This is a genomic window from Vibrio sp. 2CM40D (assembly GCF_023161825.1).
In the GTDB taxonomy this organism is placed as follows: domain Bacteria; phylum Pseudomonadota; class Gammaproteobacteria; order Enterobacterales; family Vibrionaceae; genus Vibrio; species Vibrio alginolyticus.
In genome coordinates, this window is the sequence record NZ_JALNTL010000003.1 from 461,374 (window position 1) to 519,044 (window position 57,671).

50 protein-coding genes (1 of these 50 running past the window's edge) are annotated in these 57,671 nt (G+C 43.7%); 41 read left to right on the forward strand and 9 right to left on the reverse strand.

Going from position 1 to position 57,671, the window contains the following annotated elements; all coding sequences use genetic code 11:
• From MTF70_RS08585 to tssG, 11 genes are all read left to right on the forward strand, one after another.
• Window positions 1-192 carry the final stretch of a hypothetical protein gene (locus MTF70_RS08585; RefSeq protein ID WP_025767908.1) on the forward strand. Its footprint begins 291 nt before the window's first position, so only the last 192 of its 483 coding nucleotides appear in the window; its start codon lies beyond the left edge, outside the window; it ends in the stop codon at window positions 190-192.
• Window positions 193-286: 94 nt separating this feature from the next.
• Window positions 287-1,612, forward strand: a complete 1,326-nt coding sequence (locus tag MTF70_RS08590; RefSeq protein WP_205461068.1) for a hypothetical protein — start codon at window positions 287-289, stop codon at window positions 1,610-1,612.
• Window positions 1,593-2,585 carry a DUF2169 domain-containing protein gene (locus tag MTF70_RS08595; RefSeq protein WP_042523528.1) on the forward strand — a complete coding sequence of 331 codons (993 nt, stop codon included), beginning with the start codon at window positions 1,593-1,595 and terminating at the stop codon, window positions 2,583-2,585. The genes MTF70_RS08590 and MTF70_RS08595 overlap by 20 nt, the downstream gene beginning before the upstream one ends.
• A complete protein-coding gene (locus tag MTF70_RS08600; RefSeq protein WP_005386097.1) occupies window positions 2,578-3,522 on the forward strand; it encodes a hypothetical protein in 945 nt (314 codons plus the stop codon). The genes MTF70_RS08595 and MTF70_RS08600 overlap by 8 nt, the downstream gene beginning before the upstream one ends.
• Window positions 3,523-3,759: 237 nt before the next feature.
• Entirely contained in the window at window positions 3,760-5,760 is a 2,001-nt protein-coding gene (locus MTF70_RS08605) for a protein kinase (protein ID WP_042523531.1), read from the forward strand.
• Window positions 5,747-7,321, forward strand: a complete 1,575-nt coding sequence (tssA, locus tag MTF70_RS08610) for a type VI secretion system protein TssA (RefSeq protein WP_064369335.1) — start codon at window positions 5,747-5,749, stop codon at window positions 7,319-7,321. Before MTF70_RS08605 ends, tssA begins: the two co-directional genes overlap by 14 nt.
• Window positions 7,322-7,347: 26 nt before the next feature.
• On the forward strand, window positions 7,348-7,854 hold the full coding sequence (gene tssB / locus MTF70_RS08615; RefSeq protein WP_005373381.1) for a type VI secretion system contractile sheath small subunit: 507 nt from the start codon (window positions 7,348-7,350) through the stop codon (window positions 7,852-7,854).
• Window positions 7,855-7,862: 8 nt separating this feature from the next.
• Window positions 7,863-9,338: a type VI secretion system contractile sheath large subunit gene (gene tssC, locus MTF70_RS08620; RefSeq protein WP_005373378.1), complete on the forward strand. Its 1,476-nt coding sequence runs from the start codon at window positions 7,863-7,865 to the stop codon at window positions 9,336-9,338.
• A 61-nt stretch (window positions 9,339-9,399) separates the two neighbouring features.
• Window positions 9,400-9,810, forward strand: a complete 411-nt coding sequence (gene tssE / locus MTF70_RS08625; RefSeq protein ID WP_005373376.1) for a type VI secretion system baseplate subunit TssE — start codon at window positions 9,400-9,402, stop codon at window positions 9,808-9,810.
• Between the two features lie 10 nt (window positions 9,811-9,820).
• On the forward strand, window positions 9,821-11,569 hold the full coding sequence (gene tssF, locus MTF70_RS08630; protein ID WP_054865526.1) for a type VI secretion system baseplate subunit TssF: 1,749 nt from the start codon (window positions 9,821-9,823) through the stop codon (window positions 11,567-11,569).
• Complete coding sequence (gene tssG / locus MTF70_RS08635; protein ID WP_005373373.1) at window positions 11,566-12,564, forward strand: type VI secretion system baseplate subunit TssG; 999 nt, start codon at window positions 11,566-11,568, stop codon at window positions 12,562-12,564. The genes tssF and tssG overlap by 4 nt, the downstream gene beginning before the upstream one ends.
• 54 nt (window positions 12,565-12,618) lie before the next feature.
• Here tssG and MTF70_RS08640 read toward each other — a convergent pair whose 3' ends face one another.
• Genes MTF70_RS08640 through MTF70_RS08650 form a run of 3 tightly spaced genes read right to left on the reverse strand, consistent with a single transcriptional unit; the run spans window position 12,619 to window position 17,833 of the window.
• Entirely contained in the window at window positions 12,619-13,071 is a 453-nt protein-coding gene (locus MTF70_RS08640) for an Lrp/AsnC family transcriptional regulator (protein ID WP_005373369.1), read from the reverse strand.
• Window positions 13,072-13,102: 31 nt separating this feature from the next.
• Window positions 13,103-16,492, reverse strand: coding sequence for a type VI secretion system membrane subunit TssM (gene tssM, locus MTF70_RS08645; RefSeq protein WP_025767907.1), 3,390 nt, complete (start codon window positions 16,490-16,492; stop codon window positions 13,103-13,105).
• Window positions 16,493-16,519: 27 nt separating this feature from the next.
• On the reverse strand, window positions 16,520-17,833 hold the full coding sequence (locus tag MTF70_RS08650; RefSeq protein ID WP_025767906.1) for a type VI secretion system ImpA family N-terminal domain-containing protein: 1,314 nt from the start codon (window positions 17,831-17,833) through the stop codon (window positions 16,520-16,522).
• 503 nt (window positions 17,834-18,336) lie between these two features.
• Between MTF70_RS08650 and MTF70_RS08655 the strand changes: the two genes are divergently transcribed.
• The 10 genes from MTF70_RS08655 to MTF70_RS08700 all read left to right on the forward strand — a co-directional run bounded on the left by MTF70_RS08655 (window position 18,337) and on the right by MTF70_RS08700 (window position 28,337).
• Window positions 18,337-18,936 (forward strand): hypothetical protein, encoded by a 600-nt coding sequence (locus MTF70_RS08655; RefSeq protein WP_017633753.1) that lies wholly within the window; start codon window positions 18,337-18,339, stop codon window positions 18,934-18,936.
• A gap of 9 nt (window positions 18,937-18,945) precedes the next feature.
• Window positions 18,946-20,439 (forward strand): FHA domain-containing protein, encoded by a 1,494-nt coding sequence (locus tag MTF70_RS08660; protein WP_025767905.1) that lies wholly within the window; start codon window positions 18,946-18,948, stop codon window positions 20,437-20,439.
• A complete protein-coding gene (gene tssJ / locus MTF70_RS08665; RefSeq protein ID WP_005386118.1) occupies window positions 20,432-20,932 on the forward strand; it encodes a type VI secretion system lipoprotein TssJ in 501 nt (166 codons plus the stop codon). Before MTF70_RS08660 ends, tssJ begins: the two co-directional genes overlap by 8 nt.
• 11 nt (window positions 20,933-20,943) lie before the next feature.
• On the forward strand, window positions 20,944-22,269 hold the full coding sequence (gene tssK / locus MTF70_RS08670; protein WP_025767904.1) for a type VI secretion system baseplate subunit TssK: 1,326 nt from the start codon (window positions 20,944-20,946) through the stop codon (window positions 22,267-22,269).
• Complete coding sequence (gene icmH / locus MTF70_RS08675) at window positions 22,266-23,057, forward strand: type IVB secretion system protein IcmH/DotU (RefSeq protein ID WP_025767903.1); 792 nt, start codon at window positions 22,266-22,268, stop codon at window positions 23,055-23,057. Before tssK ends, icmH begins: the two co-directional genes overlap by 4 nt.
• A 148-nt stretch (window positions 23,058-23,205) precedes the next feature.
• Entirely contained in the window at window positions 23,206-24,663 is a 1,458-nt protein-coding gene (locus MTF70_RS08680) for a DUF4150 domain-containing protein (RefSeq protein WP_025767902.1), read from the forward strand.
• Between the two features lie 12 nt (window positions 24,664-24,675).
• On the forward strand, window positions 24,676-26,679 hold the full coding sequence (locus MTF70_RS08685) for a pesticin C-terminus-like muramidase (protein WP_017820367.1): 2,004 nt from the start codon (window positions 24,676-24,678) through the stop codon (window positions 26,677-26,679).
• Entirely contained in the window at window positions 26,676-27,074 is a 399-nt protein-coding gene (locus MTF70_RS08690; RefSeq protein WP_017820366.1) for a hypothetical protein, read from the forward strand. The genes MTF70_RS08685 and MTF70_RS08690 overlap by 4 nt, the downstream gene beginning before the upstream one ends.
• Before the next feature lie 319 nt (window positions 27,075-27,393).
• Window positions 27,394-27,723: a hypothetical protein gene (locus MTF70_RS08695; protein WP_021707559.1), complete on the forward strand. Its 330-nt coding sequence runs from the start codon at window positions 27,394-27,396 to the stop codon at window positions 27,721-27,723.
• A 203-nt stretch (window positions 27,724-27,926) separates the two neighbouring features.
• The gene (locus MTF70_RS08700; RefSeq protein WP_017820364.1) at window positions 27,927-28,337 is read left to right on the forward strand and encodes a hypothetical protein; all 411 of its coding nucleotides are present in this window, start codon (window positions 27,927-27,929) and stop codon (window positions 28,335-28,337) included.
• Window positions 28,338-28,451: 114 nt separating this feature from the next.
• On the opposite strand, the gene MTF70_RS08705 is transcribed toward MTF70_RS08700, so the two are convergent.
• Entirely contained in the window at window positions 28,452-29,588 is a 1,137-nt protein-coding gene (locus MTF70_RS08705; protein WP_017820363.1) for a multidrug effflux MFS transporter, read from the reverse strand.
• A 99-nt stretch (window positions 29,589-29,687) separates the two neighbouring features.
• On the opposite strand from MTF70_RS08705, the gene MTF70_RS08710 reads away from it, so the two are divergent.
• Window positions 29,688-30,461, forward strand: a complete 774-nt coding sequence (locus MTF70_RS08710) for a helix-turn-helix transcriptional regulator (RefSeq protein ID WP_017820362.1) — start codon at window positions 29,688-29,690, stop codon at window positions 30,459-30,461.
• A 90-nt stretch (window positions 30,462-30,551) separates the two neighbouring features.
• Here MTF70_RS08710 and MTF70_RS08715 read toward each other — a convergent pair whose 3' ends face one another.
• Entirely contained in the window at window positions 30,552-31,460 is a 909-nt protein-coding gene (locus tag MTF70_RS08715) for a LysR family transcriptional regulator (RefSeq protein ID WP_005373334.1), read from the reverse strand.
• Window positions 31,461-31,594: 134 nt separating this feature from the next.
• On the opposite strand from MTF70_RS08715, the gene MTF70_RS08720 reads away from it, so the two are divergent.
• The 9 genes from MTF70_RS08720 (at window position 31,595) to mnhG (ending at window position 39,661) form a co-directional block, all read left to right on the forward strand.
• A complete protein-coding gene (locus tag MTF70_RS08720; RefSeq protein ID WP_005373333.1) occupies window positions 31,595-32,314 on the forward strand; it encodes an SDR family oxidoreductase in 720 nt (239 codons plus the stop codon).
• 393 nt (window positions 32,315-32,707) lie between these two features.
• Window positions 32,708-33,643 carry a universal stress protein gene (locus MTF70_RS08725; protein WP_005373330.1) on the forward strand — a complete coding sequence of 312 codons (936 nt, stop codon included), beginning with the start codon at window positions 32,708-32,710 and terminating at the stop codon, window positions 33,641-33,643.
• A gap of 109 nt (window positions 33,644-33,752) precedes the next feature.
• Complete coding sequence (locus tag MTF70_RS08730; protein WP_005373328.1) at window positions 33,753-33,944, forward strand: hypothetical protein; 192 nt, start codon at window positions 33,753-33,755, stop codon at window positions 33,942-33,944.
• A gap of 164 nt (window positions 33,945-34,108) precedes the next feature.
• On the forward strand, window positions 34,109-36,778 hold the full coding sequence (gene mbhE, locus MTF70_RS08735; RefSeq protein WP_017820361.1) for a hydrogen gas-evolving membrane-bound hydrogenase subunit E: 2,670 nt from the start codon (window positions 34,109-34,111) through the stop codon (window positions 36,776-36,778).
• Window positions 36,778-37,131 carry a Na+/H+ antiporter subunit C gene (locus tag MTF70_RS08740; RefSeq protein WP_017820360.1) on the forward strand — a complete coding sequence of 118 codons (354 nt, stop codon included), beginning with the start codon at window positions 36,778-36,780 and terminating at the stop codon, window positions 37,129-37,131. The genes mbhE and MTF70_RS08740 overlap by 1 nt, the downstream gene beginning before the upstream one ends.
• Window positions 37,128-38,624, forward strand: a complete 1,497-nt coding sequence (locus MTF70_RS08745; protein ID WP_017820359.1) for a Na+/H+ antiporter subunit D — start codon at window positions 37,128-37,130, stop codon at window positions 38,622-38,624. Before MTF70_RS08740 ends, MTF70_RS08745 begins: the two co-directional genes overlap by 4 nt.
• Window positions 38,621-39,097: a Na+/H+ antiporter subunit E gene (locus MTF70_RS08750; RefSeq protein ID WP_005373320.1), complete on the forward strand. Its 477-nt coding sequence runs from the start codon at window positions 38,621-38,623 to the stop codon at window positions 39,095-39,097. The genes MTF70_RS08745 and MTF70_RS08750 overlap by 4 nt, the downstream gene beginning before the upstream one ends.
• Complete coding sequence (locus MTF70_RS08755; RefSeq protein WP_005373317.1) at window positions 39,090-39,368, forward strand: cation:proton antiporter; 279 nt, start codon at window positions 39,090-39,092, stop codon at window positions 39,366-39,368. The genes MTF70_RS08750 and MTF70_RS08755 overlap by 8 nt, the downstream gene beginning before the upstream one ends.
• Entirely contained in the window at window positions 39,368-39,661 is a 294-nt protein-coding gene (gene mnhG, locus MTF70_RS08760; RefSeq protein ID WP_005373314.1) for a monovalent cation/H(+) antiporter subunit G, read from the forward strand. Before MTF70_RS08755 ends, mnhG begins: the two co-directional genes overlap by 1 nt.
• Before the next feature lie 19 nt (window positions 39,662-39,680).
• Here the strand turns inward: mnhG and MTF70_RS08765 are convergent, their stop codons facing one another.
• Window positions 39,681-40,388, reverse strand: a complete 708-nt coding sequence (locus MTF70_RS08765) for a GntR family transcriptional regulator (protein ID WP_005373312.1) — start codon at window positions 40,386-40,388, stop codon at window positions 39,681-39,683.
• Between the two features lie 180 nt (window positions 40,389-40,568).
• Here MTF70_RS08765 and MTF70_RS08770 point away from each other — a divergent pair, with 180 nt between their 5' ends.
• Entirely contained in the window at window positions 40,569-41,897 is a 1,329-nt protein-coding gene (locus MTF70_RS08770) for a 6-phospho-alpha-glucosidase (RefSeq protein WP_025767900.1), read from the forward strand.
• Window positions 41,898-41,952: 55 nt separating this feature from the next.
• Window positions 41,953-43,503: an alpha-glucoside-specific PTS transporter subunit IIBC gene (locus tag MTF70_RS08775; protein ID WP_021707556.1), complete on the forward strand. Its 1,551-nt coding sequence runs from the start codon at window positions 41,953-41,955 to the stop codon at window positions 43,501-43,503.
• Window positions 43,504-43,681: 178 nt separating this feature from the next.
• Here MTF70_RS08775 and MTF70_RS08780 read toward each other — a convergent pair whose 3' ends face one another.
• From MTF70_RS08780 to MTF70_RS08790, 3 genes are all read right to left on the reverse strand, one after another.
• A complete protein-coding gene (locus MTF70_RS08780) occupies window positions 43,682-45,712 on the reverse strand; it encodes an acetoacetate--CoA ligase (protein WP_017820356.1) in 2,031 nt (676 codons plus the stop codon).
• A gap of 87 nt (window positions 45,713-45,799) precedes the next feature.
• Entirely contained in the window at window positions 45,800-46,726 is a 927-nt protein-coding gene (locus MTF70_RS08785) for an FAD-binding protein (RefSeq protein WP_248393932.1), read from the reverse strand.
• Entirely contained in the window at window positions 46,723-47,475 is a 753-nt protein-coding gene (locus tag MTF70_RS08790; RefSeq protein ID WP_042523555.1) for an electron transfer flavoprotein subunit beta/FixA family protein, read from the reverse strand. Before MTF70_RS08790 ends, MTF70_RS08785 begins: the two co-directional genes overlap by 4 nt.
• Window positions 47,476-47,630: 155 nt before the next feature.
• Between MTF70_RS08790 and MTF70_RS08795 the strand changes: the two genes are divergently transcribed.
• The 8 genes from MTF70_RS08795 to MTF70_RS08830 all read left to right on the forward strand — a co-directional run bounded on the left by MTF70_RS08795 (window position 47,631) and on the right by MTF70_RS08830 (window position 57,639).
• Entirely contained in the window at window positions 47,631-49,268 is a 1,638-nt protein-coding gene (locus MTF70_RS08795; protein WP_053304706.1) for an electron transfer flavoprotein-ubiquinone oxidoreductase, read from the forward strand.
• Between the two features lie 242 nt (window positions 49,269-49,510).
• A complete protein-coding gene (locus MTF70_RS08800; protein WP_205461067.1) occupies window positions 49,511-50,311 on the forward strand; it encodes an ABC transporter ATP-binding protein in 801 nt (266 codons plus the stop codon).
• On the forward strand, window positions 50,311-52,263 hold the full coding sequence (locus MTF70_RS08805) for a long-chain fatty acid--CoA ligase (RefSeq protein WP_005373296.1): 1,953 nt from the start codon (window positions 50,311-50,313) through the stop codon (window positions 52,261-52,263). Before MTF70_RS08800 ends, MTF70_RS08805 begins: the two co-directional genes overlap by 1 nt.
• On the forward strand, window positions 52,263-53,156 hold the full coding sequence (locus tag MTF70_RS08810) for a branched-chain amino acid ABC transporter permease (RefSeq protein WP_005373295.1): 894 nt from the start codon (window positions 52,263-52,265) through the stop codon (window positions 53,154-53,156). The genes MTF70_RS08805 and MTF70_RS08810 overlap by 1 nt, the downstream gene beginning before the upstream one ends.
• Before the next feature lie 11 nt (window positions 53,157-53,167).
• Window positions 53,168-54,235: a branched-chain amino acid ABC transporter permease gene (locus MTF70_RS08815; protein ID WP_005382737.1), complete on the forward strand. Its 1,068-nt coding sequence runs from the start codon at window positions 53,168-53,170 to the stop codon at window positions 54,233-54,235.
• 45 nt (window positions 54,236-54,280) lie between these two features.
• Complete coding sequence (locus MTF70_RS08820; protein WP_005373285.1) at window positions 54,281-55,525, forward strand: ABC transporter substrate-binding protein; 1,245 nt, start codon at window positions 54,281-54,283, stop codon at window positions 55,523-55,525.
• 80 nt (window positions 55,526-55,605) lie between these two features.
• Entirely contained in the window at window positions 55,606-56,427 is an 822-nt protein-coding gene (locus tag MTF70_RS08825; RefSeq protein ID WP_005373283.1) for an ABC transporter ATP-binding protein, read from the forward strand.
• Between the two features lie 9 nt (window positions 56,428-56,436).
• The gene (locus MTF70_RS08830) at window positions 56,437-57,639 is read left to right on the forward strand and encodes an AMP-binding protein (protein WP_017820353.1); all 1,203 of its coding nucleotides are present in this window, start codon (window positions 56,437-56,439) and stop codon (window positions 57,637-57,639) included.
• Window positions 57,640-57,671 lie beyond the last annotated feature (32 nt).

A 57,671-nucleotide genomic window follows, 5' to 3' on the forward strand; every position in this document is an offset into this window, starting at 1 on the left:
GACTCTGACGAGTTTGTATTGCGAGCGAAGAAGATGGTTATCGAGACAGAACAAGAGTTGGTAGTCAAAAGTGGTGAGACAGAAACTCGCTATAGCGGGCGCGATGGACGAATTACCACTAAAGCGAAGTACGTCACCTCTCAAGCAGAAAAAGCACAAAAAATTCAAGGCGGAACGATCGCAATTAACTAATTACCTAGCATTAGCTAATTTACGTCGAGTTAGCTAATTACTTTGTATTAACTAATTGCAATCGCGTTATGGCACGCTAATAACGGATAACTAGATGCGACAAAGAATCGGTGTCGAGCACCTAAAGGCACCCATAACCAATCAAGAAGTCGAAGGCGCGTTAGCAAAAGCTGAGCGCGCTGTGAACGACCTTTCCCAATTGCCAGTAACATGGCTGGATTTCTGTAATGAAAAGCTGTCCATTGCTTCTGAAAGTATCGGTTTTTTAATCAGGCAGCGAGTTCAAATTCACAAAAGGGGTTATCCAAGTCGTGAGTTGGCGTATCTCAAGCTGATTGAACGCCAAATTGAAGAACTGAAGCAGGTGTACTTGTCGTTTTATCGGTTAGCACCGGGGTTGATTCATCAGTTAAGAGGCCAGGAGCCAGAAATCTACAGCTGGCTGATGCTACAAGGCGAGTTGGGCTCAGCGTTGGATAACCTTTTGTGCGGCTTGAGTTTACTCGAAGATATTGACGCTAAAACCGCAATGGTCATTGCCGTACAATCTCCGGTTGAATCTATGGATAGCACGCTTTCGGAGCTTATTGAGGGTAATGCGACATCCAGTGCGTTTTACTTTGAATGCTTACGTGTACGTCAAACATTAAGTGTTTCTCTCATCAAGCGCTGGCACAAAGCCAGCATCATTAGCTCTCATGTTGCTTTGCCACTGCTCGCTTTACAAGACGTGAAAGAGGGGATTGATTGGCTCAATGACAATGCAGGCAGCGAACAATATCTATTTGAACGTTTGATTACCAAACGTGACAGAGGCACTTGGCTCCGTCAGTGCTTTGGCATCGAACCAAATGGATTACCATCAGCGCAAGTGCTCACTTATGCCAAGTTACTTGAGTTAAAAGAGTTTGAGGCGTTTGATATCTCTTCTTCATTAGCACCTGTTGATTTTGCGCTGGGTGGTGATTGGAAACTGGTACCCCAAATCATCGAGCACTTGGAAAGTCTGGAGGAAGGTGAAGCTGAGGGTGAAATTTGGCTTCAAGCCTTGTATGTCGTCTACGGAAAGCTTCTTCCTCTGAATCCGCAAGATGTTGGTGTCGAGTATGAATGGGAAGAGATTGTCGATCTGCTCAATGAGTGGGTGGAAGATGAAAAATATATCCAAAATCTACCAAGCCGCTTGGGTTACGCATTGAGCTTCGAGTCTACGTTAGCTGCGATGCAAGATTCTAACGTTGATGTGCTGTTCCGCGATTGGCTATGGCGTCAACTCTGTATTCAATCCAGAGCCTACGTGCCTTGGGATATGGCAATGCCGATTCATCAACAAGACTGGAACTTTGACAATTTAAAGGCCGCACCTTCTGCGAGCGAACGATTCAACTTAAGGAATAGCAATGCAGTTATGGGATATTGAGGCGTACCCTGAGCTATCACTCAAAGGTCGTTTTCAACGTGACGAAAACGGCGATGAAGTCTGGGTTGTAGTCGCCAAACGCACATGGCAATTCGATGGTGTGGTTTGGCACGAATTAGGTGAAAGTGAAATCTTCGATGATCCCCAATATTTGGGCGAAGAAGGCTTCTCTGCGATGAAAGTTGACCACGAGTTCGCGTATACCAAAGAAAACACAGATGTACTTGTTTACGGCAAAGCGCGCAGCTACGCGAAAAAGCCAGTGACATACCAAGAGTGTCGTGTGCTGATTGATGGTCATATCGATAAGACTCTCGCTATTCACGGGGAACGCGTATGGGTTGAGCATGCTGGCAGTATCACGCTGAGCAATCCAGTCCCATTTATTGAAAAAGACATTGATTACACTTGCGCGGTAGGCGGTGATTTACGTAACCGAATAGGTGGTGGGGTTGCCGACTCCAACAAAGAATTGCTTGAACAGAAAGTGCCCTCGATTTTTTATCCCCGAGAGGACTGGAGTGCCGCCGCGAAAAAACTACGCGTTGCGGGGTTCGGGCCAGTGCCTCCGTTCTTTGAGTCGCGCCAGAAGCTGGCCGGCACGTTCGATGACGATTGGATTGAGAATCGCAAGCCAATGTTGCCACTCGATTTTGATAAGCGGTTCTTCCAAAGCGCGCCTATTGATCAACAGTGCAAAGGCTTCCTTCGTGGGGGGGAGCGTTTGATGATGAGTGGCTTTTGTCATGATGACACGCTTTCATTTCGAATTCCTAAAGAAAAATACCGTGCGATCGCGACGTTCAAAGATCAAAGTTATCAAGCTGATATGGCGATGTACACCTTATTCGTTGATACGGAAAAGAAAACTATATCAATCAGTTACACCGCTGCGTTTCCTTGTCAGGGCAAGGAACATTTGTTGGTGTCGACATCCATCACTAAGTTGGAAGAGGTAAGCGAGCATGCATAATTCAACAGGCCGTTACGTGCTAGGGATGGAAGTGATGACGCCAACCGGTATGAATTTAGATATTGCTAGTGCAGTTTCGTATGCTGACTTAGGAAGATTCGACCAATGTGTAGGGGATGATGGTATCGAGCGTTTTACTTACGCCAAAATCGAATACACCAAAGAAAGTGAGCAGTTTGAGAAAACGTGTGAGTTAATCACCCACTTGCTTGATTCATTGTTAGCACAGTTACCACGTTCATTGAGACCAATACCTTTGCTTATAGCGGTGCCTGCGTCTGTTTCACTAGTAAAGGTGCAAGAATGGCTTGGTGAAAGTAACTATGCTGAATTTCTCTCTGTGGTGAATGCTGTTCATGCCAGTGGGCCCAGTTTCGTTCTCCAGGCCATGAAATCATTGGATAAATACGATGCTATGATGTGTATCAGTGTCGATACCTTGGTGAGTTCGATGCAAACACTCATCGACGATGCGATGGTAATGAGTACCAATAATCCATGGGGCGTTATTCCGAGTGAGGGTGGGGCGGGTTTAATTCTTTGTCGAAGAAATACCGTAGAAACATTGAAACTTAAGCCTCAAGCGCAGCTTGGCTACATTGATACGGAATTAAACACTTCAGACCGAAGAGGCATGTTTCGACTTGTTCAACGTGCGAGTAAAAAGCTCGATTCATTTGGTGAAGTGTATTCCGATATGACGAACCTTCGCATGCACTCGGAAGATTACGGTTTTGCTCTGGGAGCTAAAGCAGAACGATTCACGAACCCAGAACAACCGCAGCTTATCAATGAGTTGTGGGGCACGATGGGCAGTTGTTCTTCTCTCGCTTTAATTGCCTTTGCGGTCAGAGAGCACCACTTTAAGCAACCAACTACATTGTTAATGTTCGACTTTCATGGTGACAAAGGAGTTCTCCAATTACTGCAATGTTAGTGGGCACTCATCGATCAAATAGCAATGAAAATATACTCATATTATTAGGTTGAAGTTTGTAACACGAAAAAGCGTATAACTCATGCAGTGAAAGCGTAAGTAAAAAGGTCTAATAAGTTAGTAATAATAACTAAAATAATAGGCTTACTGTTTGTTTTAAATACCAACCTTGATACAAGTACGTTCAAGAAAATATTATTCAACTCTAATAATATTTATTCTATGAAAGAGTACTAAGTGTCTAATAATCAGAGTACAGCCAAAGGATATATCGATCAGTTGGTTGTTAAAGCTATTGAGAAAAAGAAACTGAATGAGCAAAGGCTAGCAGAAAAAAATAAGCCGAAGCTTGAGTACGTGCTTTTTTCACAGTTTGATGTATTAGACAAGCTTCCTTCTAAAAATGGTAAGACAACGGTTTACCATCTTGCAAAAAAAGGGCAGCCAGAGAAGCAAATCTGTTGCAAAGTTATCAATGATGACTCGCCAGAATTTGCGAGCAAAATGTTGATTAACGAAGCGAGCAGGCTGGAGCTTTCTCAACACCCTAGCGTGGCTAACTTTGTAAAAATCGGCAACGAATTCGAACGCCCATATTTGATGTACGAGTGGATCCAAGGTGAATCACTGGCAGAAAAAATGGATCGTCATTCTTCTAAAGGCTTCCGCCACGACCACATCGCTTGGTTGGTGTATCAACTCGCTGGCGCTCTAGAGTTTATGCATACAAGAGGTATCTGCCATCTTGATATTAAACCATCTAACGTATTAGTGAGTGAAGGCGATTACGTTAAGCTCATTGATTTCGGCGCTGCTCGTTACATTGGAGAGACAGAACCTTACGCAGAAGCAAGCTTGAGCTACGCTTCCCCTCTTTATATAGAAACTGGCATCGCGGAACCGCAAGATGATGTTTACTCTCTCGCTTTGCTCGCTGGACATCTATTTTTAGGCTCAATATTTGGTGATGCTTGGAATAAGCAGTTAAAAGACCGAAAGCGTCCGGCTTTGATCCCGGCTCATATTTGGAAATTGCTGAAAGAAGTCATCAACAAACCAAGAGGGCATGGCTATACCGCTATTTCGTTTGCTCAGCAGTTAGCGCGAATCGATACGCAATCAATTAGCTCAAATTCTAACGCACCAATTTTCAGTAGCTTGCGTAACGCGGACTTGCTGCTTACACACTGTAAGCCAAATGATAAAACGGCGTATGGTCGCTTTAAAATATTAGAGGCGAGCTTAGTGTTGAGTGTGCTGGCAACAGCAGGAAGTTATTTATATCAACAGAATAAAGATCAATTGGATGCCATTTTTTCCCGAGGTGTCACTACTGTAACTCACGTTATTACGCCCTCTGAAACGGCTTCTTTTTTGGCTCAGCCTCCATGGAAAATCAAAGAAGAATTGTCTCAAGCTACTCAGAGTATTGATATGACAGAAGCTTATCGAACAGCATATCAAGCTCAGCAGTTAAGCCTCTCGAATTTATATGAAGAAAAACAGGCTCAGTTAACGTCGTATCAATCGTTAGCGGATGGCTTACCAATGGCATTAGTCGAGTTACGTAAGGAGCTTGTCACCTTGCGAGAAACCCTTGTTCGTGACGGTGCTCTGTTTCCATATGCGGATGAGGCGTTGACTAAAGTGATGTCTGGATTAAATGTCGCGTCTATCGATTCCATGAAAGTATCTTCCATAGCTGGCAGTCGAGATAAGCAGATTGCTCGCTTAATTTTAGATGGTGAAGCTAAGCTCGCAGAAAATGAAATGAAAGAGGCATGGTTATTAAACCAGTCACAAGCCTATTTCTACAACCAAATCTTACCAAAGGCTGTGATGGAAAATATTAATGACTCCATCGATAAACATGCAGAGGCGCACTTTTACACCAAAGCAATTGAAGAAGCCGAATTAGCCAAAGCCTACTTCGGTAATACGCCAGAACTAGACAAAAAAATAAAGGATTTAATCGTCGCAAGAAGCGAATTTATTTTGTTTAGCACCGTGATGGAGCAATCCGTTTACGACAAACAAAAGCTACATGAATCCCTTGCCGATTTAGAACGGAATGCACCAAGCAAATTTACAGAAATCACGAAAATTCTAGATAGCATGGCGTCGGATGCAATTGAGCAGAGCCATCGATTATCTAAGCCAGCAAATGGCGCAATTGCGGTAGCGCGTGCGTTGAGAGATTACTTGACTGAAGGAGACGTGAATTTTGTCCAACATTGATATCGATCGTCTGCTTAATCCTATTTCTGATGAATCTCCAGTGGGAAACGATGCCCGTTACGAGTTTTGCTATGAAATGATGGAGTCCGAAGTGAAGAAATTCGGTTCCTTGTTTGGCGAAACAGTAGATTGGAGCGTGGTAAAAACGCACGCGACTGAAGTTCTAGAGCACCACAGTAAAGACTTAAAAGCCATTTGTTACCTCGTTCGCGCGCTAACAGAAGAGTTTGGTCTGCAAGGCTTTGAACAAGGTCTAAAGCTGCTTAGTGAGGCGTTAAGTCGCTTTGGCGTTGAATTGTATCCTTCGCGAAAGCGGGGTCGAGATGGCGCGGTCGAATGGTTGAACCATCAGTTTAAACTGGTCAGCAGCAAGTTAGCGGAAAGCGCTCAGTCATGGGATTTGGTATCAAACTGCATTTCGACTATTGAAGAAGTGCAGCGCCAGTACGACGAGGTTTACCAAGACTCAGAAGCGGATTTCTTTGAGATTCGCACTCAACTCAATGTCTTATCTCAACAAGCGGTGGCTGATGAGCAGAGCGATGATGCAGTCGTTAACGTCGAACAAGCGGCGCCTGCACCAGCTACGCAGCCTGCTGCCGAAGAAACGCCAGCGCAGAGTGAAGTGCAAACCGCACCGGTGAAGGCGGTTCCGCCGGCCCCTAAACCTGCGCCAGTTAAGAAAGCGGTAGCAAAAGAAGTCGATGTCGATACGGACTTCTCTTCGCCGACGGCTTCTAAGCGCACCTTGAAGAAGGTTGCGGAAGTCATGCTTCATGCGAACCCAAGTGATCCGCTGGCTTACCGGATTTATCGTCATCTGACTTGGGATGACATTGATGGTCTACCCGACCATCAAAACAATCAAACGCCTTTGAGCTTGGCAGTGTCGTCCGATCAACAAGCGGAATACCGAGATAAAGCAGACCAAGAAAGCGACATCGACACGATTAAGCGTTTGGAGCGCACATTAACGGATGCGCCGTTTTGGCTGACGGGCCATTACTTCGTGTATTCGATGCTTAATAACTTGGGCTTTGATGATGCAGCACTTGCTGTGAAACAAGAAGTGACGCGTTTTGTTGAATCGCTAGAGGGCATCGAGCACCTCTCATTTAAGAATTCTATACCATTTGCAGATGAAGCGACCTTGAGCTGGTTATCGACTCAAGATACTACTTCTTCGACTTCTCAACCCGTTGTTCAAACGGTTGTGATTTCGCAGGAAGACTCGCTGCCAGTGGAGGATATCACTCTAGAAAATCTAGGGGAATGTGCCGCAGAGCTTGCCCACAAACTTGAGCTGGATAGCTCGGGACGTGGGCAGTTCATGCTGTATTTACAATTGATAGCAGCTTACCAGTCTGTTGGATTATACCCGTTGTGTTTGCCGTATCTTGAGAAGGGGTGGGAAGTACAAAAAGCGTTTAATCTCGCGAGCTGGGAACCCCACTTATCGTCACAGTTAGAAGACCTAATTCGAAAAACACTCCATCGGTTATTTGGAAGCAAGGATCTTCTACCTGAGAAGTATGAAGAGTGGAAAGCAATTTACGACTAATTAAAGAGTTAGATAAGGAACGAATTATGTCACGTGACGGCTCGGTGGCTCCTAAAGAGCGAATTAATATCCGTTATGTTCCAGCAACTGGCGATACGCAAGAAGACGTAGAGCTGCCGCTAAGCATGATGGTAGTTGGCGACTTTACTGCGCGTGCAGATGAGACACCAATTGAAGAACGTACTCCAATTAACATCGACAAAGACAACTTTAACGAAGTGCTAGAGGGCATGTCTCCAAACGTTAAAGTCAACGTTGAAAACCGTCTTTCTGATGAAGAAGGCGGCCAGATTGGTGTTGATCTGACGTTCCAAAACATGAAGGACTTCTCTCCTGAAGCGATCGCGAAAAGTGTACCTGAACTAAACAGCCTACTTGAGCTTCGCGAAGCCTTGGTTGCACTTAAAGGTCCTCTAGGAAATGTTCCTGCGTTCCGTAAGAAGATCGCATCGGTTCTTCAAGATGAAGAAGCGAGAAAGAAACTGTTGGATGAACTAAGCATTGGCAACGACCAAGACGCGAAAGAAGAGTAAGGGATATCATGTCTGCAGAAGCACAAGCGCCAGAACAAGAAGCAGCCTTAGTTGAATCAGGCTCACTTCTGGATAGCATTCTTAACGAAACACGTTTAAAGCCAAGTGATGAAGGTTTTGACGTTGCAAAACGCGGCGTAGAAGCATTCATCAGTGAGCTACTAAGCAGTTCGAACACAGAGAAAGTCGACCAATCTCTGGTTGATCTGATGATCTCTGAAATCGACCAAAAATTGTCTAAGCAAGTTGATGCAATTCTTCACAACGAAGAAGTTCAAGCGATTGAATCAACGTGGCGTGGCCTTAAGTACCTGGTTGATCACACTGACTTCCGCGAGAACATTCAAATCGAACTGATCTCTGCGAAGAAAGACGAAGTTCTTGATGACTTCGAAGACGCTCCAGAGGTGGTGAAGTCTGGCCTGTACAAGCAAATCTACACACGTGAATACGGCCAGTTCGGTGGTAAACCTGTTGGCGCAGTCATTTGTGATTACGCTATGTCTGCCTCGTCGCCTGACATCAAACTGATGGAATATATGGCGAACGTAGGTGCAATGTCTCACGCACCATTCATAACGTCGGCATCGGCTAAATTCTTTGGCCTAGACAGCTACGAAGAGCTGCCAAACCTAAAAGATCTGAAGTCTGTATTCGAAGGCCCACAGTACGCGAAATGGCGTGGTCTGCGTGAGCACGAAGATGCACGTTATTTAGGTCTATGTACATCTCGCTTTATGCTACGTACGCCTTACTCTGTTGAAGATAACCCAATTAAGGCGTTTGACTACGATGAGCAAGTGACAGACAGCCATGATAACTACCTATGGGGTAACTCAGCGTACGCGATGGCGTCTAAGATCAGTGAATCATTTGCTAAGTACCGTTGGTGTCCGAACATTATTGGTCCTCAAAGCGGTGGTACTGTACAAGATCTACCGGTTTACAACTTTGAAGCTATGGGTCAAATCGAGACTAAGATCCCAACCGAGATCCTGGTTTCTGACCGTCGTGAGTACGAGCTAGCGGAAGAAGGCTTCATTGCGCTAACCATGCGTAAAGGTTCTGACAACGCGGCGTTCTTCTCTGCAAACTCTGTTCAAAAACCAAAAGTGTTTGCGAACACGCCGGAAGGCAAACAAGCCGAGATGAATTACAAGCTAGGTACTCAGCTTCCTTACATGTTCATTATCAACCGTTTAGCGCACTACATCAAAGTGCTACAGCGTGAGCAAATTGGTTCTTGGAAAGAGCGTTCTGACCTAGAAATCGAATTGAACAAGTGGATTCGTCAATACGTTTCTGACCAGGAGAACCCGCCAGCGGAAGTTCGTGGTCGCCGCCCACTTCGCGCTGCGAAGGTTGAAGTATCAGACGTAGAAGGCGATCCAGGCTGGTACAAAGTATCGATGTCTGTACGTCCTCACTTCAAGTACATGGGCGCAAGCTTCGACTTGTCTCTAGTTGGTAAGCTAGACCAATAACCCATTACTGAAACCATCAAGCAGCCAGTGAAGACTGGCTGCTTTTTTCGTAGGACCGCATATGGAAAAAGGTTACCGTCTTTTAGAGCGGATCGAGCTAGGAGAACCAAAAAACTGCTACGAGAAAGTGGTGTCTCATAAGCATTTGATTGAATCCATTCACTCGCATCTCGCTGACTTGTTGAATACGCACTCCGGCAACGCAATGATCGACAATGAGTATGGTCTGCCAGATTTTAACGACGTACTTTCTAACAACACAAACCTCGTTCGCCATATTCAAAAAAACATCACGTCAACCATAGAACGCTTTGAGCCCCGACTGCTTAATGTCGAGGTTCATTACCGTGAAGACCACCATAATCCATTACAACTCGGCTTTGGTATTCGCGGCGAAGTTTCCCATAACGGCGGTAAAGTCCCAATGTCGATCGATGTCTACATGGGAACCGACGGCCAATTTAACGTTTAGTAGGTGCCACTTGAGTAACAGTAAATACTTTCAAGATGAACTCACGTATTTACGCGAGTCGGGTAGTGAGTTTGCCAAATATCATCCGAAGTTAACTCACTTTCTCTCTGAAGGAACTTTTGATCCAGATGTCGAACGATTGCTGGAAGGTTTTGCTTTTTTGACCGGACGCATCCGCGAAAAGATTGACGATGAACTGCCTGAGCTTACGCAATCTCTGATGACTTTGCTGTGGCCACATTACATGCGTTCGATTCCGTCTTTGTGTATTAGCGAACTAAAACCGCATACCGGAAGTGTTACTGAGAAAACCGTGGTGAAACGTGGTGCGGAAATGGCCAGCGAACAGGTAGAAGGCACGCAGTGTTTGTTCCGTACTTGTTATGACGTCAATCTATACCCAATTACGATTACTAACATTGAACAAACTAACAGCCGCACCAGCTCGATGATTGATGTGACGTTATCGACGGAGCATGGCCTTGAGCTGTCTCGTATCGGTTTAGATACGTTGCGTTTGCACCTGCATGGTGAGATTCATATTACTCGCACTGTCTTCTTATGGCTGTTCCGTTATCTAGATTACGTCGAGTTGGATGTTGGTGGCGGCTACAAACATCGTTTAGGGCCAGAATACGTTAAGCCAGTCGGGCATGAAGAGGACGAGGCGCTGTTGCCTTACAGCAAAAATTCCTTTGCAGGCTACCGTTTGCTGCAAGAATTCTTCTCTTTGCCAGATAAGTTCATGTTCTTCGACATTAAAGGCTTAGAGTGGCTAAAAGGCATTCCGCAACGCAGCACGGTCAAAATCAAATTCCACTTTAAGCGTGCTTTGCCTTCAGAAGTGGTACTTAAAGATAAACACTTAAGGTTGCACTGCACACCTGCGGTTAACTTGTTTGAAAAAGACGGCGATCCAATCCGTTTAGAGCATCGACGAAACGAGTACAAGGTGCGTCCACAAAGTAACACTCAGGAGCATTACGAGGTTTATTCCATTGAGCAAGTGGAGAGTTGGAGTAAAGAGGAGCGTCGCCGAAAACCACTGATTGAATTTGAATCGTTTGAGCACCAAATCAACCAGCGTGATAAGCGAGAGTTCTACAAATCCAAAGTGGGCGAGCGAGTAAGCGGAAGAGGGTTAGAGCGCTATATCTCATTCCATACTCACAATGGCGACATTGCGGATTTAGGGACTGAAACAGTATTGATGAAGCTGCAATGCAGTAACGCGGACTTAGCGGAGCGCCTGTCAGTAGGAGACATCACTTACGCGACGCACAAATCGCCAACGTATGCGACGTTTAAAAACATTACTAAGCCAACACAGTCAGTAAGTCCTCAGGTTAATGGTGAACTTCAATGGCAGTTGATTGCCAACATGTCGCTCAACTACTTGTCTTTGGCCAATATCGATGTGTTGAAAGTGTTGCTCTCGACTTACGACTTCCACTCTCGAATCGATAGACAAGCCCACCGCGCGTCGATTCATCGACTTGATGGCATTATTTCTTCAGAGATGAAACCAATCGATCGCGTATTTCGTGGTGTATCTGTGCGTGGTAACCAATTCAAGCTCGTGACGGACTCTAAGTTCTTCGTAAATGAAGGCGATATGTTCCTTATGGCCACGGTATTGAATGAATTTATCCGTTTGTATTCGAGTGTGAACTCCTTTACCGAACTAGAGGTGTTCGATGAAGCGACGGGCGAGGTTTACAACTGGGCAAGCCTAATCGGGCAGCAGACAATACTATGATTAATACACTTTCTGATAAGTCGAATGAGTTTAGTTTCTACCAAGCGGTGTTGCTGTTAGAGAAACACTACCAGCTGGAGCCAAACTCAAACTTTGTTGCCGTGGGCGAGAACAAATACTTCCATCAAGAGCGAATTGAGTTCAGCGTGTCGCCAAACCTGTGCTTTCCAAAGAGTGATATGGATTTTATTACTCATATGGAAAGAAACGGACAGCAATATTCACGTATTGAGACGAACTTTCTTGGCTTGCATGGTTCAAGCTCGCCCCTACCTGCGTCTTACACTGAGAAACTCGTCGGTCGTGATCCCGATGATAACCCAGTGAAGGATTTCTTCGACTTTTTCCACAACCGCTATACAAGCTTACTGTATCGTGTTTGGAAGAAATACCGATATCACGTGCAGTACAAAAGCGGGGCAAGCGATGCGTTTTCTGGGCGCATACTGCATTTGGCTGGTCTCTCTAGCGTTATGCAAGATTGCGAAGTCGCGGAGTTAGATCGAGCGAAAGTTCTGTCTTACGTGAACCAGTTATCTACGCGTACACGTTCACCTAAGCTTATTTCCGGTATTGTTTCACACTACTTTTCACTGCCGAATGTGCGAATCGAAGAATGGGTTTATCGGCGGGTCGAGATTGCAGAAAGCCAACGCAACAAACTCAACCGCTCCAATTGTGTATTGGGGCAAAGCTTACACTTGGGACAAAGCATTGCGGATTTGAACGGCAAGTTTAACTTGTGTATCGACAACATCGATTTTGAAACGTTTAAGCAGTTTTCCTACGATGGTGAGTTACATAAGACGCTGGTGGGCTTGATGCGCTTTATTCTGCGTGACCCAATGTCGTGGGACCTAAAGTTGACAGTTAACTTAGACAGTATTCCAGAAAACAAACTGGGTAATGGAGAAGGGAACCAACTAGGTCAAACCTTCTGGCTTGGCAACCCAGGTGATAAAGACGCCAAAATTCGACTTATCGGAAGCATATAAGAAAGCCGCTCAACGAGCGGCCCTTTATGTTTTCCTCAAAGAGGTCAGAAAAGCTTAACGACTGATCGGCTGATGCAGTACAACGGTAGTATCAAGCCTTTGAATGCCGTTAAATGATTCAATTTCATTACAAAGATGATGAATAGACTGCAGGTCGGGCGCTTCAATTAGGGCAATAATATCAAAGTTGCCACCAACAACGCTCGTTAAGCGAACCTCAGGGATTTCTTTAAGTGCATTCGTTACATCATTCTTCTTACCCTTTTCACAAGAGATCAGTAGATAACTAGCGGCTTTTCGCCCTTCATTTTCTACACGAATCTGTGCGGTATAGCCTTTGATAATACCGGTCTTTTCTAAACGATTAATTCTTTCTGCTACTGCTGTTCGAGACAAACCAATGTTTCGGGATAGATTCGCAATCGACTCTCGCCCATTCGATAATAGACTTGAAAGTATTTTTCGATCTAATTTATCTAAACCTTGTAAAGTCATGTTTGAAATCATGTGTTCTGCCTATTTTGTTTTTATATTGTTATTAAATCGACTCTGGGAGCGTAAAGTTATACAGCTCAGCAAGAGTGAATGGGTTTTTCTGTGTCAACGGAGTGATGCGTAAGCTCAAGTCCCTCCCTGACACTTTTATGTCACTGACAAAGCTGCCGTTATGAGTGTTTGTCAAGGTCGAGTCACCTAGCAATCTGTATATCGCCCATTGACCACTCTTATTTAAAACGTGCTGTCTGCCTTCATCGGTTACATCCTGGAGTGTGATACTAATATTGAAGTCACCATTTTGCGGTGGCCATGCCATTTCACGAATGCGGCTTGGACCGTGGTAGTAACTTATATTGGTATCTGCAATTTTTAAGCTCGCTCTAATCGCACTAGAATCAAGATCGAGTACTCTTGCACTAAACGGAATATGAACGCGGTTAGTGCTTTTATTAATTAATGTGTCTCGAATAACGTTATAGTTACGCAGTTGCACTAACAGAGCCGGAGAGATTGGCATCGTCTCGCCATCCACCTGTTTTGGCGTCCACAAATTGGTATCGTAGAACGGTGCAAAATTTTTCTGAATAAATGTGTCTAACAAGCCACCTGAAGCAAACAGTAATTCAAAATCTTCAATTGAGATTTCCTCGGTCGCTGTTAGATCAAATGGGTATCGTCCCAGCCCTATCTCTTTAAACTTGGTGTAAATCTCGCTGTACCATTGGGTTTGAATGCCTTTAGCGGACTCTTTAATCATGACTGACCAGCTTTGTTGAACCACATCTAACAACCAGCTACGAACGGGTTCCGGTGATTTTTGGGCAATCTGTTTAAGTTTGATTAATGGGTCAGCTTCACTGCTGTTCATTCGATGCTGAGCTGCCGCTAGCGCCGCCATTTGCGGGTCAGGTGCATCAGCGATGTCTTTCATATACGTGCGAACACGGCTTAGCGCTGTTACGGTCTCATCCCAAGGAGTAGGGGAGTTTGGTGTTTCACTGACCTGAAGTTGGTTTAATAAGTGAAAAGCTTGTTCAACACGTTTCATCAACAAGTAATCAGGCTTAACTACTTCCTCTACTGCGTCTGATGCGGAGTCTGCCGCTGCCACGAGTTTCGGGTCTAGCTTTGAAATCAGAGCATTTTTTTCACCAACGGGTGAAAATTGTGTGTTGGCATAGACCTGCTTCAGTACGGTTGTCATTGGTGAAGAAGGGCCCGAGATTAAGTCTATCGCGTTCGTTAGATCGCCGACATTGTCATAGTTCTGGACTTTTAGTTCACTCAGCGCATTGCGCCAATTACTGATGTAGTCGTCAGTATATTTTTTACGTACTTCCTCTTTGAAGGCTTCTTGTTCTTCACTAGTAGGAATAACGTGTTGTGACAGACCTAAAACCCAGTTGTCACTGATGACTTGTTGTGACATTAGGTCCACGCGTGGTCTATAAAAAGTGCTAAAACCAGTGGAGGTATAGATCTTATCTACGATCAAGCGTTCGCTATCGATTGGTGTGTTGAACACATTGCTAAACTCGAAACCCACAGCTCGTTGCAGATCTAGGGTTCCTAAATCAATCGAATTTGCTTCGTTTAAAATGCCTGCATAAACGAGATCAACATTCGAATTTGCTAGCAATGAGCGACGTGTTGCGCGAACAAGATCCATATTGATATCAATTGGATCAAACTGTGTGCGAAAGTAAGCGTCCAAATAGCGCATCGCCTGATTGACGACGTCACTTTGGTTGCTCAAATCGTTCATCATTTGGAGAGTTTGATGACGCAAAAAACGGATATCACGCTTTGTTGGATCGTTTAGCATTAGATACCCCTTCAATAGAGGTAAAGCGCGTGTAAAAGTGTTTTGATTTTGTGTCAGTTGTAGACGGTAACCTTTCTCAATGAGAGGTATCAACTGTTGAGCAACGTCCTTAAGTAATGCTTCGTAAGCGATGCGAGTGCTTTGATCCAAACGGCTAATGTTGAGTGGTAATATCTCTTCATCCAAAGCCTTAGAACCTTTAAGCCACGCCCCATAAGAAGGCTCTATTGCTTTCGTCGCCTTCGCTAAAAGCTCATTGAATCTTGCATCTTGCTCCACTTGTGATTTGTCATCGATACTCAAGAGTTGATTCATCACGTGTAAGTTACTGTCTAATGTCGTGAAAAAGAAGTAACTGCCCCCAGTAAGCAGGATAATAGAGCCGAGTATTGCCAAACGGCTTTGTCTCTGAATTAGACGAAGATACGTCTTGTTTTCGCCCGCAAAGTCGCTTTCCGGCAATATTTGTGAATCAATCAGAAAGCGAGAGAAATAAGGCGTTTCTGTTAACTGAGTATGCTCTGACGCGATAATAGGTAAGTTGAAGTAATTACTACAACTTTTTGCAAGTAAATTGTACTTGCGACCGCCTTGCAGACTCGAACTAAAGAAAATCTCACGGATGTCTAGTGAATAGACACCGTTGTTAACATCACATAGACGCTCAAGCACATAGCTGACTTCAGACTGACATAGCTCAAACTGCTTAGGGAAAGCGAGTATTGCTTGTTTCTCATCAATGTCCGTTGAATTAGCGGATGCATCTAGCGCATTACTTTCAAGCACTCTCACTAGATTTCGATAGCTATCGCGGTAGTACTCTGCAAATACACCCTTGGCTTCTTTTAGTGGGATAGAGAGGAACTCAACACGTGTCTTGAGAGAGCTAAAGTGCATGTATTCTTTAAAGCCATCTAACTTGTCTAGCTTTGACATAATCAAATAGATTGGCAATGCTGAAGACGTTTTAGAGTTGATGGTACTCAAGCGCGCCAATAACGACGAAATGGTGTACTCTTTTTGCTCTGGCTCAGAGACGATCATGAACTCGAAATCGGTGAAGAATAGACACCCAGAAAATGGCTTTCGAGGTCGATGATGAATAACTTCTTCAATGAACGTATTCCATAAAGAAGCATCACTGCTTGATACTTCCTGGAACACTAAGCGTTGGTCTGGTTTGATGTACACAGCGCTGTCAGATTCGTACCATTCAAAAAAGTCATTCTTAGCGGTTCTAGTGCGATCCATCGGTTTGATTGCACTAGAATTAAATAAAAATTGACGTCGCCCTGACCCTTTATTGCCAAGCATCAGGTAAATTGGTTTCTTGCCTGAGTTAGCAAGAAGAGGCTGGATAACCATAGAAAGTGCTTCTTCCTCGGTTTCCAAATGTTGAGCTTTAGCGTTGTTCTTTTTCTTCAACCATAATGTGAATTGAAAAGTGACGTAAACAATGGCGATAGCACCAAGAGTCAGCCAAAGATAAAGTTGATCGATTTCGTCAAGAAAAAGCAGATAAATAGTGGTGATAATTGCAGCCACTAAAAACATCAATATAGTAGAAATCACCACTGGATTTCTAAACAGTTTTTGTTTGAACATAAGCCTAAAACTTCTTTAATTGTATTGTTATTTATTGTCAGTTTTTTCAGCTTGTAGCTGACTCAATTTATATAGGTAGATGTTCAGTAAAAGGGTTGCGCGGTCAATTTCCTTTTGCTGTGAATACTTTTCAGCGTATTCAATACGACCTAAAAGCGGGAATAACGAGTTACTGTATTCGTACGCCTTTTCAGAGTTCTTATCTACATTCTGTCTAGCTACGTTGGCAAACACCGTTCTTGCGTCTGAGAATCGCTTATAAACATCCATAAACTGGTCTTCTAAATGGGCGCTCTGTGTCAAAAAGTTTTGACGTAGCTGCTGTGCAGAAGACGAATCCGGATAGATTGCGATTAATTCATTGGTCAAGCTATCGAGCTCGCTGACGTTACTTACTTTTGCCGAGTCTAAAAACCAGTTATTCATCATAATATCGACACGATTAATGGCCTGCGTTTTCAATGACTGAGCATATTTTTTATTTTCGTAATCTAACGAGGCGACCAAATTTACAAGTTCATTAAGTGAAGCTTGATTAATTTTTTGTTCCAATGTTCGATAACGTTGTTGCTCGTACATGAAATGTGAACATATCGCAGTAACAATCAAACCAATAACGAAGTAGATCATAAATCGACCAGACTTTGCCGGTGATGCTTTCTCTTGGCTATTTAGGTTGGGTGATGGCACCGGTGCCGGAGAGGGAGACACATTCACTTTAATTTCAGGTGCCTTCTGCGTTGCTGTAGGAGCGCTAGTGTTGGCTTGTTTTTCCTCGCGTAACTCAGCCGCAATTTGTTGTTCTTTTATCTGCTCAATCCATTGATTCAAAATACGGCGAATGCGACCTAATGACGGCGCTTCAATACCGTAATGAAGACGAAGCTCTTCCTCAATCCTCAAGCATAATTGATGTGCTGCCTCTATCAATGGAAGCTCTTCTGGTAACGCCCGATGCTTATTAATTCGTTTTTCAGTATGCTCTACCATCCATTCAATAGCGCTCATTCGTGCCTTTGACTTTGAATGCTCTGGATACGCGTTGAACCAATATACGACACACACATCAAGTATTGAGTTTAACCCTTCAACAAGGCCTCTTAAGCCGTCGTTATAGGTTGACGCAACGGTAAAGTAACAGCAACAACGTAGGTCTTTCGCTTGGGTACTCAAGATCTTTTTTGAGAGTGTTTGAACCGTTTTCCACGAGACTCTCCCTGTGACTTTATTCAGGTTGTTTATTTGACGTTTAATTTCGTCAAAATCCTCAGAACCATTAGGATTAGAGCCGCTTGGGTTATTTTCATCGATTGGTCTTCGAGCGAAGTCGGTAAAAAACATAAGGAAAGTTCCAACTGATCATATAGAAGTATTAAGTTATATAGGATTTCACTACTGTTATATTAAATTATAAGCAGTGCACATCTGTCGCAATTCTATAGACAAAATAAGCGGATTAGATAATAAAAATTCATTAAAAGAAATTAAATTACTTTTAGTGTGATCTTTGTTCATAATATTAATATCAATAGTTAAGTCTATTTATAAGAAGAAACTTATATATGAAGATGAGAACGTTGATTAAAAAGTAACTAAATTGTTATCGGAGATTACGTTTTGTTCAATTAGCAATCAAATTCTGCTACTTCTATTTAAATAGAAAGATTTACTGTCTCGTCACTTAATCTGTAGTCGGTTCTTTAGTTTTTGTTTGTAGGTAAAACAACCAACCTGATAGTTGAAATGTATTAAATTATAGGTGTTTTTTTAGGCTTATTGAAAAAGAGAATATAATTGATATCTTTCGCCTCTAAGTAGAATATCGGTTTTCCTAGAGGGACGAAATGCTAAAACCAAGTCAAATTGGGCTGATTTCAGCCATGTGTCTATTTTCTTCTGTTGCAATGGCAAAAGGGGAGCGATATGGACTCTCTACCAGTATGTTGACTATCGATAGCATTAAATACGATGAAGGTAAAAGTGGTGAGCAGGATACGCTTAGGTTCGGCTTGGTTCATACTCGTCCTATTGATGAAAACAATAACCGTTGGCGTTGGTGGTTAGGGCTAAACTATCTAGCAGAAGATATTGAAGCGCCAGCAAACGGCTTATATCAAGAAGCGACGAACTATGAACTTCGTGTTGTTCCTCAATATGCGTTGACTTCTTGGAGTGTTTTCACACCATACGTTGGTGCGGGCTTGTCTGTCGGTTACTCGCAATATTCTAATCGCTGGCAAGTAGACCAAGAGGGCTATCGTTATGAGAGTGTTGAAGACATCGACCAGTTTGAGTTAGGTGCGGTTGTGACCCTTGGTACTGCTATAAAGTTAGGCAGTAATCCTGACGCCCATATACAAATTATCCCGCAGGCCTCTTATATCCTTCCGGTTGTAAATGATGGAATTGGTGGGCTTGAACTATCAGTTTCTTTGCTCTTTTGAGGTTCGTAAATGTACTCAAATCAGCTAGTTTTATTTATCTCAAAGTGTCCAGAGGAATACACCGGTGCAAAGCATATTGAAATGCCTGAAAGTGGTGGTTCGATAGGTCGTTCCCCAAGCTGTAGCGTGTCTTTAGCCGATCACAACCGCTTTATATCGGGCACTCATTGTTTGCTCAGCGTGTATGGAGATACCTACTATATAAGTGACGTATCAACTAACGGCACAATGGTAAATGGGAACAAAATACTAAAAAATCAACCCGTTGCGATAGTTGATGGCGACATCATTTCTTTAGGGCAATATGAGATTGGTGTTTCTCTTGAGCACGTTACCTCAACACTAGACATCGCCGCTGATATTGCTCCTGAGCGAGTATCTAGCGATCCTCTGGTTAGTCTAGGAGATGCGGTTGTCGAAGAGGAAGAAAAAGTCGGTGCCTTAGAAGATTTGTTTATGGAGACTAAACAGGATGACATTGATTGTCATGATCCTGTTGCTCACCTTAACTTTTCGATGCAGCGAGATGACGATTACTTAATTCGTGATAATGAGCGTACAGAATCTGAACAACCTAGAACCGTGGAAAGCACGCGTCAGGTGGTCGATGACAGTTTCAGTATATATTCCGAATTCGATCAGCCAAGCCTAATCCCTGAAGACTGGATGGCTGCGGAAACCAAGAGTAACGCATCGGTCAATGATGCATTAGCGCCAGAAAGCGGTAAGGCACATAGAGCCGATATTGCCTCAGCTGAGGTGATGCAACCTGGCACGGTAGCCCCAGATAGCACGATTCAAAGACAACATCGTACGCCTAATGTTACTGAGATGGTCGTAGAGCAGGCAAATACAGGGTCAAAATGGGAAGAGATGACCCAATCTTTTACGCCTTCTCCTAACACTAATCAGCAACTTCAAATACCTACGGCAGAGCACGCGATAAACAGTACGACGAAAGCACAAGTCGATACTGATGCGGCCGTTTGCTCTCCAGATATAGCGCAAGCGTTTTTTGATGGTTTGGGTATTCGAAATCCAGAGTTGATGACAAACGAGGCGCAGTTATTCAAGCAAATGGGCACTTGCTTGCGTTTATGTATTGATAACCTACAGAAAGAGTTGCACGAAGTGGAATCGTTAAAAGATGAGCAGAGTGCGAGTGAGGCTAACTCGAACATCGCAGAGCTAATGCTCACTTTGAATAGTCAGCAATTACTGGCTCCAAATGAACTGGTTGAACAAATGCTCGATGAGCTGAACGATCACCAAGTTATGTTTAACAAAGCACTGAATGAGCTCGTTTTAGAACAGTCTGAAACGAACGATCCCGTAGCATTTGCTAACAGGGTCGCTAGCCAGTCTTTGTTCTCAACTAAGTCAAAGCTGTGGGCCGAATACCTAGATTTCTACACTAATAATCGTCGCCTGCTTAATGAAACATCCTTAAAAGGGCTGATTAAGAAAAACTATAACAAAGTGATTAAGGGAAACCATGCGTAGTATCGCCGTATTACTCGGATTTGCCATGTTGTCCGGTTGTTCCATGTGGGATCAATTTAAAGAGTCCACTGGTATCACACCAGAAACTTCGTCGATTGAATTGGTTATTGAGGCATCACCTGTACTCAATGTGAGAAATGGGGGCCAGTCATCTCCAGTTATTCTCCGTCTTCACGAATTAAGTTCGCCAGTATTGTTCCGAAGCTTAGATTTCTTTGCCTTGTTTGAGAGCGATAAAGCGTCGTTGGGTGATGAGTACATCAAACGTTACGAGTATCAAATACAGCCAGGTGGAAAAGTTCATGAAATGCTAACGCTAGACCCTGACACTCGTGCCGTCGGTTTTTCAGTGGCTTTTCGTGATATTGATGGTTCGTCATGGCGAAAAGTGGAAGTTATTGAAGAGAAGAGCGAGTACTACATCAAGCTCAAGTTAGAGGGCAGTGAGTTAATTTCTGATAACACTCGCGGCATTGAACAGGTTTACTTTTAAGGGATAGAAACATGTCTTTATACAATCCAGTTGTTTGGCAAGATGGAATGTTCATGAAGCCGCAGCATTTTCAACAACTCGATCGTTCGCAAAGTAAACTATCGAGCCTACTGAGTGCCAATGCATCGCCTTTGCATTGGGGAATTAAACGTTTAGAAATCAACTCTCAGTTACTAGCACTGGGTAAAATCGGTATTACTCGTGCTGAAGGTATTTTACAAGACCGGACACCATTTGAGCTTCCGTTGCTTGCTGAGCTGCCTGAAGTGAAAGATGTAGATCCTTCGATTGCCGATAAAGTCGTTTATTTGTGCTGTCCGTTACCATCGGAACGTTCTGAGTTATTTGGTACCAAAAAAGACGGTGCGCGCTATACGATGGAATCTCAAGAAGCGGTTGACGCTTGTTATGATTCGGAAGACATGGCAAATATCGTCGTCGGTAAGCTTAACTTTTGCTTAATGTACGATCATGAAGATAAGAGTGCTTACACGTCTATTCCGATCTTAAAGATCTCAGAAGTGAAGCCTGATGGCAGCGTGATCTTAGATGATAGTTTCATTCCTACCTGTATCGATATTCATGCGTCGACAGTACTGAGTAAATTTGCGACCGAGTTTGCTTCTATGTTGAAGCATCGCGCGGAATCGATAGTCCTGCGATTAGGGGTGGTGGATCAACAAGGCGTATCATCGGTTTCTGACTTTATGCTATTGCAAGCGCTCAACCGATACGAACCCTTATTTTGGCATTTCGCCAGCACAGAAGCTGTGCATCCTGAGTCTTTGTATCGAATTCTTCTTCAGGCAGAAGGTGAGCTTTCGACGCTGTGCTCAACAACACGCCGACCTATTGAGTTTACGAAGTACAATCATGGTGATCTTACTAGCTGTCTTTCTCGCGTCCTAGACAGTGCGAAAATGACATTGAGCGTGATGTCTGAGCAAAGAGCAATTCCACTGACCTTAAAAGATCAGAACTATGGCATCAGAACGGCAGCAATCCCTGACAATAAGATCATTGATACGACAACCTTTATCCTCGCAGTTAAAGCCGACGTGACCTTGGATGTTCTGCATACCCAGTTTGTCAGCCAAACGAAGATCGGTTCTATCGATAACATACGTGACTTGATTAACCTTCAACTGCCTGGGATTGAGATCAAACCAATGCCAGTTGTGCCACGCGCGCTGCCGTATCATGCTGGCTACACCTATTTCGAGCTCGATAAAACGGGCGAAGAGTGGATGGCGTTGAAGAACACTGCTGCGATTGCGATTCACGTTGCGGGCGATTTCGCTAACTTATCATTGCAACTTTGGGCCGTTCGTCTATGAGTTACGCAGAAACCGACGTCACCGTAGTCTTATTCCAACCAGAGCCTGGCAAACCAATGGAGGTAATGCCAGCGCCTGACTTGTCGAGAAACATCGCAGTACAAGATCTATCTATCGACAACATGGGTATTAACCCGCTAGTGGACCAGTTCTCATGGTTGATCGCCAGTCTGTCTTGTATGTCTTCGATCCCTTGGCTTGATGACCCGATGCCATTTCGTGAACAAGTGGCACGTGAGATTCGAAAAGGTGAACGAAAACTTAATGAAATGGAGCTCGATCGTGCTTCGGTTCTTGTTATTCGTTACTGCTTGTGTGCGGCGATTGATGAATCTGTTTGTCGACAAGAGTGGGGGGCAAATAGTCACTGGAGCCAGAACAGCTTACTGTCTGAATTCCACAACGAGACATCTGGTGGTGACAAGTTTTTCGTTATTCTCGACCGCTTAAAAGCCGACCCTCGCAAATACCGTCACGTTATAGAGTTTCTCTATTTATTGCTTCAACTTGGTTTCCAAGGCAAGTACGGCCGTGAAGAGCGTGGCAACGAAAAGCTAGCGGAAATTGGCAGCACCATTTATCGATTAGTGCGAGATGACCGCCTAGCAGAACAAGAAAAAGTTTCTTTAATCAACCTTAAAGCTAAATACCTAAAGAAGCCGTTAAAAAGGGTAATTTCACCCAAGCTGATCTTAAGTCTTAGTGCGATGACGTTTGCGCTTATGTATGCGGCAACCTACATCGTCATAGACTTAAAATTCCAGCAACTGCTTGAAGTGTATAGATAACCAGAAATCTAAAAATGAGATCTTCTGCCAGTTTTAGGGCTTATTGTGAATATCACTGGTCTTTTAGTGAAATTCACTAGTTATTTAGAGAGATTGCAGTTTGCGATCTCTTTTATCATTCAATCAATAAAATTCAAATGGATTGGTTATGGGCGTAACAGTTGGTGCGAATGGACTTTCGATAGTTCATAAAGGCTCAGGTGGTGAAGCGAATGCAACGCTCCCAGATGTTTGTTTAACTAAGGTCGGCAAGCCAGTCGTCCCTATCCCTTATGGCAACAATGCTAAATCAGCAGACCTTGCTGGTGGGACTACGACAGTCTCTATGGATGGCGGTAACAGTGTCGCTATCAAGGGCAGTACGTTCTCAAAAAGTACCGGCGATGCGGGCGGTGACAGAAAAGGCGTTTCCTCTGGCACGATAGAAGCTGAAGCAAAATTCATTTCAGCCTCACCAACGGTTAAATTTGAAGGTAAGGGCGTATGTCGCCTGTCCGATCAAATGACCATGAACAAAGCCAACACTGTGTGTCTTGGCGGCGCACAAAACCCATCGGTTTCTGTGAGTGAAGAGCAGGAAGGGACGTATACGCTGGATATAGAATGCAAATATCCAAATGGGCTCCCTTACTCTAATGCACAATTTTCTTTAGTCGAACCTTCAGGTGCTGTCATTGGGAGTGGAGTGCTGGATTCTAGCGGAAAAGCATCTGTTAATGGTCTCGCTCTAAAAGAATGCAGGTTAGTGCTCAGCGAAACTCAAGACTCTTACACCCCGAACCAATCTTTAGCTGAAAATATTGTTACGGAAACTTACCCTGATCCGAATGATTTTTGTACGTTTGTCGCAGGTCGCCGCTCGCCATTTTGGGAAGATCGTGTTGGGGTTGCTAATGACTGGGGCATATTGATGTCCCCATCCTTCAGTGATGATGACTTTAAAGATATTGTGTTAGAGCAAAGCCGTATATCGTCTCCTTATGCGATTAGTCAAAATCACTCTAAAGATTTTTCTGATGCTTATGTTTCGGCACTTTATCACATCCAAACTGATACTACTGCGCTAGAGAAATATGAACCTTTAGTTGAACTGCTCTTGGAGCAAGTGCACGAAAATGGCGATATATTGAGAGTCTTATATCAAGCTGATGTGTTTGAGCCTCCCTATGAATTATTAGCGAAGCTTCGCTTTTTAGGGACTGGGAATACTGTGAAGTATTTGCAGTTTGTTTTATGGACGTTGATAAACAATCAAATCTGTTCATACATCGATGAGCTAAACAGTGAAATCATCGGTCGTTTAGATTTCATACAAAGCCAAGCTTCTGCAAGATCGTTGAGTTCTGTTGAAGAGGGTATAAACGGTTATAAAAAAGCACTTAACCACTTCAAACAAGCACTTCCTGACGTCATTAGCCAAATTTTCGAAACCAAAAATGACACCCTAATTTCTATATCGGCAATGGCCCTTGGGAGTACCGTTAACATAGCGAGCCAATCTAGCTTTGCTACTAATTTAGGTAGGGTTAATGCGGTGGTGTACACGAAGTCAAACAACTTGAACCGCCCATCATTTGTCACTTTTGACGATAACTTTTCTGACTAGGACATTTAAATCATGGATGCAGTTTTTCCGATAGCGCAACGAGAAGGTGACGCTTACTACACGCTCAGTGATTTTACGAAATTGTTTGATCAAGCTAAGAGCGGTCGTTATTTAATAGGACAAGGGTACGGTTGGCATAGTGGCATTCACTTAACATCAAAAATGTTACCGTGGGGGAAAGGGCTCAGACCTATTCAAGCGATGCTTGATGGAAAAATAGTGGCATTTCGCATAAATCCTGATTACCTAACATCAACGTACCAAGAGCAAGAGTTTAAGTATAGTAATAACTTTGTGCTTATCGAGCATGAGGCTGTAAACCCCGAAGATAATGAAGATGTATTTAAGTTCTATACACTTTATATGCACCTTGCGCCACCTTCAGATATTGGCGCCAATTCATCTATAACCACGCGTTACCGTTTACAAGAAGCGAGAAATGTACGCACTTTCAAACATAGTGATGTGCCTACTAATTCTGGTGAAAAAAAACAGTCGATGTCTAAAGGAACATTACTTGAATACCTGTATGCAGAAGAGAAGGAGACCCATCCATACCAGATCGACAAAAATACCTACAAAATGATAAAGTGCCGTGTGGTAGAGAATGGTAAATCGGCAAGTGGTAGCGAAAAAGCACTGTTAAACAAGATTGTTTGGTTTGCTTCGGGTCTCAATAGTGACTTTGACATTTTAGAAGATTCCTCTGCTGTCCTATCAGAACCAGTTTCAGAACCTAAATGGATGTCGGACAAGGCGGCAATGATTAGGGACGGTAGTGTGGTTTCTTTACTCCCACTCCTATTTAGAGAGGGGATAAAGGTTTCAGCTGGGGAAGATATCGGTTACATGGGACTGCATGAGTACAGTAACGATGCAATTGGAACTAAGAAAGAAGATAATCGTGTGCATATCGAGATGTTCTCTTTTGAGGAGCCGCCCGAATTTTTCAAAAAACAGATTTCTCCCAAAAATGCGGAAGAAAATCCACTTGTTGTTCTCGATGGGGCCGATAGTAGCGGTGCCGTTGATATGAGTAATTCGTTTATTCAGCAATTACTTGAATCTGTGACAGAAGATCAAGTAACGGACTTCTCCTCGTTCACTGCTCGCGATGCCAAAGTATACTTAGACGGTAAGCGTAAACACTTTGAGCGATTTATTGTGAAACATCCTACAGATTGGCATACAGAGTCGTCACAAAGTCTTTATGAATCAATCCATCAGACCGCAAAGGAAGCTCTAGATATTAAGTGCTCCGCTGGTTTTGTGACTATAGAGGACTACCGTAACTCCCCATGGCGCGATCAAGTGATGGATAGCTTTGATCTTTTCTCACAATTCGAACTGGAAAGAGCAGATAAGTTCTCATGGATGCAAGATTTACATGGTGATTTGCAACTAAGCGATGATAAGAGCCTTTGGCATTATTGGCCTTTTACATTGAATGTTACGAAATTAAGTGAATGTAAATTATCAATTGACCACGAGTTTATAGGTGAACTTGAAGGTAGCAGAAAAAAAGGATATGTTCCTGACCCTAAGAATAGTAAGAGTGGGGTAACTATTGCTACTGGCTTCGATTTAGGAGCAAGAAACATAGTTGATTTGAGAAAACTCGAACTACCGAGTGACCTTATAACAAAGCTCACCCCATATCTAGGTATGAAGAAATTTGAAGCAGAATCTTTTTTGAAAAAAAATCCGTTAACTATTAATGAAGATGAGTTGCTTTTAATTAATCACGTAGTTAAAAAGCATGAAACTGAAAAAATCATAGCGTTGTATAATAAAAATTCTCAGATTGAATTTGCCTGCTTACCAAGTCAAGCTCAAACTGTAATTGCTTCCGTTGCCTATCAATATGGTTATCTACCTCGTGAAACTAGAAAGTTCTGGTTTCAAGCTGTAAACCAGAAGTGGGAAGAAATGTATGATAATCTAATGGACTTTAGGGATCTATATCCAACACGCAGAAAAAAAGAAGCGTTATTACTTAAGGAAATTATTGAATGAATTATAATAGACTATTAATTACTTTGGCTGTGATTTGGTCAGGTTTGACTAGTGCAGCTTCAATGACGGATATTTATGAATTGTTAGACTTTACATCATTCCCTAACTCACTGAACCCCAAAAGCATCGAAGAAAGGCATTTTTCTGATTTTCAAGGTGAATTCAAACTTGCAGTACCAAAAATAACAAAAGATGAGATTGTAATAGATGATGACCATTGGTATTACAAGATTGAGTTAATGGAAATTAAAGGTGATAATGTGTACCTTTGCTTTCATGATAAATCTAAGGTCGGCACTTATGACTCTGTGCAACCTATTGTTGTTAGAAGATATGGGAATGATTTTGTTGCTTTAGCATTGGACCCAACTTCTTCAAACCAAGAGTGTAAGTAATTATACCGATTTAGACTTTGGGTTTTAATGTAGAAGAAATAAAATAGCTGTTTATTTAGTAATTAGTTTTATACAGTGATTACGGGCAGATATATTCCTATAAGGAATAGTCACTATTAATAAATGTAATTAGAGTTGGAGTCAATTTGGTTAATGTTTCATATGTTCCTTAACTTTACTCAGATTACATCCTTACTATTTTTCTTCTCTTCCGTTCTAAGTAAATGCTGCGTGTGAGCAAAGCTCAGTTGTATTCACATGTAATTTGGAAAATAAAGACAGTGGCTTGAAAGCTTGTTTTAATCAAGCCGAGAATTCGATGTACTTCGTTGTTGACGAAAATGGATTGAAAACAGTTTATGCCCCACGAAAGGGGAAGAGTTTAGATAATTATAAATGGATAGATATTTCTCTTGAAGAACCTGAATTCATTCCTTTGAAATTTGAAGTAAATGAAAACAAGAATGCGTACTTTTCATTGACTAGAGGTGGTGGACGGTTGAGTGTCGTTGCTAGCTTCGTTGACATGATTGAAGATGAAAATGCTGTTGAGTACTACTGTGAATGGGAAACTGAAACAGCTCTGGATCCCAACGTTAGATTAAAAATAAAACACGTAAAGCCCAATGGGTTTGAAGCTTGGGATTAAATAGCAATAGATTCCAGTGAGAGCCTAAATAAAATTCATTGTAATAAAGAGTTAGCTTTTCTAGAAAATTTACTCGAGACGTTTGGATAAGAAACGTTCAGATAAAAAGCGCCGAAAGGCGCTTTTTATTTTCTTTAAAATAAAGTATGGTCTCCCTCCTTTTAAAATGGTAAGTGTTGAATAATTCAACAGTGGTTAGGTAAATGAATAAAATAACTAAACTCGCTTTGACTTTGTCCGTATTGACATCTGTTGTTGGGTGTCAACTGGTCTCAAATACGCCGATGCAATCGACAGCAACGAAGGAAATAATTGAAAAAGCAAAGGCAGAGTTTGATGGACAACGTTTTTATAAGTTGAATGAATATGATGAAGAAATCAACGTTTCAGATGACGGTGTCATTACCTTCAAGTCTTACTTACCACGCAGCGGCGGCTATGAATGGGTACCAATTGTGATACGCGATACTAGTTTTCGTGTTTCTTGCGATTATTTCAGTGAATATGTTGAAGCTGGAATGGTTGTTCAGGTTCAGTTTGTAGGTAAACGCGGGCGCATTGAAAATTACGACAAGCAACGTTGTGAAGAGTTTGGCGAGCCAACATGGCAATAAGATCTATGGATAATTAAAGCGCCGACAGGCGCTTTTTATTTACGTTTTAGTTAACCGTTAGAAAAGATGTAGACCAATCTTCGGAAGATTAGGCAAGCAATGCGTAGTATCTGGTCACAAGTTGGTATGAACTTGCCTTTTAGAAAACGCTAATAAAATCGCTAAACAGCTACATGATAATAGAACGACACCTAAGTTTTGTACTGTTCCAGCCATCGCTAATCCCGTCCCGATCATGATGTAGTACATGAGCCCAAATAAAGCGCCTGCGCTACCTACCTGTTGTTTATAATCAACGAGTGCGTCACTGAGTATATTGGGTATCGCAATCCCATAAGACATGACGACTAACACCATTGGAGCAACAAACCAGATTGATTGGCTCAGAATCAACACACCGACTGATCCCAAACTAAGCAATACTGCTGAGAGCCAAAGTAGTTGGCTTTTTCGAACATTTTTAGACACTAGGGATTTGTTTAAACAACTCCCAAGCAGAGTGCCTAACCCCAGTACCATGCCACTGTATCCAAATTGTTCGGAGTTATACCCAAGTACCGAGAAAGTAAATGCGCCAAGCTGGTAATAAGAAAATAGAGCAATGTTATACAAAGCAACCAGTAATCCTGAGCGCCAAATTCGCGCGTCTCTTACCATTTTCCAGCTAAGTTGATGCAACCGTACTGGTGTCTGTTCCTTCTGTGTTTCAGGAAGCTTAATGACGTTATAAGCGAACAATACTAACGCGATTAAAAACAAGGCAAAAAATACATAACGGTATCCACCAAGCGCTGTAAGCTGCCCGCCTAATAGCATGCCAACTACCGGGCTGATTGATATACCCATCCCCATTAAGCTGAAGACTTTACTCAGTTCTTGACCGTCAAACGCGTCACGAAGCATGGTCTGTGTGACAACGGATCCTACCGCGATACCAAATGCGCTTAGGGCTCGCGCGGCCATGACAACAGCAAAGCTTTCGGTTTGAGTTGCGAGTAAAGATGCGCAACCATAGATAAAGAGCCCAATAAGCATGGTGGGCCTTCTTCCCAGTTTATCTGCGAGAACTCCCCAAACTACAACGCCAATGGCAAAAGCTAGGAAGTAAATCGACAATGTTTGGGCTGCTTGTGCGTGGTTTACATCAAATGATAGAGCGATTGAGCTCAACGCTGGGCTATAGATGGTTTCTACAATTTGCGGAAACATCAACATAACCAGCATGAGCCATAAAGAGGGCTTAGTATTCATATTGTTACCCATCGTTAATGAAGTTGGCGGGCAGTATAAATGAGGCTATGATTGATCTAATAACAACATAAAAACCAAATACATCAATATTCGGACAAAATGGCGCTTATTAACGAAAAAACACAATTTGATGCAGACAAGATTACTAATTATGTAGTGGGAATTGCTGCGGATATTGGCAAGCACGACTCAGGTATGCATATGCACAAGAAAGGGCAGTTATTGTACGCACCTCAAGGTTGTATGAGTTTTGCTCTGGAAGACTCGATTTGTATTTTGCCACCGACAAAGGCGGTTTGGATCCCACCTAATACGCCGCATCGTGCACTAATGACGAATGTGGTGGCGTATCGATCTTTGTATTTTGATTGTGAGGAGTTTGCCTGTCCGAGTAAGATCGCGATGATAGAAGTGAATAATTTACTCCAAGCTCTTATTGATAAAATGTCATTTTGGGAGTGGGATAAGCCTAGCAGCGAGATGGTAAATACGACGGCGCTTTTTTGGGAGGAGTTTTATGCTGCGAAACGTTATTCGTTTCAGTTGCCTTTGCCATCGCATCGGCGCTTAACAACGTTTCGTCGAGAGTTGGTTGAACCTTCATTTCTAGCTCCTTCGCTTACTACTCTTGCAAGCAAAGTTGGGGCAAGCACCAAGACGGTAACACGATTATTTAAGTCGGAAACGGGCATGAATTATCAAGATTGGCGGCAACAGTGGAGGCTTTTAAAAGCAGTTGAATTGTTATCAACGGGCATGCCAGTCAGCGCAGTTGCCGATTGGCTGGAGTTTTCGTCAGACAGTGCATTTATTGCATTTTTCAAAAAGCAAACTGGACAAACACCTCTGACGTTTATGAAAACCAAGCCTTAAGAGTCAAAATGCTCACACTCTTTCTAGAACAACCCCCAGGTTCACAGGCTCAGCCTATAAAGCATACATAGACAGGTACCAACGTGCAGGTTACTTGTCTTTACTCTGCAGTTTGCGAAAGTATTGCGTGGTAAAATCAACAAAGGCTCGGATGCGTTTTGGTTGATGTCGGTCGTGATGATAAAGGAGTGAAAATTCCACACTCGGAATGCTCCAATTGGTAAACACTTCTTTTAGCTTGCCTGTCTGGAGTTCTTGTTGACAATAAAGTGCTGGCACACGGATGATGCCATTTCCCGCCAAGGCTGCTTTTATCATTACTCTGCCACTCTTACATCGTAACTGTCCACGTATCTGGTGTTCCGTTGACTGCTTTGTATTCGTGTTCTCAAATGCCCACCGTGTCACACTACCTGTCAAACAAACGTGTTTTTCTAAGTCCTTTGGATGCGAAGGATAGCCATATGTTTCTAAATAGTTTGGGCTTGCGTATGTCCCCATTTCCACATCGATCAGTTTGCGAGCGATAAAGTTGGAGTCGTCTAACTTTCCCATTCGAAAAGCGATATCGAATTCATCCGCGATTAAATCGACACGATGGCTACTAAAATCTAAGTTAATGCTCACTTGTGGGTGTTGGATTAGAAACTGAGCAACGATATCTGCGACAACGTCTTCTCCTAAATAGCCCCCCACACAGTTGATACGAATGTCACCTCTTAAGTCTTCTACATCATCAACCACTGCCATAACAGCTTGATCAATATTGTGAAGGGCAGTTTCACACTGTTTATACAGAACCTTGCCTGCTTCGGTGAGGTTCAGTGTTCGAGTGGTCCTTTGTAGCAAAGTGACACCAATCTGTTGCTCCAGATTTGTTATTTGACGTGAAACGTGTGAGCGAGAAACGCCAAGTTGCTCTGCTGCTTTCGTGAAGTTTCCTAGTTGAGCGATTAGGACGAAAGAGCGAATATCCGCAAGGTTGATGTGTGTTTGCATGATGACTTCTTCATAATTAAAAAAGTATTGTTGCAGTATAACAACAGTGTTTCAACTAGGTCGGTATATATCAACAAACAAAGTTTTCTTAAACTTACCGCCACTGATGTAAACCGTTCGATTAAGGATTCAAAATGAAAAAGTTAATTGTTATTACAGGCGCCAGTTCAGGCATTGGTGAAGCGATTGCACGTCACTTCAGTGAACAGGGCCATGCTCTTCTTTTGTTAGCAAGACGTGTAGAACGTTTGGAAGCATTAAACTTACCAAATACGCTTTGTGAAAAGGTAGATGTGACCGACAAAGCTTCTTTTGAGGCTGCAATTGAGAAAGCTGAAGCGTTGTATGGTCCGGTAGATGCACTTGTAAATAACGCAGGCGTTATGCTTCTAGGTCAGATAGATACTCAGGAAGCATCGGAGTGGAAGCGCATGTTTGATGTGAACGTAATTGGCTTACTCAATGGCATGCAGTCCGTCCTAGCACCGATGAAAGCACGTAACAGTGGTACGATCATTAACATCAGCTCTATCGCGGGCAAGAAAACATTCCCTGATCATGCTGCTTATTGCGGTACCAAATTTGCGGTTCATGCTATTTCTGAAAACGTACGTGAAGAAGTTGCGTCATCGAATGTTCGCGTTACGACGATTGCACCTGGTGCAGTGGAAACGGAATTACTTTCACATACAACGTCTCAAGATATTAAAGATGGCTATGACGCTTGGAAGGTGGATATGGGCGGCGTGTTGGCAGCAGACGACATTGCACGAGCAGTGCTGTTTGCTTATCAGCAACCGCAAGGTGTATGTGTTCGTGAAATTGCTTTGGCACCGACAAAACAACAACCTTAACATTGAGTTACGGCGATTTTAGGTCACTAAAGCCGTAAAACTTTGCATATCGATTCGTGATTGAGATGGCATCTTTAAACTAAGTTGCGTGAAAATTTAGGTCATCCATTTAAATCCGGACACTAAGTGTGTTATTGCTTATACCCAAGTTACTCAAGGTGAGAAAAAACTTTGAGTAATTTGGGTTTTTATTTGGTCTCAATTTTAGGTAGCGGAATTTATTTAGGTCGAAGGCGATAGTTGTGAAGAAAGGAGAGTGTGACGTAAAACAAAATGAAGCAATATCCGTCTCTTAATGAGAATTGATTTCATCAACGTCACAAGCCGTTACAATTATCCGTTAGGTATTATACTTTGTGGATGGTTAATATTTAACCAAACAAGGAGGTGTGTATGAAACGATTCGCAAACATACTTTTTGCAACACAAGGATTGCCAGGCCATAGTGACGCCCTCGAACAAGCGATGAGGATTGCATCTAGCAACAAAGTGCCTGTCTCAGGGCTAATAGCGTGTCCTGATTTCCCAACAGACATGATCCAGTATCAGCAAAGTTATGAGCAATCGCTGCAAGACTCCCTCAAACAAAGTATTCACGAATACAGACAGAAGCTGGGACTCTCTGAAGAGGATCTCGCATTTCCTCTTACTGTGAAAAGCAGTGAAAAGCCCGCTGTCTGTATTATTCAAGAAGCATTAGCTGATAACAAAGATCTCATCATCAAAGAAGCTGAACCGCTCGGTGAAGGTGCTGAGGGTTTCAAAGCTATTGATATGACTCTGTTACGAAAATGCCCTTGTCCGCTTTGGTTGCACCGACCAATTGATAAGCCAAGAGATAAGCGCCGTGTTGCTGTGGCTATCGACCCATTAACGGCAAGCGATGAACAGCACTCATTAGCCGTGCGTTTACTCGAATTATCGCGTTCGATAGCCGACACCTGCGATAGTCGTTTACACGTGATTTCTTGCTGGGAGTATTACTTAGAAAACTACCTTAATGGTAACGCTTGGATTCAAGTCGATGATGCTGAGTTGAAACATGAACTCGACAAAGCAAAAGCCGATCATAAACAAGCTCTGCAACAGCTGTTGGAGGAGTCTGGGATTACAGGTGAAATTGTGATTCACCACCTGCATGGAAAACCCGACGAAAAGATTCCAGATTACGTAGAGAGTATTGAGGTAGACGTGCTGGTAATGGGAACCTTAGCGAGAACTGGTATATCTGGCTATGTCATTGGTAATACGGCTGAAAATATTTTGCAATCGATTAACTGTAGTTTGGTCGCTCTTAAGCCCGATGGCTTTGTCTCACCGATTCAGTAATTGGGGTGTAACAAAGTTGGGTTTAAGTGATGTTTTAGGTAAAGGAGGGAGATGGATCTCTAGAACATGGAATTATCAATGTATCAATAAGTTATCAGAGGAGAGTGACATGAAAAACCTATGCCCGAAATGCCACACAGAAATGATAGAACGTTCGAATGTTTATGTTTGTCCGAGAAATGATATCGGTGACTGCACCTACGATGCATTCGAGTTAGCTGATGACGATAATCCATATACATTCAGCCAAGAACACGTAAGTAGTGACCTACGTTCTTATGCCGTAGCAGACAGCAAATAGCGGTTTGTATCGGCGTTCCTCTAAGTAGCACTCAGTGATTACTGTTTGCTACTTTTCCCTTGGTTTCATGATCGTTTTTGAAGCGCTTGGGTTAAAACAATACAGTGGAGTTTGTCATTTGCGCCGAATAGGGCGTACCTTCTTATAATAACGAATGGGCTGCGATGTTGAATAACATAACGGGTAAAGAAAACCTGCCGAAAAACCTAGATAATCAGTTGGTCTTACTGATTTTCCCTGCGCTGCCAGTTTTAATCTTCTCTTTTCTCTTCTATATCTATACTCCTGCAGGCGTGAGCTGGAATGCGGAATGGATACCAAGCCTCGATATCAACCTTAGCTTTAGATTAGATGGTCTTTCATTTCTTTTTGCGGGACTGATCAGTGGGATTGGCGCACTGATTCAAATCTACGCTTTGGCTTATTTACGAGAAAGTGATAGCCGGTTTTCCTTTCATTTGTATCTAACCCTATTCATGCTTGCCATGCTAGGGATTGTGATGAGCGATAACATTCTGTTGTTATTTGTTTTCTGGGAACTCACCACCATCACTTCTTATTTACTGATCGGGTTTAATCACGAAAATAAAACGTCTCGGAAAAACGCCTTGCAGTCGCTGATTGTTACTGGTGCTGGTGGACTAGCGTTGCTAGCTGGTCTTATCTTGCTGGGAGCAATGGCAGGGAGTTATGAGCTAAATACCATTATCGAGCAGGCAGACACTATTGCGCAGCATGAATGGTTTATCCCATCTCTAGTGCTCATACTACTCGGTGCATTTACTAAATCTGCGCAATTCCCGTTTCATTTTTGGCTACCTAACGCGATGGCAGCTCCCACTCCGGTCAGTGCGTATTTACACTCGGCAACAATGGTAAAGGCAGGCATTTACCTATTAGCACGTTTATCGCCAGTTTATGCCCACAGCGAGATCTGGTTTTATGCTTTAGTCATCACTGGGAGTATCACGGCCATTTGGTGCACATTTGTCGCATTAAAACAAACTGACTTGAAGCTGATGCTAGCCTACAGCACGAATGTTGCTTTGGGTAAATTAACATTATTACTAGGTATGGGCACAGATTTGGCCGTTAGTGCAGTATTGATGTTTATTCTCGCTCACTCTTTCTATAAAGCTGCGCTGTTTATGGTGGTGGGTAATATCGACAAAGCGACAGGAACACGAGATATTGATCAATTGTACGGCCTGAAGTCAGTTCTCGTCATCAGCATGGTTGCGGGGAGTTTGGCTGCATTGTCTAAAGCGGGGTTCCCGCCGTTGTTAGGCTTTTTGAGCAAAGAATACATGTACAAGTCCGCAGTAGAGCTCAATAACTGGATCGCCTTTGTACTTTTAATCGTGAATATACTGATGGTCGCGCTAACCATTATGCTTATTGCGAGACCATTCTTTGCTCGCCGTGATCTCGTGCCGATTGAAACTAAGCCAGTTGAGACAAAAAAAGCCATGTGGATCTCGCCTTTGCTCTTGGCAGTTGGCAGCCTCCTAGTTCCGTTATTCGGTTTGAATTGGTTAGATCGCAATATTATTTTTCCGGGCTCTGCTGACATTCTGCCCACAGCAACTCTTAAAGAGACATCACTATGGCATGGCGTGAATGTACCGTTAGTGTTAAGCGTTATTACGCTAGCGTTGGGGTATGTGGTGTACCGTGTTTATCCTACTGTGTCTGCATTTTTTCAGCGGCTACATCTATTCGTCCCCAAAGCGGAGAATATTTTTGAACGACTATTAGATGGCATGATGACAGTGGCGAAGTGGCAAACGGCGCGGTTACAGCAAAAGAAATTGAGTCGCTATGTCCTATTATTTTTCACGGTACTTGCCGTTGCGTTACTGAGTCAGGTAGCGCTTATTCCTCTGCCTTTGGTTGGCGAACTTTCAAGTGTCACTTTCTATGAGATTGGTATTGCCTTATTGTTGATTGGTGCTGCGCTCGTATGTACGTTGTCCCACGCAAGACTTCTTGCGATTTCTGCGCTTGGTATGATTGGTTTCATGACCACGCTTGTTTTTATGATTTATAGCGCCCCGGACGTTGCGAAGACTTTACTGTTAGTGGAAACATTAATGGTGGTCTTTCTTGCATTGTTAATGCGTCATATGCCACGTCTAACCACCGTGCCCAAGCATTCAATAAAACGTAAAGTAGCGAATATTTGCATAGCAGGTGTGATAGGTGTTTCGGTTACTTTACTTTTGTTAGGAATCACGTCTCAGCCGATGGACTCTTCGGTGTCAGATTTCTTTGCAGAAAACAGTGTCCCGGGTGGACATGGGCGAAACATTGTTAACGTTATTCTGGTCGACTTTCGCGCATTTGATACATTGGGAGAAGTTGTTGTCGTTGTTATTGCAGGGATTGCTGCAGTGAGTTTGCTTAAGACAAGAGCGAAAAAGCAAAATCGTATCCAATCATTAATTTTTGCAACCACGGCACACATTGTTTCGGCACTCATGCTCGTATTTTCAGTGTATCTGTTGTTACGTGGTCATAACGAACCGGGTGGTGGCTTTATTGGTGCGTTGATTGCCGTTATTGGTTTATCACTTCTCATGTTCGCGGAATCACCGAAATACGTTCGTTCTAGGTTGTATTTCAAACCGTTTCTCATTGCGTTATCTGGCATCGCATTGAGCTTAGTTTCTGGTGCTTTGAGCTTTGCGTTTGATAAACCGTTTTTGACCGGACTGTGGTGGAAAGACGTGATACCACTAGGGACGCCATTGGTTTTTGATGTTGGTGTTTACCTTGCCGTTATAGGTGGCGTGATGGGTATGCTGCTTCGTATTAATGAGGAGCTAGAGTGATGGAAATAGTCTGGAGTGTTGTCGTTGGAGTATTTGTCGCAGCAGGTGTTTATTTAATGCTTGAAAAGCATATCTTGCGCCTTTTGTTCGGCATCATGTTACTCAGTAGTGCGGTTAACCTTGCTATTTTTACCGCTGGAAGGCTGACGCCTGGAGAGCCGCCATTGATTGGCGATAATGCTCTTTTACCACCAGATAGCGCGGCAAATCCTTTACCTCAAGCGCTTATCTTAACTGCGATAGTCATCGGTTTTGGACTACTTATTTTTTCTTTAATGCTGTTCTATCGAGCTTATAAAGACACTGGAACTGCAAACGTCGATGAAATGCAACGTTCTGAGGAGGGTCAATGAGTTCGATTTTGCTTACGTTACCGGTAGTTCTCTCGCTGAGTACGGCGTTGATTATCTTCTTCGTCCGTCGCTCAACAAAAAGTGTTGAGTGGTTGAGCGGTGTAAGTGCGATTTCGAACCTTTTCGTTGCGGGCTTTCTCACAGAAAACATCATAAATAATGGTATTCAAGCCGTTGCTTTTGGTCAGTGGAGTGCGCCATTTGGTATCGTGTTTGTCGCAGATTACCTCAGCGTTGCTATGGTGATGATCACGGCGGTGATTGGTGCGATATGTGTTTTCTACGCGATGGCGGACCTTCACCGAAAGCCCTCCTATAGCAATTACCATGCGTTAATGCACATGTTGCTTGCTGGCGTTTATGGCGCTTTCCTGACTGGAGATATTTTTAATCTGTATGTTTGGTTTGAGGTCATGCTCATTTCATCATTTGGTTTAATGGTGTTAGATGCAACGAAAACTCAAGTTGATGGTGCAGTAAAGTACGTGATGTTGAACCTGATTTCGACGCTGGTATTTTTGCTTGCTATCGGTTTATTGTATGGAGCAACGGGCACCTTGAACTTGGCCGATCTCTACACCAAAGTAGGGGAAAATGAATTGAGCATCAACATGATGCTGTCCGCGCTATTTTTGTTTGCCTTTTCTATTAAAGCGGCACTCTTTCCTTTATTTGCTTGGTTGCCAGCTTCTTATCACACGTTACCAAGCGGTGTGGTGGCACTGTTTGCCGCGTTGCTTACTAAAGTCGGTGTATACGCGTTGATAAGAGTCTTTACCTTGGTATTTCCGCTCGCCGAGAGTGGTTGGCAACCGACGTTAATTTGGGTCGCAGGGCTAACCATGTTAACGGGCGTTTTAGGAGCGGCTAGCCAATTCGACATTAAGAAAATTCTTTCTTTTCATATTATTAGCCAAATAGGCTATATGATCATGGGGTTGGCTATTTACACTCCCTTAGCTTTAGCCGGTGCCATTTTCTACATTGTTCATCACATCATTGTAAAAGCGAATTTGTTCTTAATAGGTGGATTCATCGAGCGCAAATATGGCTCTAGTCAACTTGAACATTTGGGTGGGGTATACAAAGCTATGCCTTGGTTAGCGTTCTTGTTTCTTGTCCCTGCGTTTTCTCTGGCCGGTTTCCCACCGCTATCGGGTTTCTGGGGAAAGCTATTGGTCATCAAGTCGAGCATACAGGCTGAGTATTACTGGTTAGCAGGTACCGCGTTATTGGTGGGGTTGCTTACTGTCTACTCGATGACGAAAATTTGGAGTGAGGCATTTTGGAAAAAGCCATTTAGAGAGAAGCCAGAACAGACTCTGCAGGCCAAAGTACATTGGTTGTACTGCGTTCCAATTATTGTATTGACAACGTTGACGCTAATCATTGGCTTAGTGGCGGAGCCTTTTTATCAATTTTCCGTTCAAGCTGCAGAACAACTGTTAAATCCGACTGAATACATCAGAGTGGTGTTAGGAGGAAATGCATGATCTATCTATTCCTCAATTTTTTCTTAGCGTTAGCGTGGATGATGCTTAATGGCAGCTATTCGAGTCTGAATTTTGTTGTCGGATTTACGGTCGGCTTTTTTGCTTTAAGGTTGAGTCAACCATTTGGATTGAAAACGAGCTATTTTCAACGTTTTGCATCTGCATTGAAGTTATTGGTGTACTTCGCTTATGAAATGGTTATATCGGTTGCGAAAGTGGTGTGGGACGTCGTGACACCTACTCATTTGAGTCAGCCTGATATCGTTTATGTCCCTCTGGAGGTCGATTCTGATCTAGAAATCACATTACTGGCGAACATGGTTTCTTTAACACCGGGTACGCTTAGTTTGGATGTTACGGCTGATAAAAAGTATCTTATCGTTCATGCCATGTTTGCACCTGAACATGAAGAGGTTATTCGCGGAATTAAAGATGGGTTAGAGCATCGAATTTTGGAGGTGACGCGTGGATAGTTGGCTGCAAATAACGGTCACTTTTGCCTATTCTGGGCTACTACTCAGCTTTGTTATGGCTTTTGCTCGTTTAATTCTAGGACCAACGCTAGCTGATCGAGTTGTGGCGTTAGATCTGATTTCATTTATCACTATCGGATTTATTACGGTTTACACCTTAGACAGCGGTGAGGACGCTCTGTTAGACATCGCCATTACATTAGGTTTGGTCGCATTTCTCGGCACGATCGCATTTGCACGTTTGATCGTTAAAAGAAAGGAGAAAGAATAATGGACGTGTTGATTGGACTATTTTTATGCTTAGGAACATTGTTGACCTTGGTTGCAAGTCTAGGTGTCCTGAGGCTTCCTGATTTGTATACCCGAATGCATGCAGCGACCAAAGCTGGAACTGTCGGAGTGAGCTGCTTGTTATTAGCGGTCGCTTTCTCACTCCCTGAAGTTACCGTGATCTCTCGGGTTATCGGTACGATGTTGTTTATCGTTCTCACTGCGCCAGTCGCCTCCCACCTGCTCGGCAGAGCAATGCGAGAGGTCGGATATAAGATTTGGCGCAATGATTAACCATTAGCGTCGAATAGTACTACGTCCTAGTTGAAATAAACTCGAAGCTGTATTGATGAAGTCGGAAGTAATTGACGGTATATTCAAATGCACGACCATCTTCTAGGTAACCAGTGGACTCAACTTTTAGAATAGGGGAAGCTTCTGATTCATTCAGGTATGAGGCCGTCTCTGCATCTAACAAATACGGTTTGACAGACTGACTGCTTTTCGCAATTTTCAATCCTTTGCTATTTTCAATGTACTCATATTTAGAACCATTCATTATGGCTATGCTCAAGTCTGGAAATAACACTGCTGGCATATGAGTGACTTCGTAAATTTCAGGCTCATCATTAATACATCTGAGTCTATGTATTTCATATGTATCATCATTGGGCGAGAGATTTAACTGCTTAGCAACCTGTTCATTCGGTTTTTTAAGTTCGAACTTTATGACTTGAGAGCTAGGCGTTTTCCCCTGTTTACTGACTTCCTCGATAAAACCCAGCAAATGTAAGGCATCATGTTGGGCTTTTAGATCGTTTACATAAGTTCCACTACCTCTTGTCCGACTAATTAAATTATTGTCGACCAGAATTTGTAAGCTTTTTCTGATGGTTACGCGGCTTACGGAAAACTCTTCTTGCAAATCACTCTCTTTTGGAAGCATCGATTTAGGTTGTAGTTCCCCATCTTTGATCTTTTTTTCTAATCGTTCCGCAATGTCTATGTATTTGGGTTTCATAATACCTCGCTAAGTCTTGGATCATGATAGCAAGAATGTGATCTGAGATGTAGTTAATACTTTTCCTTAGGATCTTTGTGTGATTTTTATCTCGTATCTTTGTGCTTACACTTTAAATGTATCATAAAAGTATTAATACTTATTTTATACATTTTCAGGATAAACATTTGAGGTAGCGAAATGAAACATCAAAAATTAACGATTGTTGGTGCTGGCAGTACATACACACTTGGTATGATGAACAGCCTTATTGCCGAAAAAGATAACTTTCCACTCGCAAAAGTCGTGTTTTACGACATAGATGAGAAACGCCAAGAATCGAATGCATTAGCTACTGAAATTCTATTGCGAGAACACTATCCAGAAGTTGAAGAGTTTGTTTATACAACGGATAAATCTGTCGCATTCGCAGATTCGGACTTTTTCTTTATCCAGATCCGCACTGGTGGGTTGGCCATGCGCGAGCGCGATGAACAAATCCCGCTATCCAACTCTTGTGTTGGGCAAGAGACATGTGGCGCGGGAGGAATGGCATATGGACTTCGCTCTATCGGCGACATGATCCAGCTAGTGAACGAGATCCGACAAACGTGTCCAGATGCGTGGATTCTTAATTACACCAACCCGGCGGCAATTGTCGCTGAAGCTTTAAATCGTGAATTTCCGCATGATAAGCGAATTCTAAATATCTGTGATATGCCAGCAGCGATTATGGTCAGCTATGCGCAATTGTTAGGATGTGAAATTTGGGACTTCGTTCCTGAATATTTTGGGCTTAATCACTATGGCTGGTTTACCAAAATTCGTAACAAACAGGGTGAAGACTTAACGGACAAAATTAAAAATATCATCCTAAAAGAAGGGATCAGTGCGGTTGATGCGGAAATAGCGGATGACCCATCGTGGCAAGCCACATTCAAAAACATGAGAACAATGCTTGCTGATAATCCAGAGTTTTTGCCGAATACGTATCTTCAGTACTATTTGTACCCTGAAAAAATGGTGGCGAAAGAGGATATCAACAATACCCGCGCAAGGCAGGTAATTAACGGCCGTGAGAAACGAGTGTTCGAATTGAACGCAAGAATAATTGAAGCGGGCACCACGAAGCACGAAACACTGCATGCCGATATCCATGGTCGATACATGGTGAGAGTTGCGGCTTCGCTTGCCTACAACTTGAGCGATGTGTATCTCGTCATCGTACCGAATAATGGTGCTATTACAAATTTACAAAATGACGCCATGGTAGAAGTTCCAGCTGCGCTAACTAGTGATGGACCGAAAGCTTTTACTGTAGGAAAAATCCCAACCTTCCAAAAAGCCATGATTGAGAGCCAACTTGGTTACGAGAAATTAGTTGTGGATGCTTGGTACGAAGGAAGTCAGCAAAAGCTGATTAATGCACTCACACTTAACCGTACCGTGGTTAATGTGCCAAAAGCTAAAGAAATAACAAAACAATTACTAGAAGAAAATAAAGCCTACCTTCCTCAATTTTTTCAATAACAACTGGACGTTCGGGGCCTACTTGTAGGCTCCGTGAATGAAACAAGAGGTTTATATGAAAGACATTATTCAAAGGTTCGGAGCCGCGATGTTTGTTCCCGTTCTATTATTTCCAGCAGCGGGCATGTTATTGGGTTTCTCTGTTGTGCTGTTAAATCAAGAAGTGTTTCCTTGGGCACTAGAGGGGAGTGCTTGGGTTAAAGTCTCGACGATCATTTTACAGGCATCTCTCGCTGTATTTAAAAATATGGCACTTATTTTTGCCGTTGGGTTACCTATCGCTTTAGCTAAAAAAGCATCTGGTCGCGCTGTACTTGCAACACTCGTTTCCTACATTACGTTTAACTACGTTATTGGTGGAATCCTTCAATTTTGGGGACCAGAACTGGGCGTGAACTATACGGAAGGTGAGCGAGGTTTGACTGAAGTTGGTGGCATTCTAACGCTTGATACCAACTTACTAGGTGCCATTTTAATTGCAAGTCTCTCTGTTTGGGTTCACAACCGATTCTTTGATAAAAAGCTACCGGATTGGGCGGCTGTATTTGGCGGAACGCCATTGGTTGTGATCATTAGTTTCCCCATTATGGTCGTGATGGCAATTCTAACTTGTTTGACTTGGCCAAGTATTCAGCATGGTATTAACAATCTGCAATCATTTTTGGTTTCTGCTGGATCGTTAGGGGTATGGCTATTTACGTTTTTAGAGCGAATCATGATACCAACGGGGTTGCATCATTTCGTATATGGTCCCGTTTTTTATGGGCCAGTTGCAGTCGATGGCGGAACGGTTGCCTATTGGATTCAAAATATACAGACATTCGCCCAGAGCTCGGAAAGTTTAACGACACAATTTCCTCAGGGTGGTTTGATGTTGACGGGAATGGGTAAAGTGTTTGGTTGTACGGGTATCGCACTAGCACTCTATTCAGTTGCGAAAAAAGAAAATAAAAAGATGGTGATGGGGTTAGTGCTCGGAGCCGCAATCACAGCAATTCTTACAGGGATAACCGAACCAATAGAGTTTACATTCTTATTTATCGCACCTGCGCTGTTTGCTTTGCATGCGTTGTTATCTGCGACAATGGCAACGATCGCCTTTATGTTTGGTGTTTCCGGTAACTTTCAGACTGGCTTGATAGACTTCATTTTCCAAAACTGGTTGCCTTTGGCTGGTAACCATGCAGGAACATACGTGATTCAGATTATTATTGGTCTCATGTTTACTGGTGTTTACTTTGTTACGTTTCGCGCGCTTATTTTAAAATACAACATACTTACTCCGGGACGTGAAGGTGCAGATAGTAAGTTGTATTCCAAAGCTGACTACAAAGAAGCGAAAGCGGTCCATAACAGTAGCGCAAGTCCGTCACAAGCTAGTGCCTTTATTGAAGGTCTGGGTGGAAAAGAAAACATTGAATTGTTAACTAATTGCGCGACGCGTTTGCGTGTTAAAGTTAAAGATGTCTCTCTTGTAAAGGAGAACGCATTTTTCACACAGTACGGAGCGGTGAATATTGTTAGAAATCAAGAGAGCCTTCAAATCATCGTTGGTTTAACGGTGCCACAAGTTCGCGAAGATATGAGCCAACTGATAAAAGCTTAACCCCCAAACTAATGCTCCCGCTCATATGGCTCAAAGGTGAGATAGAATTATCTCACCTTTTTTGTGTACATGAAGCATATTTCGCGCAGTTTCCACGAAAGTGGGGAGGAGTTATCGAGCGAGCTAAAAATACAGTTAGGTTATACCCGTCTGTATTGTTGGAAGACTTGTTGAGTCTCTAATTGACAGTGGCGCCACTTTCTATGTTGAAAAGCGTTTTAATTTCTTCCAGCACTTCTGGGTTAGCAATAGCACCAATGTTTTTTACAGCTTGTCCGTTTACCAATTGTTTCACTGCTAGCTCAACCAATTTGCCTGAGCGCGTTTTAGGAATATCACTGATGGCAAAAATTTGTCGTGGGACATGGCGCGGTGAACATTTTGTTTTCAATGTTTGGCGAATTGAATCGGTGAGTTGTTGGGTTAACTCGACGTTGTGAGCGAGTTTTACTAGTAACCAGATTTCTTCAGACTGCTGGTTTAACTTGCCGACAGCGATGGAGTCTTCAACCTCGGGTAACGCGTTCACTTGCTGATAGATTTCAGCGGTACCGATGCGTACGCCGCCTGGATTTAAGGTTGCGTCACTACGGCCATAAAAAATGAAGCCGCCATGTTCGGTTTGCATCACATCGTCGCCATGGTGCCAGATATCGGTAAACTTGCTCCAATAAGCGTTGTGATAGCGTTCGCCGTTGTCGTTCCAGAAGCCAATAGGGAAGTTAGGTAGCGAGTTATTACAAGTCAGTTCGCCGCGTTTTTGCGTAATAGTATGTCCACCATCCTCTAGAACACGTGCGTCGATTCCCAGCCCTGCGCCTTGGCATTCACCTTTGTAAACTGGTGAAATAGGGTTTCCAAGTACAAAGCATCCGCAAATATCTGTGCCGCCAGCGATAGAAGCGAGATGCAAGTCCTGCTTGATGTGCTGATAGACATAATTAAATTGTTCTGGGTAAAGCACCGAACCAGTTGAGCAAAGAGTTTTGAGTGACTTCAGGTTATGTTCTAGTTTTGGAGAGCAGTTTGCCTGTTCCAGTGCTTCTAAGTATTTCGCTGAAGTACCAAACAGCGACACGCTATGTTCTTCTGCTAATTGCCATAAGACGGAGTGATCAGGGTAAACCGGACTACCGTCGTAAATCACTAAGGCTGCACCACTCGCAAGAGCGGAAACATGCCAGTTCCACATCATCCAACCACATGTTGTGTAGTAGAAAACCTTGTCTTGCGATTTGATGTCGCAATGCAGTTGATGTTCTTTGAGGTGATTGAGCAAGGTACCGCCTGCGGAATGGACAATACACTTAGGTTGACCTGTTGTACCAGAAGAATACAAAATGAATAACGGGTCATTAAACAGCGTTGGTTGATATTGAATTGATTGTGGAGAAAAGTGGTGAGTAATATCGGACCAAGAAACAAACTCAGAAGTGCTAGCACTCTCAGCGTTTTGTAAATATTCGATTTGGCATACGCTAATAGTAGTCTCTTCGGAGGCACTGCTTAACTTACTACTAAGAGTGGTGTTCTTGTTCGTCATATCGAAAGCTTTGCCTCCGAACTGGTAGCCATCACAGCAAAAAAGAACTTTCGGTTTGACCTGACCAAAACGCTCTACGACGCTATCGATACCAAAATCAGGAGAGGTTGAAGTCCAAATGGCACCAAGACTGGTGGTGGCCAGCATGGCAATAACGGTTTCAGGAAGGTAGGGCAAATAACCCGCAACGACATCGCCTTTACCGACACCACAATTGAGTAGCCATTGTTGAATGGCAGAAACTTGTTCAAGCAACTGTTTACCGGTGAGTTGTCGGTGTTCACCGCTTTCATTGCTAAAAACAATAAACTCACGCTCTGGTGATTGTTCAGCCTGAGATAGGAGGTTCTCTGCGTAGTTCAGCGTGGCGTCAGCAAACCATACTGTGTCTCTATTTACATGATGATGATTAGAACCTGTTGGTGTCCATTTGGGACTGCCAAGGCTCTTGACTTGCGAACCTATATCTCCGATTACGTTGCAAAACTGCCAAGTATGTCGCCAAAATTCATCATTGTGCTCAATGGACCACTGGTGTAGAGACGTGTAATTGTTGATTACGGTACCTTCGGCTTTGTCTTTATTAACCTTTTCGATGAACCGTAATAAGTTGCTATTGCTGACGCGCTCAGCAGATGGTGACCAAATAGGTGCAGAATTTGGCATAGGTCCCTCTAATTTCAATTCTTTTGAATATGACCAAAAACAAAATAAAGGGGCGAACATAGCAGTGTTCGCCCCTTATCTGATCGTTTAAAGTTGTTCGGCAAGCTGAGGTAGTACCTCAAATAAATCACCAACCAATCCATAGTCGGCAACTTCAAAGATAGGAGATTCTGGATCTTTGTTGATCGCGACAATCACTTTGGATTCCTTCATTCCTGCAAGATGCTGGATGGCACCGGAAATCCCAACCGCTATATAAAGCTTAGGTGCAACGATTTTACCGGTTTGACCCACTTGTAAGTCGTTGGCAACAAACCCGGCATCAACCGCCGCGCGAGAAGCGCCAATGGCAGCACCTAGTTTATCGGCTACTTGTTCGATCAACGCGAAGTTCTCTTTGCTACCGACCCCGCGTCCACCTGACACAACCACCTCTGCCGCGCTTAATTCAGGACGTTCTGACACGGTTTTATCGACAGAAACCAATTCAACCATTGGAGCTGAGATAGTGACCTGCTGATGCTTAATATCAGCTTGGTTGTGACAAGTAACCGGCTCAAACGCAGACGCGCGCACGGTGATGACGCGAACCTTGTCGCTGGTGGTCACTTTGGCAAATGCGTTTCCTGCGTAAATAGGGCGGATAAAAGTGTTTTCATCGATAACTTGGACAATATCGGAAATTTGCCCAACGCCGAACTTCGCTGCTACTCGAGGTGTAAGGTCTTTCCCTTTTGATGATGAGCTAGCCCAGATTGCGTCAAAACCTTCAGCAATACTCACTACAATAGGTGCGATACTCTCGGCAAATTGATGCTTAAGTTGCTCATCATCGACACAAATTACGTTTGATATACCATCAACGCGACAAGCTTGCTGAGCGACTTCTTCACACTGGTGGCCCACTACGATCAAAACATTGTCTTGGCTGACTTGTTTTGCTGCATTAACCACTTTGAGTGTGTCCGCATGCAATTGGTTATTGTCATGCTCTGCTATGATTAAGTTCTTCATGAAATCACCTTCGCTTCGTTACGCAGCTTATCGAGAAGCTCTGAGACAGATTCAACCTTGATGCCACCTTTTCTTTGCGCTGGCGGTGTGATTTCTTGAATGGTTTGGCTAAATACCACTTCAACACCCAGACTGTCAGGTGTGATGGTATCTAACGGCTTGCGCTTAGCTTTCATGATATTAGGCAAAGAGGCAAAACGCGGTTCATTCAGGCGTAAGTCAGTACTGATCACCGCAGGTAAGTTCATCGCGACCGTCATCAAGCCGCCGTCCACTTCTCTCACGACCTGAACTTTTTGATCTTCAATCTTCACGTCGGAAGCGAAAGTTGCTTGAGGCCAGTCAAGTAGGGCGGCCAGCATCTGAGCCACTTGGTTGTTGTCCGTATCAATGGATTGTTTACCCGTAATCACAAGCTGTGCTTGTTCTTGCTCAACTAGAGCTTTGAGCAGCTTAGCAACAACTAATGGCTCTATTTTGTCTTCAGTATCGACATGAATAGCGCGATCGGCGCCTAATGCAAGCGCGGTACGTAGTTGCTCCTGACACTGGCTACCGCCAGCACTGACAACGATGACTTCATCTGCAATACCTTGCTCCTTTAGTCGTACGGCTTCTTCAACGGCTATTTCGCAAAATGGATTAATCGTCATCTTGACGTTATTGGTTTCAACATCGCTATGGTCCGCTTTCACGCGAACTTTAACGTAGGGATCAATGACCCTTTTGATTGGCACTAGTATTTTCACGTTAGATTCCTTTTACAGTGAAGACTATGTGTTTACAGTGAAGACGATGTGATGACGTCTTTAAAATGATGTTAATTTACCTTTACGTTTGCGTCAACTTTAAATATATTGTTGATTAACAAGTTGGCAACATGCAAAGAAAAAGGAATGCAATCATGGAAAGAGACTGCATGGAATTTGATGTTCTGATTGTAGGCGCTGGTCCCGCAGGTTTGTCTGCGGCATGCCGAATCAAACAATTAGCAGCAGAAAAAAAACAAGACCTCTCTGTTTGCGTGGTAGAAAAAGGTTCTGAAGTTGGAGCGCATATTTTATCGGGTGCGGTGTTTGAAACGCGGAGTTTGGATGAGCTTTTTCCTGACTGGGAAGAGAAAGGCGCTCCGCTCAATACCAAAGTAAACCAAGATAAAACCTACTATCTGGGCAATGACATCAATGGTCATGAACTGCCTTCTTGGGCGGTGCCTAATACGTTACATAACAAAGGTAATTACATCATAAGTTTGGGCAGTCTATGCCGATGGATGGCGTTGCAGGCTGAGAACTTGGGGGTGGAGGTCTACCCAGGTTTTACCGCCAGTCAAGCGATCATCGATGAAGATAGTCGTGTTTGTGGCGTGATCACGGGCGATATGGGATTAGATAAAAATGGTGAACAAAAAGGAAATTTCGAACCTGGTATTGAACTGCGAGCGAAGTTTACTTTATTTGCTGAAGGCGCACGGGGGCATATTGGTAAGCAGTTGATTAACCGATTTAATCTTGCTGAAGAGAAAACGCCTCAACACTACGCTATCGGTTTTAAAGAGCTGTGGGAAATCCCATCAGAGCAGCATCAGCAAGGTTTAGTAGTGCACGGATTAGGTTGGCCGTTATCAAATGAAGCTACAGGTGGCAGTTATCTCTACCATTTAGAGGGAAACCAAGTTGCCGTCGGGTTGATTGTTGACTTGAATTATAAGAATCCGCACTTGAGTCCATTTGATGAGTTTCAACGTTTTAAACACCACCCGTTGATTGAGCAATACCTCAAAAATGGGAAGCGTATTAGCTATGGCGCGAGAGCGATTACCAAGGGCGGCTTTCATTCGCTTCCCACGCAGCAGTTTGCTGGTGGCTTGTTAATTGGCTGTGATGCAGGAACACTTAACGGCGCTAAAATCAAAGGCACACACACCGCAATAAAATCTGGAATGCTTGCCGCTGAAGCAGTATGTGAAGCCCTTGAGAGTCAGTCAGTTACTGCTGATTATCAAAAGCATTTCAAACAGTCTTGGCTGTATGAAGAGCTTTATCAAGCACGTAACTTCTCAAGTGGAATCCACCGCTTTGGATCGTGGCTGGGCGGTGGTTTAGCGCTGCTGGAACATAACGTGTTAAAAGGTAAAGCTAAGTGGCATATCCGCTGTGATAAGCCTGATCATCAGTCTCTGTTATTGGCGGAAAACAGCAATGAAATTGTCTATCCGAAGCCTGATGGCGTGTTAAGTTTCGATCGCCTCTCTTCCGTTTATCTATCCAATATCTTCCATGAGGAAGATCAACCATGCCACTTACGACTGGAGAACCAGCGGATCCCTATTGAGCAGAACCTTGAATTATATGCAGAGCCAGCACAGCGCTATTGTCCGGCTGGCGTGTATGAAATCGTACAGGGGGAGCAGCAGCCAGAGCTGCAAATAAATGCGGCCAACTGTATCCACTGTAAGACCTGCGACATCAAAGATCCAAGTCAAAATATTACCTGGACTCCGCCAGAAGGTGGTGGTGGTCCGAACTATCCAAATATGTAAGCGTTTGAGAATAATTTTTATTAACAATTTATTTACTTAAAGTTTGCGTTAGTTCAAATCTTTCTCGATGAACTCGATTGCAACTTAATCTTTCAGGCACTATTCTGATTTTAAATTGACGTTTACGTAAACTGAATACAAAGTTGATGCATAGGTGTAAAAGCGGTTACCAGTATCAAAGTTAGGTTTGATCAAATAGTGCTCAATGGAACGCACTTAAAATAACGAAAGGGAGATCAACTATGGTATCGGAATCGCCTCAGTTGCAGGTAAACGATATTTCATTGGCTTTTGGTGGGGTGAAAGCTTTAACTGACGTGAGCTTCCATGTGAATGAAAAGGAAATTTTTTCAATCATTGGCCCAAACGGTGCAGGTAAAACCTCAATGCTCAATTGCATCTCTGGTCGATACACACCAAACAAAGGCTCTGTAATCTTCGCTGGAGATGATGTAACTAAACGGACACCTAGCCAACGAGCTGAGTTAGGGTTGGGAAGAACCTTCCAAAACTTAGCGCTCTTTTCTCACATGTCGGTACTGGACAACATCATGGTTGGCCGACACCACCTACTAAAAAACAACTTCGTCACGGGGCCACTCTATTGGTTCTCTAATGCGCAGAAAGAAGAGATGGCGCACCGCAAATATGTGGAAGACGTGATCGATTTTCTAGAAATCCAGCACATCCGAAAAGCGACTGCAGGCACCCTATCTTACGGCTTACGTAAGCGTGTAGAGCTTGCTCGTGCCATTGCCTTAAAACCTAAGTTACTGCTGCTTGATGAACCAATGGCAGGTATGAACTTGGAAGAAAAGGAAGACATGGCACGTTACATCATGGATCTGAATGAAGAATTAGATATCACGATCATCATGATTGAGCACGACATGGGCGTGGTCATGGACATCTCTAATCGCGTTTTGGTTTTGGATTTCGGTAAACACATTGCTACGGGTGAGCCTGAAGAAGTGATGGCCAACCCACATGTGAAACAAGCGTACTTAGGCGAAGAGTTACCGACATTAGAGGAGAGTGCATAATGGCACAGCAACATAATGATTGGGCAGATATAACCCGCTTAGATACCTTTCCAAAAGTGTTGCAACACAATGCCAAGAACTGGCCCGAACAAGTCGCAATGCGTGAAAAGGAGTTTGGTATATGGCGAGAGTTCACTTGGAAGGATTATGAAAACCGCGTCAAGTGGATGGCACTGGCACTACGAGATTTGGGTATTGGTGAGCAAGATGTCGTTGGTTTGCTAGGTGATAACCGCCCTGAATGGGTATGGGGCGAGTTAGCGGCACATGCGATCAAAGGTTTCTCGCTGGGCATCTATCAAGATTCTATGCACGAAGAGGTGGCGTACCTTATCAACTATGCAAAAGCAAAAGTCGTGATTGCCGAAGATGAAGAGCAATGCGACAAGCTGCTTGAGCTTGGTGATGAAATTCCTAGCGTTGAATACATTATTTACTGCGATCCTCGTGGAATGCGTAAATACGATGATCCAAGATTAATTGATGTTGAACAGGTCTACAAAAAAGGTCAGCTGATTGATAAAGCGGACCCAGACAAATATCTCAATATGGTTGTTGAAACCAAAGGCAGCGATCTTTCAATTCTTTGTACTACGTCGGGTACGACTTCTAAACCAAAATTGGCTCAGCTACACAGTGGCACGTTCTTGGATCACTGTGCGGCTTACTTGCGTGCAGACCCTCGTTCCCCAGGCGACAACTACGTTTCTGTTCTGCCTTTGCCTTGGATTATGGAGCAGGTTTACGTGGTTGGTCAGGCGTTGATTTCTCGTCAAATCGTTAACTTTGTGGAAGAACAAGAAACCATGATGTCCGACTTGCGTGAAATCGGTCCAAACTTTGTGCTGTTAGCGCCACGTGTGTGGGAAAACATTGTGGCAGACGTGTCTGCACGAATGATGGATTCGACACCGTTTAAGCAAAAGATGTACAAACTGGGCATGAGCTTAGCCAACAAAGCGCTGGAGCAGGGTAAACGCTCTAAGTTGGCTGAATGGATTCTTCTGCGTGCTCTGCGTGACCGTTTAGGGTTTTCGAACCTGACATCTGCGGCAACCGGCGGTGCGGCGATGGGACCGGATACTTTCCGTTACCTACAAGCTATTGGTGTGCCACTTAAGCAGCTTTATGGTCAGACCGAAATGTGTGGCGCATACACCGTGCACCAAGCGGATGATGTGGATTACGATTCCGTTGGTGTTGCGTTTGATAATGCAGAAGTGAAAGTCATCAACCCGGACAGCAATGGCGTTGGTGAAATCATCGCGAAAAGTACAGGCATGTTTACTGGCTACTTAAACAACCAAGCAGCATATGATGAAGATGTTCAAGATGGTTGGATGCACACAGGCGATGCGGGCTATTTTAAAGATTCCGGTCACTTGGTGGTGATTGATCGTCTGAAAGATATGTCGGAAACCAGCCATGGCGACCGTTATTCGCCACAGTTTATCGAAAACAAACTCAAGTTCTCGCCGTTTATTGCAGAAGCCGTGGTGGTAGGTAAAGGTCGACCTTGGCTGTCTGCCATCATCTGTATTCGCTATGCGATCGTCGCGAAGTGGGCAGAGCAACGCGGCTTGGCATTTACCAACTACACCAACTTATCTGCTCAACCAGAAGTGTACCAAGCGATTCGTGAAGAAGTTCAAAAAGTGAACGAATCCCTACCGGATGCACAGAAGATCAGCAAATTCATTCTACTTTACAAAGAGCTGGATGCCGACGATGGAGAGCTAACTCGCACACGTAAAGTACGCCGTGGTGTGGTTGCAGAGAAATACGGAGACATCATCGAAACCATCTACAGCGACGATCCAAAAGTCGATGTCGATACAGTGATCACTTATCAAGATGGCACCAAAACACGCATTCAAACGTCGCTAGTTATTGAAACGCTTATTGAGCATGAGCCAACACTAGTGGATAGCGAACAACGGAGGATCGCATAGTGAATACGGATTTATTACTGCAACTCGTCATTAATGGCGTGATCGTTGGCATGTTGTATGGCGTTGTCGCCATGTGCTTTGTATTGATTTACAAATCGACCCAGGTGGTCAACTTTGCTCAGGGTGAGTTCCTGTTGATTGGCGCATGGGTATGTTGGGCGGCATTGGTGCACCTACAGTTACCGTTTTTTATTGGCTTTTTACTCACGCTCGCGTTCATGATGATTTTTGGTATCGCCGTGCAAACCATTGTGCTCAGACCGTTGATTGGTGAACCGATTATCTCTGTGATCATGGTGACCATTGGTCTATCGATGTTTTTCCAAGCGCTGATGAAGTGGATATTCGGTGTCTCGGCTGTGTCGTACCCGCAAGTGTTCGAAACCAACGTGGTGAATATCGGAGGTTTGAATGTTGAGTTTGCTTACATTCTGAGCTTGATCTTCTCAATGCTCATCATGGGCGCGTTCTACTGGTTCTTCAAATTCAGCAAAATGGGTCTGGCAATGCGCGCAACGGCATTCAACCAGCAAGTAGCCCAGAGTCTTGGCATTTCCATCAAGAAAGTGTTCGCCATCAGTTGGGCCATTTCGGCAATGGTATCTGCAACAGCAGGGATTGTTATCGGTATCGTTAACGGCGTATCTGACGCGCTATCCATTATTGGTATCAAAGTTTTCCCAGCCGTTATTTTAGGTGGCTTAGATTCGGTGGTCGGCGCAATTGTCGGTGGTATTACCATCGGGGTGCTAGAAAACTTGGCTGAGTTTTTTGATAGCCAATACCTGCAAGTGGGTAACCTGTACAACATCGCACCATTCTATGTGCTGTTAATCATTCTTGCCTTCAAGCCATATGGCCTGTTTGGTACCAAAGATATTGAGCGTATTTAAGGAGAAATAACATGGCTCAACTTAGCATGCGCCCATGTGGGGATTTTCGAACCACATACAAAAGCGATACGCCAATTTTTGAAACCAAAACCATCAGAAGCCTTGCGATTGCAGGTGTCATCGCCATGCTGGCAGCACCGCTGGTCTTGGATATTTACTTCCTAAACCTGTTTATTCAGATTGCATACCTCGGTATCGCGGCATTGGGCTTAAACATTCTGGTTGGTTTTACCGGACAAATTTCGCTAGGTCACGGTGCGTTCTTTGGTTTTGGCGCCTTTGCATCGGCTTGGTTAAATAACCAGTTTAACATTCCAGTCGTGTTTGCGATTCCGCTTGCGGGTTACTTAACCATGATTGTGGGGATGCTGTTTGGTCTGCCAGCGGCTCGAATTAAAGGTTTATATCTAGCTATCGCAACGTTGGCGGCGCAGTTTATTTTAGAGGACTTCTTTGCTCGCGCAGATTGGTTCAGTGGCGGCTCATACGGTGCAAGCGCGAACCCAATTAATTTGTTTGGTTTTGAGTTTACGACTGACGAAAGCTTCTTCTACATCGCTCTGTTTGCGCTGATCTTCATGTATATGTGGGCATCAAACTTAATCCGTTCTCGTGACGGTCGCGCGTTTGTCTCAGTACGAGATCACTATCTGTCAGCAGAGATCATGGGCATCAACCTAACCAAGTATCGTCTGCTCTCATTTGGAGTGTGTGCATTCTATGCGGGCATCGGGGGTGCACTCTACGGACATTATCTAGGGTTTGTATCAGCAGAAGGCTTCACCATCATGATGTCTATCCAGTTCTTGGCAATGATCATCATTGGTGGCTTAGGCTCAGTCAAAGGTACGCTGATGGGGACGATATTTATCGTATTGCTGCCTGAAGTTTTAGAGTTTGGCGTAACGGGGCTTTCAGCGTTTGGTGATACCACCGCTTTCACTGATGGTCTGGCTTACTTCAAAGAGATGGCGATTGGTTTAGTCATCATGCTGTTCCTCATTTTCGAACCTCAAGGATTATCGCATCGCTGGCAACAGATTCGAGCATATTGGAAACATTATCCGTTCTCATATTAACGTGGAATTAAGTGGAATATACCTCAATAACAAGGACAACGAGTTATGAACAAAGGACATTTAGCGACAACGTTGGTGCTGTCATCTGCACTGTTTACTACCGCAACTTGGGCAAAAGATTCTGTGTTTGTCGGGCAATTAGTCGACTTTTCTGGACCAACGGCTTATGTGAGCAAGCCTTATGGTTCTGGCGTGCGAGACGCATTGCGTTGGATTAACCAAAACGGTGGCATTAACGGTACCGAGCTCGAATTTGAAACAGTAGACATGGCGTACAAAGTACCAGTGGCGATTTCTAACTATAAACGTTGGGTGGCGCGTAAAGACATGGTTGCGCTGCAAGGTTGGGGTACGGCGGATACCGAAGCACTTATTTCGTTTGTTACCAAAGACAAAGTGCCGGTGTTCTCTGCTTCTTACTCTGGTCACTTAACTGACCCAACTGGCAAAAACCCAAAAACCGCGAAACCAGCGCCTTATAACTTCTTTTATGGTGCGTCGTACTCAGATGCGTGTCGTGCGCTAGTTAAGTGGGCGAAAGAAGATTGGGAATCTAAGGGCAATCAAGGTGCGCCGAAATTTACGCACATTGGCGATAACCATCCATTCCCGAATGCGCCAAAAGAAGCGTGTGCAGAGTACGCCAAAGAACTTGGTTTTGATGTGCAAAACCCAGTCGTTGTGTCACTAAAACCAGGGGACTTCAAAGCGCAATGTTTGTCGCTGAAAGAGTCAGGCACCAACTACGGTTACATTGCTAATATCGGTAGCTCGGTTATCTCACTAGTGAAGTCTTGTAACACGGTTGGGACAGAGTTCCAGTACATGGCAAACATTTGGGGCGGCGATAAGCCAGTGCTTGAAGCAGCAGGCGATGGCCTTAAAGATTACGTTTTCCCAGGTATGACAGCGTTTTGGGGAGATGATAATGAAGGCATGAAACTGGTCCGTGAGATTTCTAAGCAGTCTGAATCAGAGCCGGGCGAATTCAGAACTCACCATTACATTCGCGGTATTTGTTCTGCGTTCTATATGAAAGAAGCAATGGAGTGGGCGAAAGACAACGGTGGTATCACAGGTGAAAACATCAAGAAGGGCATGTATGTCCATGACAACTGGGTACCACAAGGCTTAGAAGGTGTTTGTGTCCCTGCGAACTGGAAACCGGAAGATCACCGAGGCACAACAACCGTGAACGTCTTTATGGGCAACAACGATGGCGGCGCAGTTGATATCAAGAAAGTATCACAGGTGACATTGTCACGTCGTGACGATTGGCTAGGTTACTAATCTACGACTTATTAATAACAAAGCTTACTGAAAATAAGGATGGGTGAGAGAACACTCTCACCCTAGCAAGGAGTAGCTTGATGGCTGAATTAGCAACGAATATCGAACCGGCAGAAATACTGCTTTCAGTGAACAACATTGAAGTCGTCTACGACGAAGTAATACTAGTACTTCGCGGTGTGAGTTTAGAAGTTCCAAAAGGGCAGATTGTGACCTTACTGGGGGCCAACGGTGCGGGTAAATCCACAACGTTGAAAGCCATTTCTGGTTTATTGAAAACCGAAGATGGTGAAGTGACGCGCGGCGAAATCAACTTCATGGGCGAGCGTATAGACAACAAAAGCCCGGAAGAGATCGTCCGTTCGGGCATCTTCCAAGTTATGGAAGGGCGCCGAATTGTTGAAGATATGACGGTAATAGAAAATCTTCGCTTAGGCGCTTATACACGCACTGACAACGAAGTTGAACAAGACATCGAAATGGTGTTTGACTATTTCCCGCGACTCAAAGAGCGCACTGGCCTGGCGGGCTATTTGTCTGGCGGTGAGCAACAAATGTTAGCGATTGGCCGAGCGTTAATGGCTCGACCGAAGATGATTTTGTTGGACGAACCGTCTATGGGGCTTTCTCCACTGCTAGTTAAAGAAGTATTCAGCATTATTAACAAGATCAACAAAGAGCAAGGTATTACCATGCTTTTGGTTGAACAGAATGCCAACTTCGCTCTTCAAGCGGCCGATTACGGTTACATCATGGAATCAGGCAAAATCGTACTAGATGGCAGCAAGCACGAATTGCTAAACAATGAAGACGTAAAAGAATTCTACCTTGGCGGCGGCGATGAAGATCGCAAGAGCTTTAAGAATCTGAAATCTTACAAACGTCGTAAGCGTTGGTTGTAAGGAGCAAGGATGAACGAACTATTTGATGCGAAAGAATCGTTGTCTCTACAGGCGCGAGAAGAGTCGTTGTTTCAACGTCTGCCAACGTTGATTGAAAATTCGAAAGTCAATAGCGAACATTACGCGGCGCATTTTTCTGGGTTAGAGCCTACATTGGCAAACAATCGTGAAGGGCTTGCTCAGTTCCCGATTACACGTAAGTTCAATGTACCTAATCAGCAGCAACTTAAACCGCCGTTTGGTGGCTTAAATAGCGTTGCCATTGGTCAAATGGCGCGTGTTTTTCAGTCTCCTGGGCCTTTATATGAGGCTCAAACGGATGAGGCCGATTTCTGGCGTATGGGGCGCGCGTTTCACGCTGCTGGGTTCTGTGCGGGTGATTTAGTGCATAACACGCTCTCTTACCATTTCTCTCCTGGCGGATTTATTATGGATGGTGGCGCAAGGGCTTGTGGCTGTGCGGTATTTCCGGCTGGAGTAGGCAATACCGAAGCGCAAATAGAGGCAATTAAACAGCTTCAACCTAATGGTTACACTGGCACACCTTCTTATTTGCTGACGTTGCTACAAAAGTACCAAGAGAAATACAATGAGCTGCCTAGCTTTGAGAAAGCTCTGGTCTCTGGTGAAGCGGTTACAGCAGGCATGCAACAGATGTTTGAGGAAAAAGGCATTGCAGTCTTTCAAGCCTACGCAAGTGCAGAGCTTGGTTTGATTGCTTATCAAGTGTCTGGTGAACAAGGATTAGTGATTGCCGAAGATATTATTGTTGAAATCGTTGATCCTGATGGTGTTCCTGTACAACCGGGAGAAGTCGGTGAAGTCGTTGTAACGTCGTTCGATGAGAAGTTCCCGCTGATTCGCTACGCAACGGGAGATTTATCGGCATATCTAGAGACAAGTTCTGATTCTTCACGCACGAATGCACGAATTAAGGGCTGGATGGGACGAGCAGACTCCGCGGTGAAAGTAAAAGGGCTGTTTGTTTATCCGCATCAAATCCAAGAAGTCTGTCGTCGCCACGATATTAAAGGCTCCTTGAAAATTGAGCGCGATGGCTTCAACGATGCCATTACTTTTTGTTGTCATGATGTGCATGTATCAGCAGAGGACATTCAAGCAACACTACAGTCAGTCACTAAACTGAAAGGCAATGTCCAGTTTGTACCGAACCAAGTGGAGCAGCCGTTAATCAATGATCTTCGCAGTTAACTCATTGGTGGCATAAGTGCAGTAGAAAGTGG

Excerpts from the sequence above, each read along its gene's own strand:
- MTF70_RS08590 (WP_205461068.1), top strand. The coding sequence starts at position 287 with ATGCGACAAAGAATCGGTGTCGAGCACCTAAAGGCACCCATAACCAAT.
- MTF70_RS08595 (WP_042523528.1), top strand. The coding sequence starts at position 1,593 with ATGCAGTTATGGGATATTGAGGCGTACCCTGAGCTATCACTCAAAGGT.
- MTF70_RS08600 (WP_005386097.1), top strand. The coding sequence starts at position 2,578 with ATGCATAATTCAACAGGCCGTTACGTGCTAGGGATGGAAGTGATGACG.
- tssB (WP_005373381.1), top strand. The coding sequence starts at position 7,348 with ATGTCACGTGACGGCTCGGTGGCTCCTAAAGAGCGAATTAATATCCGT.
- tssC (WP_005373378.1), top strand. The coding sequence starts at position 7,863 with ATGTCTGCAGAAGCACAAGCGCCAGAACAAGAAGCAGCCTTAGTTGAA.
- tssE (WP_005373376.1), top strand. The coding sequence starts at position 9,400 with ATGGAAAAAGGTTACCGTCTTTTAGAGCGGATCGAGCTAGGAGAACCA.
- tssG (WP_005373373.1), top strand. The coding sequence starts at position 11,566 with ATGATTAATACACTTTCTGATAAGTCGAATGAGTTTAGTTTCTACCAA.
- MTF70_RS08640 (WP_005373369.1), bottom strand. The coding sequence starts at position 13,071 with ATGATTTCAAACATGACTTTACAAGGTTTAGATAAATTAGATCGAAAA.
- tssM (WP_025767907.1), bottom strand. The coding sequence starts at position 16,492 with ATGTTCAAACAAAAACTGTTTAGAAATCCAGTGGTGATTTCTACTATA.
- MTF70_RS08650 (WP_025767906.1), bottom strand. The coding sequence starts at position 17,833 with ATGTTTTTTACCGACTTCGCTCGAAGACCAATCGATGAAAATAACCCA.
- MTF70_RS08655 (WP_017633753.1), top strand. The coding sequence starts at position 18,337 with ATGCTAAAACCAAGTCAAATTGGGCTGATTTCAGCCATGTGTCTATTT.
- MTF70_RS08660 (WP_025767905.1), top strand. The coding sequence starts at position 18,946 with ATGTACTCAAATCAGCTAGTTTTATTTATCTCAAAGTGTCCAGAGGAA.
- tssJ (WP_005386118.1), top strand. The coding sequence starts at position 20,432 with ATGCGTAGTATCGCCGTATTACTCGGATTTGCCATGTTGTCCGGTTGT.
- tssK (WP_025767904.1), top strand. The coding sequence starts at position 20,944 with ATGTCTTTATACAATCCAGTTGTTTGGCAAGATGGAATGTTCATGAAG.
- icmH (WP_025767903.1), top strand. The coding sequence starts at position 22,266 with ATGAGTTACGCAGAAACCGACGTCACCGTAGTCTTATTCCAACCAGAG.
- MTF70_RS08680 (WP_025767902.1), top strand. The coding sequence starts at position 23,206 with ATGGGCGTAACAGTTGGTGCGAATGGACTTTCGATAGTTCATAAAGGC.
- MTF70_RS08685 (WP_017820367.1), top strand. The coding sequence starts at position 24,676 with ATGGATGCAGTTTTTCCGATAGCGCAACGAGAAGGTGACGCTTACTAC.
- MTF70_RS08690 (WP_017820366.1), top strand. The coding sequence starts at position 26,676 with ATGAATTATAATAGACTATTAATTACTTTGGCTGTGATTTGGTCAGGT.
- MTF70_RS08695 (WP_021707559.1), top strand. The coding sequence starts at position 27,394 with ATGTACTTCGTTGTTGACGAAAATGGATTGAAAACAGTTTATGCCCCA.
- MTF70_RS08700 (WP_017820364.1), top strand. The coding sequence starts at position 27,927 with ATGAATAAAATAACTAAACTCGCTTTGACTTTGTCCGTATTGACATCT.
- MTF70_RS08705 (WP_017820363.1), bottom strand. The coding sequence starts at position 29,588 with ATGAATACTAAGCCCTCTTTATGGCTCATGCTGGTTATGTTGATGTTT.
- MTF70_RS08710 (WP_017820362.1), top strand. The coding sequence starts at position 29,688 with ATGGCGCTTATTAACGAAAAAACACAATTTGATGCAGACAAGATTACT.
- MTF70_RS08715 (WP_005373334.1), bottom strand. The coding sequence starts at position 31,460 with ATGCAAACACACATCAACCTTGCGGATATTCGCTCTTTCGTCCTAATC.
- MTF70_RS08720 (WP_005373333.1), top strand. The coding sequence starts at position 31,595 with ATGAAAAAGTTAATTGTTATTACAGGCGCCAGTTCAGGCATTGGTGAA.
- MTF70_RS08725 (WP_005373330.1), top strand. The coding sequence starts at position 32,708 with ATGAAACGATTCGCAAACATACTTTTTGCAACACAAGGATTGCCAGGC.
- MTF70_RS08730 (WP_005373328.1), top strand. The coding sequence starts at position 33,753 with ATGAAAAACCTATGCCCGAAATGCCACACAGAAATGATAGAACGTTCG.
- mbhE (WP_017820361.1), top strand. The coding sequence starts at position 34,109 with ATGTTGAATAACATAACGGGTAAAGAAAACCTGCCGAAAAACCTAGAT.
- MTF70_RS08740 (WP_017820360.1), top strand. The coding sequence starts at position 36,778 with ATGGAAATAGTCTGGAGTGTTGTCGTTGGAGTATTTGTCGCAGCAGGT.
- MTF70_RS08745 (WP_017820359.1), top strand. The coding sequence starts at position 37,128 with ATGAGTTCGATTTTGCTTACGTTACCGGTAGTTCTCTCGCTGAGTACG.
- MTF70_RS08750 (WP_005373320.1), top strand. The coding sequence starts at position 38,621 with ATGATCTATCTATTCCTCAATTTTTTCTTAGCGTTAGCGTGGATGATG.
- mnhG (WP_005373314.1), top strand. The coding sequence starts at position 39,368 with ATGGACGTGTTGATTGGACTATTTTTATGCTTAGGAACATTGTTGACC.
- MTF70_RS08765 (WP_005373312.1), bottom strand. The coding sequence starts at position 40,388 with ATGAAACCCAAATACATAGACATTGCGGAACGATTAGAAAAAAAGATC.
- MTF70_RS08770 (WP_025767900.1), top strand. The coding sequence starts at position 40,569 with ATGAAACATCAAAAATTAACGATTGTTGGTGCTGGCAGTACATACACA.
- MTF70_RS08775 (WP_021707556.1), top strand. The coding sequence starts at position 41,953 with ATGAAAGACATTATTCAAAGGTTCGGAGCCGCGATGTTTGTTCCCGTT.
- MTF70_RS08780 (WP_017820356.1), bottom strand. The coding sequence starts at position 45,712 with ATGCCAAATTCTGCACCTATTTGGTCACCATCTGCTGAGCGCGTCAGC.
- MTF70_RS08785 (WP_248393932.1), bottom strand. The coding sequence starts at position 46,726 with ATGAAGAACTTAATCATAGCAGAGCATGACAATAACCAATTGCATGCG.
- MTF70_RS08795 (WP_053304706.1), top strand. The coding sequence starts at position 47,631 with ATGGAAAGAGACTGCATGGAATTTGATGTTCTGATTGTAGGCGCTGGT.
- MTF70_RS08800 (WP_205461067.1), top strand. The coding sequence starts at position 49,511 with ATGGTATCGGAATCGCCTCAGTTGCAGGTAAACGATATTTCATTGGCT.
- MTF70_RS08805 (WP_005373296.1), top strand. The coding sequence starts at position 50,311 with ATGGCACAGCAACATAATGATTGGGCAGATATAACCCGCTTAGATACC.
- MTF70_RS08815 (WP_005382737.1), top strand. The coding sequence starts at position 53,168 with ATGGCTCAACTTAGCATGCGCCCATGTGGGGATTTTCGAACCACATAC.
- MTF70_RS08820 (WP_005373285.1), top strand. The coding sequence starts at position 54,281 with ATGAACAAAGGACATTTAGCGACAACGTTGGTGCTGTCATCTGCACTG.
- MTF70_RS08825 (WP_005373283.1), top strand. The coding sequence starts at position 55,606 with ATGGCTGAATTAGCAACGAATATCGAACCGGCAGAAATACTGCTTTCA.
- MTF70_RS08830 (WP_017820353.1), top strand. The coding sequence starts at position 56,437 with ATGAACGAACTATTTGATGCGAAAGAATCGTTGTCTCTACAGGCGCGA.